The organism is Bradyrhizobium sp. MI1.10 (genome assembly GCF_055811035.1).
The window spans coordinates 54,795-109,083 of the sequence record NZ_JBVVPN010000003.1 but is presented as its reverse complement, the minus strand read 5'-3'; the positions used below and the strand labels follow the sequence as shown (position 1 = coordinate 109,083).

At 64.3% G+C, this 54,289-nt stretch carries 56 protein-coding genes and 1 riboswitch (2 of these 57 only partly in view); of the genes, 32 read left to right on the top strand and 24 right to left on the bottom strand.

The genetic code is table 11. From position 1 onward, the window contains the following. A protein-coding gene (locus AC0L3K_RS04720) for a carboxymuconolactone decarboxylase family protein (RefSeq protein ID WP_007602197.1) crosses the window boundary here: on the top strand, positions 1 to 288 show its 3' portion. Its footprint begins 69 nt before the window's first position; the window shows 288 of its 357 coding nt (coding positions 70-357); the start codon falls outside the window, past its left edge; its stop codon occupies positions 286 to 288. A 75-nt stretch (positions 289 to 363) separates the two neighbouring features. Here AC0L3K_RS04720 and AC0L3K_RS04715 read toward each other — a convergent pair whose 3' ends face one another. Continuing rightward, a complete protein-coding gene (locus tag AC0L3K_RS04715) occupies positions 364 to 696 on the bottom strand; it encodes a hypothetical protein (protein WP_035994586.1) in 333 nt (110 codons plus the stop codon). Between the two features lie 110 nt (positions 697 to 806). After that, positions 807 to 1,211: a hypothetical protein gene (locus AC0L3K_RS04710; RefSeq protein ID WP_007602199.1), complete on the bottom strand. Its 405-nt coding sequence runs from the start codon at positions 1,209 to 1,211 to the stop codon at positions 807 to 809. 229 nt (positions 1,212 to 1,440) lie between these two features. On the opposite strand from AC0L3K_RS04710, the gene AC0L3K_RS04705 reads away from it, so the two are divergent. The 3 genes from AC0L3K_RS04705 to AC0L3K_RS04695 all read left to right on the top strand — a co-directional run bounded on the left by AC0L3K_RS04705 (position 1,441) and on the right by AC0L3K_RS04695 (position 4,241). Continuing rightward, a complete protein-coding gene (locus tag AC0L3K_RS04705) occupies positions 1,441 to 1,674 on the top strand; it encodes a hypothetical protein (protein ID WP_007602200.1) in 234 nt (77 codons plus the stop codon). A 33-nt stretch (positions 1,675 to 1,707) separates the two neighbouring features. Beyond that, positions 1,708 to 3,723 (top strand): pyrroloquinoline quinone-dependent dehydrogenase, encoded by a 2,016-nt coding sequence (locus tag AC0L3K_RS04700; protein WP_473365497.1) that lies wholly within the window; start codon positions 1,708 to 1,710, stop codon positions 3,721 to 3,723. Between the two features lie 224 nt (positions 3,724 to 3,947). Then, positions 3,948 to 4,241: an HdeA/HdeB family chaperone gene (locus AC0L3K_RS04695; RefSeq protein ID WP_007602202.1), complete on the top strand. Its 294-nt coding sequence runs from the start codon at positions 3,948 to 3,950 to the stop codon at positions 4,239 to 4,241. Positions 4,242 to 4,353: 112 nt separating this feature from the next. Here AC0L3K_RS04695 and AC0L3K_RS04690 read toward each other — a convergent pair whose 3' ends face one another. Next, positions 4,354 to 4,818 carry a PaaI family thioesterase gene (locus AC0L3K_RS04690; protein ID WP_007602203.1) on the bottom strand — a complete coding sequence of 155 codons (465 nt, stop codon included), beginning with the start codon at positions 4,816 to 4,818 and terminating at the stop codon, positions 4,354 to 4,356. 361 nt (positions 4,819 to 5,179) lie between these two features. Here AC0L3K_RS04690 and AC0L3K_RS04685 point away from each other — a divergent pair, with 361 nt between their 5' ends. Further along, positions 5,180 to 5,491: a hypothetical protein gene (locus tag AC0L3K_RS04685; RefSeq protein WP_007602205.1), complete on the top strand. Its 312-nt coding sequence runs from the start codon at positions 5,180 to 5,182 to the stop codon at positions 5,489 to 5,491. A gap of 104 nt (positions 5,492 to 5,595) precedes the next feature. Beyond that, positions 5,596 to 5,850, top strand: coding sequence for a hypothetical protein (locus AC0L3K_RS04680; RefSeq protein WP_219685014.1), 255 nt, complete (start codon positions 5,596 to 5,598; stop codon positions 5,848 to 5,850). A 9-nt stretch (positions 5,851 to 5,859) separates the two neighbouring features. On the opposite strand, the gene AC0L3K_RS04675 is transcribed toward AC0L3K_RS04680, so the two are convergent. Together AC0L3K_RS04675 and AC0L3K_RS04670 are read right to left on the bottom strand one after the other, a co-directional pair. Then, on the bottom strand, positions 5,860 to 6,093 hold the full coding sequence (locus AC0L3K_RS04675) for a DUF6894 family protein (protein ID WP_018456379.1): 234 nt from the start codon (positions 6,091 to 6,093) through the stop codon (positions 5,860 to 5,862). Between the two features lie 162 nt (positions 6,094 to 6,255). Further along, entirely contained in the window at positions 6,256 to 6,444 is a 189-nt protein-coding gene (locus AC0L3K_RS04670) for a hypothetical protein (RefSeq protein WP_007602208.1), read from the bottom strand. A gap of 260 nt (positions 6,445 to 6,704) precedes the next feature. Here AC0L3K_RS04670 and AC0L3K_RS04665 point away from each other — a divergent pair, with 260 nt between their 5' ends. After that, positions 6,705 to 6,962 carry a DUF2798 domain-containing protein gene (locus AC0L3K_RS04665; protein ID WP_007602209.1) on the top strand — a complete coding sequence of 86 codons (258 nt, stop codon included), beginning with the start codon at positions 6,705 to 6,707 and terminating at the stop codon, positions 6,960 to 6,962. Positions 6,963 to 7,663: 701 nt separating this feature from the next. Here AC0L3K_RS04665 and AC0L3K_RS04660 read toward each other — a convergent pair. After that, positions 7,664 to 7,831 (bottom strand): hypothetical protein, encoded by a 168-nt coding sequence (locus AC0L3K_RS04660; protein WP_354128059.1) that lies wholly within the window; start codon positions 7,829 to 7,831, stop codon positions 7,664 to 7,666. A 291-nt stretch (positions 7,832 to 8,122) separates the two neighbouring features. Here AC0L3K_RS04660 and recA point away from each other — a divergent pair, with 291 nt between their 5' ends. Both recA and AC0L3K_RS04650 read left to right on the top strand, forming a co-directional pair. Continuing rightward, positions 8,123 to 9,211, top strand: a complete 1,089-nt coding sequence (recA, locus tag AC0L3K_RS04655; protein ID WP_007602214.1) for a recombinase RecA — start codon at positions 8,123 to 8,125, stop codon at positions 9,209 to 9,211. A gap of 105 nt (positions 9,212 to 9,316) precedes the next feature. Further along, positions 9,317 to 10,291, top strand: a complete 975-nt coding sequence (locus tag AC0L3K_RS04650) for a hypothetical protein (RefSeq protein ID WP_354128060.1) — start codon at positions 9,317 to 9,319, stop codon at positions 10,289 to 10,291. Between the two features lie 265 nt (positions 10,292 to 10,556). Here AC0L3K_RS04650 and gcvP read toward each other — a convergent pair whose 3' ends face one another. The 3 genes from gcvP to gcvT form a co-directional block, all read right to left on the bottom strand. Further along, positions 10,557 to 13,421, bottom strand: a complete 2,865-nt coding sequence (gene gcvP / locus AC0L3K_RS04645; protein WP_007602217.1) for an aminomethyl-transferring glycine dehydrogenase — start codon at positions 13,419 to 13,421, stop codon at positions 10,557 to 10,559. A gap of 181 nt (positions 13,422 to 13,602) precedes the next feature. Continuing rightward, complete coding sequence (gene gcvH / locus AC0L3K_RS04640) at positions 13,603 to 13,971, bottom strand: glycine cleavage system protein GcvH (RefSeq protein WP_473365496.1); 369 nt, start codon at positions 13,969 to 13,971, stop codon at positions 13,603 to 13,605. 11 nt (positions 13,972 to 13,982) lie between these two features. Further along, positions 13,983 to 15,131, bottom strand: a complete 1,149-nt coding sequence (gene gcvT, locus AC0L3K_RS04635; RefSeq protein WP_354128061.1) for a glycine cleavage system aminomethyltransferase GcvT — start codon at positions 15,129 to 15,131, stop codon at positions 13,983 to 13,985. Between the two features lie 142 nt (positions 15,132 to 15,273). After that, a riboswitch (glycine riboswitch) is annotated at positions 15,274 to 15,363 on the bottom strand. A 223-nt stretch (positions 15,364 to 15,586) separates the two neighbouring features. On the opposite strand from gcvT, the gene alaS reads away from it, so the two are divergent. Next, positions 15,587 to 18,280: an alanine--tRNA ligase gene (gene alaS, locus AC0L3K_RS04630; RefSeq protein WP_354128062.1), complete on the top strand. Its 2,694-nt coding sequence runs from the start codon at positions 15,587 to 15,589 to the stop codon at positions 18,278 to 18,280. A gap of 4 nt (positions 18,281 to 18,284) precedes the next feature. Further along, positions 18,285 to 19,511, top strand: coding sequence for a cyclic nucleotide-gated ion channel (locus tag AC0L3K_RS04625; protein ID WP_354128063.1), 1,227 nt, complete (start codon positions 18,285 to 18,287; stop codon positions 19,509 to 19,511). A gap of 4 nt (positions 19,512 to 19,515) precedes the next feature. Here AC0L3K_RS04625 and AC0L3K_RS04620 read toward each other — a convergent pair whose 3' ends face one another. Then, positions 19,516 to 20,031: a DUF3455 domain-containing protein gene (locus tag AC0L3K_RS04620; RefSeq protein WP_007602222.1), complete on the bottom strand. Its 516-nt coding sequence runs from the start codon at positions 20,029 to 20,031 to the stop codon at positions 19,516 to 19,518. Between the two features lie 123 nt (positions 20,032 to 20,154). Beyond that, entirely contained in the window at positions 20,155 to 21,369 is a 1,215-nt protein-coding gene (locus AC0L3K_RS04615) for an NADP-dependent isocitrate dehydrogenase (protein ID WP_007602224.1), read from the bottom strand. A gap of 367 nt (positions 21,370 to 21,736) precedes the next feature. On the opposite strand from AC0L3K_RS04615, the gene AC0L3K_RS04610 reads away from it, so the two are divergent. Further along, positions 21,737 to 22,936, top strand: a complete 1,200-nt coding sequence (locus tag AC0L3K_RS04610; protein ID WP_473255832.1) for a TrmJ/YjtD family RNA methyltransferase — start codon at positions 21,737 to 21,739, stop codon at positions 22,934 to 22,936. 122 nt (positions 22,937 to 23,058) lie between these two features. Here the strand turns inward: AC0L3K_RS04610 and AC0L3K_RS04605 are convergent, their stop codons facing one another. From AC0L3K_RS04605 to mddA, 3 genes are read right to left on the bottom strand one after another with little or no spacing between them, the layout of a single operon-like run. After that, a complete protein-coding gene (locus AC0L3K_RS04605) occupies positions 23,059 to 23,805 on the bottom strand; it encodes a hotdog family protein (protein WP_473365495.1) in 747 nt (248 codons plus the stop codon). A 28-nt stretch (positions 23,806 to 23,833) separates the two neighbouring features. Then, positions 23,834 to 24,808: an NADPH:quinone oxidoreductase family protein gene (locus AC0L3K_RS04600; RefSeq protein ID WP_473365494.1), complete on the bottom strand. Its 975-nt coding sequence runs from the start codon at positions 24,806 to 24,808 to the stop codon at positions 23,834 to 23,836. Continuing rightward, positions 24,805 to 25,566: a methanethiol S-methyltransferase gene (gene mddA / locus AC0L3K_RS04595; RefSeq protein WP_354128067.1), complete on the bottom strand. Its 762-nt coding sequence runs from the start codon at positions 25,564 to 25,566 to the stop codon at positions 24,805 to 24,807. The genes AC0L3K_RS04600 and mddA overlap by 4 nt, the downstream gene beginning before the upstream one ends. A 148-nt stretch (positions 25,567 to 25,714) precedes the next feature. On the opposite strand from mddA, the gene AC0L3K_RS04590 reads away from it, so the two are divergent. Next, positions 25,715 to 27,274 (top strand): bifunctional AfsR/SARP family transcriptional regulator/alpha/beta hydrolase, encoded by a 1,560-nt coding sequence (locus AC0L3K_RS04590; RefSeq protein ID WP_354128068.1) that lies wholly within the window; start codon positions 25,715 to 25,717, stop codon positions 27,272 to 27,274. Positions 27,275 to 27,352: 78 nt separating this feature from the next. On the opposite strand, the gene AC0L3K_RS04585 is transcribed toward AC0L3K_RS04590, so the two are convergent. Further along, positions 27,353 to 28,018, bottom strand: coding sequence for a TetR/AcrR family transcriptional regulator (locus AC0L3K_RS04585; protein ID WP_354128069.1), 666 nt, complete (start codon positions 28,016 to 28,018; stop codon positions 27,353 to 27,355). Between the two features lie 244 nt (positions 28,019 to 28,262). Between AC0L3K_RS04585 and AC0L3K_RS04580 the strand changes: the two genes are divergently transcribed. Genes AC0L3K_RS04580 through AC0L3K_RS04570 form a run of 3 tightly spaced genes read left to right on the top strand, consistent with a single transcriptional unit; the run spans position 28,263 to position 30,898 of the window. After that, positions 28,263 to 28,805, top strand: a complete 543-nt coding sequence (locus AC0L3K_RS04580) for an OsmC family protein (RefSeq protein ID WP_007602244.1) — start codon at positions 28,263 to 28,265, stop codon at positions 28,803 to 28,805. 34 nt (positions 28,806 to 28,839) lie between these two features. Next, positions 28,840 to 29,973 carry an acyl-CoA dehydrogenase family protein gene (locus AC0L3K_RS04575; RefSeq protein ID WP_354128070.1) on the top strand — a complete coding sequence of 378 codons (1,134 nt, stop codon included), beginning with the start codon at positions 28,840 to 28,842 and terminating at the stop codon, positions 29,971 to 29,973. A gap of 46 nt (positions 29,974 to 30,019) precedes the next feature. Beyond that, positions 30,020 to 30,898, top strand: a complete 879-nt coding sequence (locus AC0L3K_RS04570) for a sulfurtransferase (RefSeq protein WP_007602248.1) — start codon at positions 30,020 to 30,022, stop codon at positions 30,896 to 30,898. 6 nt (positions 30,899 to 30,904) lie between these two features. On the opposite strand, the gene AC0L3K_RS04565 is transcribed toward AC0L3K_RS04570, so the two are convergent. Further along, positions 30,905 to 32,833 (bottom strand): sigma 54-interacting transcriptional regulator, encoded by a 1,929-nt coding sequence (locus tag AC0L3K_RS04565; protein WP_354128072.1) that lies wholly within the window; start codon positions 32,831 to 32,833, stop codon positions 30,905 to 30,907. Between the two features lie 159 nt (positions 32,834 to 32,992). Here AC0L3K_RS04565 and AC0L3K_RS04560 point away from each other — a divergent pair, with 159 nt between their 5' ends. From AC0L3K_RS04560 to cynS, 4 genes are all read left to right on the top strand, one after another. Further along, positions 32,993 to 34,372, top strand: a complete 1,380-nt coding sequence (locus AC0L3K_RS04560; RefSeq protein ID WP_007602251.1) for a CmpA/NrtA family ABC transporter substrate-binding protein — start codon at positions 32,993 to 32,995, stop codon at positions 34,370 to 34,372. A 166-nt stretch (positions 34,373 to 34,538) separates the two neighbouring features. After that, positions 34,539 to 35,381, top strand: coding sequence for a nitrate ABC transporter permease (gene ntrB, locus AC0L3K_RS04555; RefSeq protein ID WP_354128073.1), 843 nt, complete (start codon positions 34,539 to 34,541; stop codon positions 35,379 to 35,381). 4 nt (positions 35,382 to 35,385) lie between these two features. Beyond that, complete coding sequence (locus AC0L3K_RS04550) at positions 35,386 to 36,309, top strand: ABC transporter ATP-binding protein (protein ID WP_007602255.1); 924 nt, start codon at positions 35,386 to 35,388, stop codon at positions 36,307 to 36,309. A 16-nt stretch (positions 36,310 to 36,325) separates the two neighbouring features. After that, a complete protein-coding gene (gene cynS / locus AC0L3K_RS04545) occupies positions 36,326 to 36,808 on the top strand; it encodes a cyanase (protein WP_007602258.1) in 483 nt (160 codons plus the stop codon). Positions 36,809 to 36,863: 55 nt separating this feature from the next. Here cynS and AC0L3K_RS04540 read toward each other — a convergent pair whose 3' ends face one another. After that, entirely contained in the window at positions 36,864 to 37,187 is a 324-nt protein-coding gene (locus tag AC0L3K_RS04540) for a DUF1476 domain-containing protein (protein ID WP_007602260.1), read from the bottom strand. 309 nt (positions 37,188 to 37,496) lie between these two features. On the opposite strand from AC0L3K_RS04540, the gene purC reads away from it, so the two are divergent. Together purC and purS are read left to right on the top strand one after the other, a co-directional pair. Next, positions 37,497 to 38,264: a phosphoribosylaminoimidazolesuccinocarboxamide synthase gene (purC, locus tag AC0L3K_RS04535; RefSeq protein WP_171944915.1), complete on the top strand. Its 768-nt coding sequence runs from the start codon at positions 37,497 to 37,499 to the stop codon at positions 38,262 to 38,264. Between the two features lie 12 nt (positions 38,265 to 38,276). Continuing rightward, the gene (purS, locus tag AC0L3K_RS04530) at positions 38,277 to 38,519 is read left to right on the top strand and encodes a phosphoribosylformylglycinamidine synthase subunit PurS (protein ID WP_007602264.1); all 243 of its coding nucleotides are present in this window, start codon (positions 38,277 to 38,279) and stop codon (positions 38,517 to 38,519) included. Positions 38,520 to 38,529: 10 nt separating this feature from the next. Here the strand turns inward: purS and AC0L3K_RS04525 are convergent, their stop codons facing one another. Beyond that, positions 38,530 to 39,546 (bottom strand): magnesium and cobalt transport protein CorA, encoded by a 1,017-nt coding sequence (locus AC0L3K_RS04525; protein WP_219684990.1) that lies wholly within the window; start codon positions 39,544 to 39,546, stop codon positions 38,530 to 38,532. Between the two features lie 164 nt (positions 39,547 to 39,710). On the opposite strand from AC0L3K_RS04525, the gene purQ reads away from it, so the two are divergent. Next, complete coding sequence (gene purQ / locus AC0L3K_RS04520; RefSeq protein WP_007602268.1) at positions 39,711 to 40,412, top strand: phosphoribosylformylglycinamidine synthase subunit PurQ; 702 nt, start codon at positions 39,711 to 39,713, stop codon at positions 40,410 to 40,412. Continuing rightward, positions 40,409 to 41,380 (top strand): tripartite tricarboxylate transporter substrate binding protein BugD, encoded by a 972-nt coding sequence (locus tag AC0L3K_RS04515; RefSeq protein ID WP_007602270.1) that lies wholly within the window; start codon positions 40,409 to 40,411, stop codon positions 41,378 to 41,380. The genes purQ and AC0L3K_RS04515 overlap by 4 nt, the downstream gene beginning before the upstream one ends. Before the next feature lie 3 nt (positions 41,381 to 41,383). On the opposite strand, the gene AC0L3K_RS04510 is transcribed toward AC0L3K_RS04515, so the two are convergent. Both AC0L3K_RS04510 and AC0L3K_RS04505 read right to left on the bottom strand, forming a co-directional pair. After that, positions 41,384 to 42,340, bottom strand: coding sequence for a DMT family transporter (locus AC0L3K_RS04510; RefSeq protein ID WP_354128074.1), 957 nt, complete (start codon positions 42,338 to 42,340; stop codon positions 41,384 to 41,386). A gap of 74 nt (positions 42,341 to 42,414) precedes the next feature. Then, positions 42,415 to 42,894 carry a PaaI family thioesterase gene (locus AC0L3K_RS04505; RefSeq protein ID WP_007602274.1) on the bottom strand — a complete coding sequence of 160 codons (480 nt, stop codon included), beginning with the start codon at positions 42,892 to 42,894 and terminating at the stop codon, positions 42,415 to 42,417. A 182-nt stretch (positions 42,895 to 43,076) separates the two neighbouring features. Here AC0L3K_RS04505 and purL point away from each other — a divergent pair, with 182 nt between their 5' ends. Then, positions 43,077 to 45,287 carry a phosphoribosylformylglycinamidine synthase subunit PurL gene (gene purL, locus AC0L3K_RS04500; RefSeq protein ID WP_354128075.1) on the top strand — a complete coding sequence of 737 codons (2,211 nt, stop codon included), beginning with the start codon at positions 43,077 to 43,079 and terminating at the stop codon, positions 45,285 to 45,287. Positions 45,288 to 45,387: 100 nt separating this feature from the next. Here purL and AC0L3K_RS04495 read toward each other — a convergent pair whose 3' ends face one another. Beyond that, positions 45,388 to 46,566: an acyltransferase family protein gene (locus AC0L3K_RS04495; protein ID WP_354128116.1), complete on the bottom strand. Its 1,179-nt coding sequence runs from the start codon at positions 46,564 to 46,566 to the stop codon at positions 45,388 to 45,390. A 189-nt stretch (positions 46,567 to 46,755) separates the two neighbouring features. Here AC0L3K_RS04495 and AC0L3K_RS04490 point away from each other — a divergent pair, with 189 nt between their 5' ends. Further along, complete coding sequence (locus AC0L3K_RS04490; protein WP_007602280.1) at positions 46,756 to 46,929, top strand: DUF1328 domain-containing protein; 174 nt, start codon at positions 46,756 to 46,758, stop codon at positions 46,927 to 46,929. Positions 46,930 to 47,125: 196 nt separating this feature from the next. Here AC0L3K_RS04490 and AC0L3K_RS04485 read toward each other — a convergent pair whose 3' ends face one another. Then, the gene (locus AC0L3K_RS04485) at positions 47,126 to 47,485 is read right to left on the bottom strand and encodes a DUF427 domain-containing protein (protein WP_027567668.1); all 360 of its coding nucleotides are present in this window, start codon (positions 47,483 to 47,485) and stop codon (positions 47,126 to 47,128) included. Between the two features lie 202 nt (positions 47,486 to 47,687). On the opposite strand from AC0L3K_RS04485, the gene AC0L3K_RS04480 reads away from it, so the two are divergent. Both AC0L3K_RS04480 and AC0L3K_RS04475 read left to right on the top strand, forming a co-directional pair. Continuing rightward, entirely contained in the window at positions 47,688 to 47,924 is a 237-nt protein-coding gene (locus AC0L3K_RS04480) for a BolA/IbaG family iron-sulfur metabolism protein (protein WP_007602284.1), read from the top strand. A 24-nt stretch (positions 47,925 to 47,948) separates the two neighbouring features. Then, positions 47,949 to 49,166, top strand: a complete 1,218-nt coding sequence (locus AC0L3K_RS04475; protein ID WP_473365493.1) for a low temperature requirement protein A — start codon at positions 47,949 to 47,951, stop codon at positions 49,164 to 49,166. A 165-nt stretch (positions 49,167 to 49,331) separates the two neighbouring features. Here AC0L3K_RS04475 and egtD read toward each other — a convergent pair whose 3' ends face one another. Both egtD and egtB read right to left on the bottom strand, forming a co-directional pair. After that, positions 49,332 to 50,303: an L-histidine N(alpha)-methyltransferase gene (egtD, locus tag AC0L3K_RS04470; protein ID WP_007602290.1), complete on the bottom strand. Its 972-nt coding sequence runs from the start codon at positions 50,301 to 50,303 to the stop codon at positions 49,332 to 49,334. Between the two features lie 52 nt (positions 50,304 to 50,355). Further along, the gene (egtB, locus tag AC0L3K_RS04465; RefSeq protein ID WP_354128077.1) at positions 50,356 to 51,648 is read right to left on the bottom strand and encodes an ergothioneine biosynthesis protein EgtB; all 1,293 of its coding nucleotides are present in this window, start codon (positions 51,646 to 51,648) and stop codon (positions 50,356 to 50,358) included. Positions 51,649 to 51,888: 240 nt separating this feature from the next. Between egtB and grxD the strand changes: the two genes are divergently transcribed. The 4 genes in view from grxD to AC0L3K_RS04445 are tightly spaced (at most 46 nt apart) and all read left to right on the top strand, a layout consistent with a single transcriptional unit that may run on beyond the window. Next, entirely contained in the window at positions 51,889 to 52,215 is a 327-nt protein-coding gene (grxD, locus tag AC0L3K_RS04460) for a Grx4 family monothiol glutaredoxin (protein ID WP_007602294.1), read from the top strand. A 3-nt stretch (positions 52,216 to 52,218) separates the two neighbouring features. Next, positions 52,219 to 52,770, top strand: a complete 552-nt coding sequence (locus AC0L3K_RS04455) for an O-acetyl-ADP-ribose deacetylase (protein ID WP_473365492.1) — start codon at positions 52,219 to 52,221, stop codon at positions 52,768 to 52,770. Positions 52,771 to 52,816: 46 nt separating this feature from the next. Beyond that, a complete protein-coding gene (locus AC0L3K_RS04450) occupies positions 52,817 to 54,103 on the top strand; it encodes a serine hydrolase domain-containing protein (RefSeq protein WP_354128079.1) in 1,287 nt (428 codons plus the stop codon). A gap of 1 nt (position 54,104) precedes the next feature. Then, a protein-coding gene (locus AC0L3K_RS04445; RefSeq protein WP_354128080.1) for a serine hydrolase domain-containing protein crosses the window boundary here: on the top strand, positions 54,105 to 54,289 show its 5' end (the start). It continues 1,078 nt past the right edge of the window; 185 of the gene's 1,263 nt are visible here — the first part of the coding sequence; its start codon is at positions 54,105 to 54,107; its stop codon lies off the right edge, out of view.

Sequence of the window (54,289 nt, the reverse complement as noted above, 5' to 3'; positions counted from 1 at the left end):
CCCGACACCATGAAGGGATTTTCCGCGCTTGCACAGGCCGCCACGCGCGACGGCGCGCTGGACAAGAAGACCAAGGAAATGATTGCGCTCGCGCTCGGCGTTGCCGCGCATTGCGATGGCTGCATCGGCTTCCATACCGAAGCCCTGGTCAAGCTCGGTGCAACGCGCGAGGAGGTCGAGGAGACGCTCGGCATGGCCGTCTACATGGGCGGCGGGCCGTCGCTGATGTATGCCGCGGATGCGATCGCGGCCTACGAGCAGTTCCAGCAGCAGACAGTTGCTGCCTGACGTCTGCGACACGAATCGCATGGGCGGGACCGGACGAGTTGTCTCGTTCGGTCCCGCCTGTCATGTCATCATTGATTACCAGCGGTCCCCGCCGACACCGACGCCAACACTGACGCCGGGCGCGCGGATACCGACGCCGCCGCGCGGACCATCGTCCCAGTCGCGATAGGTGCGGCGCTCATAGTAGCGGTCGCGCGGCATGGTCGCATAGGAGTCGCGCACGATCACGCGCGAGCCGCCGCGGGTGCGATAGCAATTGCCGGAATCGTCGCAGACCAGCCGCACTTGCTGGACGAGATCGGGGCTGGTGTATTCGCTGGTCGTATAGACGTCGGCGGCCTTCGCGCCGCTCACCGCTGCCAAGGCTCCGACACCAGCCAGCAATGCAATCGTGAATGTCCTCATCATGTCCTCCTCGAAACTGCCCTCGGCGGTAACAAGAAGGGGAGGCCATGATCGTTCCGGCAAAATTACAGGTTTTTCCCGGAACCGGATCGGATGTCGGCTTGATCTGCTTCCTAGATCGGCTCGTAGCTTTCCGACCCGCAGATGTCGTCCGCTTCGGCGCGGCGGCGATCGACCACCTTTCCGCCCGATATGGTCACGATGTAGGTCTGTGGCCCGAGCGGCGATCCGGTCGCCGAGGTGAGCTGGGCGCGGACGCAAGCTGTCCAGCCCGGTCCCCGCACCTCACGATGGGGTGAGGCGACATGCACCTCACGCGGATAGGCCGTGCTGAGGAAGACGAATTCGATCTGCTCGCGCACGACGCGTTTGACGTCGGGGGCCGCTTCGGGCGGCGGCTGCTCGGCCTCCTTCATGCGCATGAACTCGGGCACCGGTGCGCGGCTGTCGGCAAAGCCGCAGGCCCCGAGCGCGAGCGCGCTGGCCAGCAGCGCGGCGTGAGCAATAATCCGTAACATCCGTGAAGGTCCCCTGCGGGCCAAAATATAGGCACGAATGCGATCCGACGAAGACCCGGCCAATCAAGATTTGCTGAAGCCAGGATTTCTTGAAGCCAAGATTTCCTGGAGCAAGATTCCTGGAGCAAGATTTCCTGGAGCCAGAATTTCCTGAAGCCCTGGACCCCGCGGCATTGGCTATTCCATAATTGCCGGCTAGTTTGTACCCCAGACGAGGGGGATTGCGCCCATGAGGATTTTGGTCATAGCGGCCGCCGTGCTGGCGCTGGCGGTTGCCTCCGCGCAGGCGCAGATGGGCGGCGGCAGGCGTCAGCCTAACGAGGGCGGCCAGAAGGCGGACAACAAGCCCAAGGTCGACGAGAAGGCCTACAAGGCCGCGCTCGAGCGCATTCCCGAATCCAAGGAGAAGTACGACCCTTGGAGCGGGGCGCGTCCGCCTGAACCCGCCAAGAAGCCGAAATAGGTGAGGCGGGCGCTGGCGACCCGCCCCCGGTATTTGGCAGCTCTCATCACGCTCCTCTTGTTTTCGGCGCGGCCAGGCCTCGCCTGGGAGAGCTGGGGTGGCGATCCCGGTGGCTCGCGCTTCTCGCCATTGCGAGAGATCACGCCCGACAATGTCGGCAACCTGGTTCGGGCCTTCGAATTCCAGACGGGCGATCTCGCGGCGCGGCCGCCCGGAGTGATGCGGCGAACCAAATTCCAGGCGACGCCGCTGTTCGTCGAGGACAGCCTGGTCTTCTGCTCGCCTTTCAACGAGGTGATTGCGCTCGATCCCGGCACGGGCGCGCAGAAATGGCGCTACGATCCGAAGATCGCAATCAACCAGCGTCCCGCCAACCGCTACGTCTGCCGCGGCGTCACCTACTGGATCGACGATGAGGCGCCTGCGGATGCCGCATGTCGATCGCGTATCTTCATGGGCACGAACGATGTTCGCCTGATCGCGCTCGATGCGAAGACGGGTATCCCCTGTGGCGGATTCGGGGAGGGCGGTGAGGTCAGGCCCGATATCGGCATGAAGCTGGAATGGCCCGGCGAATTCCAGATCACCTCGCCGCCGGCGGTCGGCCGCGGCGTCGTCGTGGTCGGCTCCGCGATCGGCGACAACCGCCGCGTCGACGCGCCGAGCGGTGTGGTGCGCGCGTTCGATGCGCGTAGCGGTCAGCCGCGCTGGACGTTCGAGCCGCTCAAGCGCGACGGCATCGAAGCCGGTCACGCCAATGTCTGGGCGCCGATGTCGGTCGACGCGGCGCGCGGACTGGTATTCCTGCCGACGTCCTCGCCGTCGCCGGATTTTTGGGGCGGCAAGCGGCCGGGCAACAACGAGCATGCCAATTCGGTGGTCGCGCTGCGCATTGAGACCGGCGAACTCGTATGGGCATTCCAGACCGTGCATCACGACGTCTGGGATTACGATCTTCCGGCGCAACCGACGCTCACGCGCATCGACACCGGCGAAGGTCAGCGCGATGTCGTGATCCAGCCGACCAAGCAGGGCTTTGTCTTTGTGCTCGATCGCGATACCGGCAAGCCGGTGTGGCCGGTCGAGGAGCGCAGCGTTCCGCAGGGGGCCGCGGAAGGTGAACGGCTGTCGCCCACGCAGCCATTCCCGACGCATGTGCCACCGCTGATGTCGCAAAAAATCTCGACTGAGGATGCGCTCTCGCTCGTTCCTGGCCTGCGCCGCTCAGCTTGCGAGACGCAGTTTGCGGAGGCACGCAACGAGGGCCTGTACACGCCACCCTCAACGCAAGGCACGCTGGAGTTTCCCTTCACCGGCGGCGGCGTCAACTGGGGCAGCGCAGCCTTCGATCCCGTCAACCAGGTCCTCTATGCCAACACCAGCCGGGCCGTTCATCTCATCAAGCTGATTCCGCGGGCGGAGGCGGCCGGATTCGATCCTCCGCCCGGTCATGATTTCGGCCAGCAGAATGGTGCGCCGTTTGCGATGTCGCGTGCGGTGGCAATGTCGCCGCTCGGGTTTCTTTGCAACAAGCCGCCCTGGGGCGAGATGGTCGCGGTCGATCTGAAGGCGGGCAAGATCCTCTGGCGTTCGACGGTCGGCACCACCGAGGATCTCGCCCCGCTCGGCGTGCCGCTGCCGTGGGGTGCGCCGCTCGTCAACGGGCTCGCTGTCACGGCAGGCGGGCTCGTCTTCACCGGAGCGATGGACGCCTATTTGCGCGCCTTCGACGCGCGCAGCGGCAGTGAGCTGTGGCAGGGTCGGCTGCCCGTGCCAGGCGTCGCCAATCCGATGACCTATTTCTGGAAGGGAGAGCAGTATGTCGCGATCGGCGCCGGCGGCCACTCCGAGGCAGGCACCTCGATCGGCGACAGCATCGTTGCGTTTCGCCTGGCACTGCCCGGCGAGGGGCCGTCGTTATGGTCGCGTACCATCGATCGTCCCGGTGGGCGATTTTTTGCGGCATCATCGGCGATCGCGCTCGCGATTATCGCGCTCGTGGTTGCAGGCCTGCGCTGGCGGCGCCGAGGTCGTATCGCGCGAACATGACGCAGCATCGCGCGCGATGCGAACGATCATTCACATCATATGCACTACTGCACGAAAGCGAGGCCGATGCGCCTCTCGCTGCGCCAATTACGTTGAACTAAATTCAATCCTGGCGCTACTTGCACAGCGCTTCAGATTTCGTTTACGACGTCGAACCGGAAGTCACTCCGCCGATTTTCCCCCAAGCCGTTCCTTTGTGGCGCTACGCGCCGATGGAGATATTGATGAAGACCACGTTTTCGCTTCTGTTCGCCGCAGCGCTCTCGCTGTCGTCCATGCCCGCCCACGCCACCAAGCTCGATCTCGCGACCATGAGCTGCAAGCAGTTCTTGGAGAGCGGCGACGACACCATCAAGATGGTGCTGACCTGGATGGACGGCTGGTACAAGGGCGACGAAGAGAACGCGATCATCGACACCGACGTGTTCGTCGAGAACGCCAAGCAGTTCGGCAGCTATTGCGGAAAAAATCCGAACGTCAGCATCGTCACGGCGGCTGACGAAGTGCTCGGCAAGTAACGTCTCCCGCGTGACGGCGCGAAGCGCGATCGCGCTTCCTGTCTCGACATGACGCCATCGAGAGCCGCGGTGCGCTTTGCGCTCACGCGGCTTTCCTCTTTTCGGCTGATACTCACCCCGGCAGCATCGCGAACGCGCTCGACACCATCGCCACCGGCTTGTTGTCGGTGGCCGAGAGCAGCGTGACCCGGCCAAAGCTCATGCTGCGTCCGAGCCGCACCACGCGGGCGTCGGCCAGCACGTCCGACGAGGAGACCGCGCGCATGAAATGCGTGGTCTGGTCGACCGTCGTCATCGGTCGATAGCCGCGGTTGGCGGCGAGGTTCGCGATCACCATCGCGGTGTCGGCGAGCGCCATCAGCGCTTGGCCGCAGACCACGCCGCCGTTGCGGCACAGGCGCTCCGAGAACGGCATGCGCAGGAGCGCTGCCGGCTGCCAGTCCGGCACGTCCGGCGGCGGCAGGTGCTCGATGCGCTCGACCGACAGGTTGAGATCCTGGACCCAGGGCGCAAAGACCTCGCCGAGGATGCGTCGGGCCTCAGTGATGCCGAACTCGGCTTCTGGCTGCGATGGCATTGCTGTCGTTCCCTCCGTATTGTCGGATGTTCGGCAATCCGAGCAGACCGGCGCGGCAAAGTCACCCGGCCTGCCGCGGGTCCCGGTCGGCTTGAAAATGCCTGACTTCGCCCGGTATGATGCCACGGAGTGGGTATGGGGTGGGTGATGTTGCGTCGGTATGTCCTCGTGTTTTGTCTGGCCGGGCTCGGCCTGTTGCTGAACGGGTGCACCAAGTGCGGCCCGATCTGGGACGACTGGCTCCACGCGCCGAAATCGTGCAAATCGGACCGGCTCTAGCGGGCCGAGCGGCCCCTGCGGTTGTGACAGGGGCGACAAGGCGCGGGCGACCCGCGCCGCATGGATGATCAAGGAGCCAATGATGAAGCTTTTCCGTATGGCCGCGGTGCTGGCTGTTCTGGCGGGACCGACCGTGCTGGCGGGACCGGTCTATGCGCAAATGCCCAATCTCAATTTGCTGCAGGAGGGGCCTGGCAAGACCCCCGAGGAGAAGGCCGCGGAAGCCGAGCGCGACAAGGCCTACAAGGAAACGCTGAAGAAGATTCCGGATTCCAAGGCTTCCAACGATCCCTGGGGCGGCATGCGCTCCGATCCGCCGAAGCAGGCGGCGGCGCCAAAGGCGTCGGCCGCGACCGGTGCGCCGAAGAAGAAGTCCGGCACGTCTGCCAATTGACCATCTGCCCGATCGGAGGCGGTTGATGCCTCCGGCCGGGACTCCTCTTCGGTCGGCCTGCTTCCTACATTGCGCGAGAGCGTATTGCCTAAAGGAGGCGGAACATGGCCGATCGTCCGCGGGATCTCGCCGAGCGGATGGCGCGCCGGCGCACGATGGGCGGCAAGCCCGGCGCGACGGCCGGCGACGGCTATCTGCGCGAGACCTTCACGCTGCCGCGCGCGGCGGCGCGGGAGAGGGCGCAGGCCTTCTTCGCCCGCTATCCCAAGGCCGGCTATATGAGCGCGGTCGAGACTTGGCGCGAGCTGCCCGGCGGCGACATCGAATTCACCATGCGACGGCTGCCCAGCGCGGATTAGGGCCGGCCCCTATTCGAAGGTCTCGGATGTGATGCGGATCCGGAACACGGGCTCCTTGGCCTCGTCCAGCAGCTCCATGTTCCATTCGGAATTTTCCTGGAGCTTGCGGGCGATGCCGGCGGCCATGTCGGCGCAGACGCTGGTCATCTCCTTCCAGGCCAAATCGCGATCGGCAAATTCCGACGCCTGGTCGGCGCAGCCGGAATAGCGGCCGTTCCGGATGCGAAAGAAGTAGAGCGGCATGGTTCGTACCGATCGCGCCTGATGGCTCCGTCCCCACGGCCAAATTCGCGGGCAGTCCAATCCCAAACCATCGGCAGATCAATTCCGGGCGGCTACGGAATAGCCCCATGGACGCGGCTGCGCCCCTGCAAGCCATGCTGCCGACGATCTCGGTCCGGCCGCTCAGGTCGCGTTGCGCCCGATCGCCTTCAGCTCCCGATCGATGCGCAGCTGCACCCGCCGGATCGCCAACAGATCGATCTTGGTCTCGGTCCTGCCGGTCTTGATCTGCTCGCCGATCCGGAACTGCCACTGCCAGATGCCGGGAAGTGCCGTCTTGGCGACGGTGAACTCGATGCCCCTGTGATTCATGGCCTTCTCCCACGATTCACTCCCAACCCTGAGAACATGCCGGGCGGCATAATATTCCAGGGAAAGCCAAATCTGTCGGTAAGCCCCGGATAGCGCATGGCTATCCCGCAAACGCACGCGCTGCCGCCCAGCGGCGGCGCGAGGCCTCTCCGTGGTTCTCCGGCCAAGAACAGAGTTCCTGGGATGGGTCAGGGCGCCTTCCCGAACGCGGCGGCATGTGCCTTGCTTGGCCCGATGACGGTCAGCAACATGGGCGCGTCATGCCGGGCATTCCCCGCCGCTATTCTCATTTCGTGTTCGGAATCATCCAGTCCGGACTGACCTCGCTGATCGCCGCGGGCATCGCCAGCCTTCCCGCAGGGAACGCGCTGGACTTCCTGGCGCACTGGCTGGTGTCGTGGCTGATCGCATGGGCGGCGATGCTGCCGATCGTGCTGCTCGCAGCGCCGGCGATCCGCGCCTTCTCGCTGCGCCTGACGCAGGAGGAGGGCGGCTCGCAAACCGGCCGGCCGGCATGAAAATCAGCATGAAAAAACCCCGCTTGGAAGAGCCAAGCGGGGAGAAGGTTATTGGAGGCTGAGGTGCTGGGCTGCAACACCATAGCCAGGCGACTCTAGCCGGCTCAGCTTACGACAGCCTGACAAGGCCCGGCGATGACAGCGAAAGCCGGAGCTCGGGGGCCGCAGACTGGCCCCGCACCGGTCCCAATTTCGACATCCGTTCGCACAACTCAGGACACAACCGCAGGCGAGATTTCGCAGCGACGGTGCTGCCATGGGGGAAACGTGGCGCACCGGCAACGGGGTGGCATCATGGACAACGTAGAGCGGTCATTCGCCGCCGCGACGGCGGCTGGCTTCGTAGTGCTGGTGATCGGCATCGGATTGCTGGTTCTGCTGTAGGCGGGGTTGGGTGCCGGGAGACGGCTCCGGGGTGGAAAGGCCCATGCGCGCCTTTCAAAAACGCGAAAACAACCCCATGCACAGTAGCCCGCCCACAAATTCCGTCGTGCCATCAATGGCTTACTGGTAGTATTTAGATACCATATGGGCACGGACTCGCCTCCATGGCCGTCCGAATCCCGATTCCCGTGCCGATTCCCTGAGATCAAAGGGCGCTGCTCCGGGATCGTCGCCAGCGCGTTGCCGCTGGCAAACACCGACGCCTGCCGAGTCGGCAAGCGGGTCTCGGTCAGCTCCTAAGCGCTCGTCCTCGCGGCCTAATGAACCTTGATCGCGTCCAGCGGCAAATGGAGCTCGGCGGCACGCTCTTCGCGATCCTTCTTGCGGAACTCATTCTCCTTGCGCTCGAACTTGATCATCTCCTCCCGCGCCGCCTCCAGCAGCGGATTGCGCCGGTTCGTATCGTGATGCGTGTTATTCGTCATGACTGAGGTCCCCAGAGTTGCGGTCCCGTCCAAGAGTCCGATGCAAGACTCCCATGCAAGAGTCCCATCCCAGAGAAGGCCGCAGACCGCGAAAAGGTTCGGTGCCGCAGGATTACGGAATTCTGACGGCGCGCAGGGCATCCGTCTTTGATGCGCGTCAGGCCAGCACCAAAATCCGCAAAAGAACATATTGCGAACCTAGAACAAATAGAGTACATTGATTTTATCGCCGCGCCGCCCCGCCAGCCGTTTGTCCCTCTAGCGAATCCTCGCCATAAGGAGCACGACCCAATGTCCACCACTGCCCTGCGTATCGTCGAAGGATCTTCCATGGACAAGAGTAAAGCTCTGGCCGCCGCGCTCTCCCAGATCGAGCGGCAGTTCGGCAAGGGCTCGGTGATGAAGCTCGGCAAGAACGACCGCTCGATGGATGTCGAGGCGGTCTCTTCGGGCTCGTTGGGGCTCGATATCGCGCTCGGGATCGGGGGCCTGCCGAAGGGGCGCGTCGTGGAGATCTACGGGCCGGAATCCTCGGGCAAGACCACGCTGGCGCTGCACACGGTGGCGGAAGGGCAGAAGAAGGGCGGCATCTGCGCCTTCATCGACGCCGAGCACGCGCTCGACCCGGTCTATGCGCGCAAGCTGGGTGTCAATATCGACGAGCTCCTGATCTCGCAGCCGGACACCGGCGAGCAGGCGCTGGAAATCTGCGACACGCTGGTGCGCTCCGGCGCGGTCGACGTGCTGGTGATCGATTCGGTCGCGGCCCTGGTGCCGAAGGCCGAGCTCGAGGGCGAGATGGGCGATGCTCTGCCGGGTCTGCAGGCTCGTCTGATGAGCCAGGCGCTGCGCAAGCTGACGGCGTCCATCAACAAGTCCAATACCATGGTGATCTTCATCAACCAGATCCGCATGAAGATCGGTGTGATGTACGGCTCGCCGGAAACCACCACCGGCGGCAACGCCCTGAAATTCTATGCCTCGGTTCGCCTCGACATCCGCCGCATCGGCGCGATCAAGGAGCGCGACGAAGTGGTCGGCAACACCACCCGCGTCAAGGTCGTCAAGAACAAGCTGGCGCCGCCGTTCAAGCAGGTCGAGTTCGACATCATGTACGGCGAGGGCGTTTCCAAGATGGGCGAGATCCTCGATCTCGGCGTCAAGGCCGGCATCGTCGAGAAATCCGGCGCATGGTTCTCCTATGACAGCCAGCGTCTTGGCCAGGGTCGCGAGAATTCGAAGGCGTTTCTGAAGGCCAACCCCGACATCACCGCCAAGATCGAGACCTCGATCCGCCAGAACTCCGGCCTGATCGCCGAACAGATTCTCGCCGGCAGCCCCGAGCGTGACGCCGACGGCGAGGAGCCGGGCGACGAGTAAGCTTCAACAGTAAAGTTTTTCGCGAGGAGCGGGCGCTGAGGACGTTGAGTTGCCGACGTCTTCGGCGCCTGTTTCGTTTGGGTTTGGTCGTGCTCGGGGGGCGCGATGAAGCGTCTGATCTTGACCAGTTCGTCCGGAAGCGAGCTCGCACGATCGGGGTTGGCGGAGCTTGTCATCTCATCCTCGTTTCACTTTGAGTGGGGACCTCTGCCCTCGCCCGAGAAGCTCGTAGCCTATTTCGCGGCGCGTTCGGCGAATCTCGGGCCCGGTGATCATTGGTCTGATTGGGCCATCCGGTGGCCCAAGAGCATCAAGGACCGCAAAGACTTGTCCCTTGCGGACTTCTGCGAGCAATATGACGTGGTTGAACTTTGGTTCGATCCAGCTCCCCGGGATCAATTGCAGCTCGTCTGCCTGCTGGACCACCTCAGCTCCTGCTCCTCGCTGGTGCCAAAGCTTAGACTTCGACTCGTCTCATCCGAGCTGACGACAGCACACGGTGAGGATCTCGCTGCATCCGAGCCGCACATTCATGTCGTGCCTATTAGGGCCCAGGAATTCGAGACTGCCCGGTTGGCGTGGTCGGCCTACCGCGCGATGACCCCTGAGGCGTGCGTCGATCTCCTTCACCAAGATCTCAGTGCATTGCTGATGCTGCGCCCGGCCTTGCTCGATCTCTTGGCAGAACTCCCGTCGCCTTCGACCGGACTCGGTGCGACCGAGATGCGGTTCTTGGAGATGCTTGCCAGAGGGTTTGCGAACACGGGTTCGTTGTTTCACCTGCGCTCGCATCGGCGCACGTTCGTGTTTGGAGAGACTGAGTTGGGTCGGTTGCTCGACGGGCTCGCGCTCGGCCCCAGGCCCGCAGTGGCCGGATTGGACGACGAACTGCGGACAATCGATCGCGAGAATCACAGGGATCGCCACGCCGCATATGTACGCAGCCGACTGTCACTGACGGAGTTCGGGGAGGCTGTCCTGGCCCACCAGGAGGATTTCAGTCGCCACAATCCGATCGACCGCTGGTGGGGCGGCACGCATCTGACCAATGATCGGCTGTGGCGTTACGGCCATGTTTGACGAAACCTTGAGGCTGCGAGCATGACACGGCTCGTTATCACGACTGACTCGTCCATCGCCGGCGCCATTCAACGGGCGGGCTTTGCCGACCTCGTGATTGCGATCGAGCGCCGAATGGTCTGGGGACCGTGGGCCTTAGATAAATAAAATCGTCTGCCGTAGGCTGTAGGATGGGTAGAGCGAAGCGAAACCCATCGCACTTTCCATCCTTAGAACGGAATGCAGTGATGGGTTTCGCTGCGCTCTACCCATCCTACGCAGCGTCTTACTCCGCCGCCTCCGCGTAATCGCTCACCGGCGGGCATGAGCACACCAGATTGCGGTCGCCATAGACATTGTCGACGCGCCCGACCGGGGACCAGTATTTGTCGTTGCGCGAGGTGCCCGCGGGGAAGCAGCCTTCGGCGCGGGTGTAGGCGCGCTTCCAATCGTCGTCAGCGATGTCGTGCACGGTGTGCGGGGCGTGACGGAGCGGCGAGGCCTCGATCTTGAAGCGGCCGCCTTCGACCTCGGCGATTTCCTTGCGGATCGCGATCATGGCATCGCAGAAGCGATCGAGCTCCGCCTTGGATTCCGATTCGGTCGGCTCGATCATCAGCGTGCCCGGCACCGGGAAGCTCATGGTCGGCGCGTGGAAGCCGTAGTCGATCAGGCGCTTTGCGATGTCGTCGACGGTGACGCCTGAGGTCGTCTTCAGCGCGCGGGGATCGACGATGCACTCATGCGCGACGCGGCCCTTTTCGTTCCTGTAGAGAACCGGGAAGTGCGCATCGAGCCTTGCTGCGACGTAGTTGGCGTTGAGGATCGCGATCTCGGTGGCGCGCTTGAGGCCTTCGCCGCCCATCATCAGGATGTAGATGTAGGAGATGGTCAGGATCGAGGCTGAGCCGAACGGCGCTGCCGAGACTGGGCCGACCGGCGCATCCCCGTTCGCCGCTGGATGCCCCGGCAGGAACGGGGCGAGGTGCGCCTTGACGCCGATCGGGCCCATGCCCGGGCCGCCGCCGCCATGCGGGATGCAGAAGGTCTTGTGCAGGTTGAGATGGCTGACATCGGCGCCGTAATCGCCGGGCCTGCTCAGGCCGACCTGCGCGTTGAGGTTGGCGCCGTCGAGATAAACCTGCCCGCCATGGCCATGCACGATGTCGCAGATCTCGCGGATATGTTCCTCGAACACGCCATGGGTCGAGGGATAGGTGATCATGACGGCGGCGAGGTCGTTCGAATGCTTCTCGGCCTTGGCGCGGAGATCGTTGACGTCGACGTCGCCGTTCTTCTCGCATGCGACCACCACCACGTCCATGCCGACCATCGCGGCCGAGGCCGGGTTGGTGCCGTGGGCGGAGGAGGGGATCAGGCAGATCTTGCGATGCGTCTCGCCACGCGCCGCGTGATAGCCGCGGATGGCCAAAAGCCCGGCATATTCGCCTTGCGCGCCCGAATTCGGCTGCAGCGAGATCGCGTCATAGCCGGTGATGTCGCACAGCCACTTCTCCAGGCGCGCGAACAGCGCGTGGTAGCCCTTGGCCTGCTCGCGCGGGGCGAAGGGATGCAACGAGCCGAACTCGGGCCAAGTCAGCGGCATCATCTCGGTGGTCGCGTTCAGCTTCATGGTGCACGAGCCGAGCGGGATCATCGCGCGGTCGAGCGCGAGGTCGCGATCGCTGAGCTTGCGCATGTAGCGCAGCATCTCGGTCTCCGAGCGATGCGCATGGAAGACGGGGTGGGTGAGGAAGGAGGTCGCGCGCTTGAGCGCCTCCGGCAGCGCCTCACGCGTGGTCGCGTCGATCTCGGCGTAGGCAAGCTGGCCGCCGAAGGCGCGCCAGACCGCTTCCACCGTCGCGGGCGTGGTGGTCTCGTCCAGCGCGATGCGCAAGCTGTCGTCGCCGACACCGAGATTGATTTTCTCGGCCGCCGCGCGCGCGACGATCTCGGCACGCTTCGCGCCTGTAACCACGCTGAGCGTGTCGAAGAAGCTGTCGGACTGCAGCGCAAAGCCGAGCTTGCGCAGGCCCGCGGCGAGCACCGCCGTGCGGCGATGCACATTGCGCGCGATCTGCGTCAGGCCTTCGGGGCCGTGATAGACCGCATACATCGAGGCGATCACGGCGAGCAGCACCTGCGCGGTGCAGATGTTGGAGGTCGCCTTCTCGCGGCGGATGTGCTGCTCACGGGTCTGCAGTGCGAGGCGATAGGCAGGCATCCCGCGCGAGTCCACGGAGAGGCCGACGATGCGGCCGGGCAGCGAACGCTTCAGCGCATCGCGCACCGCCATATAGGCCGCGTGCGGCCCGCCATACCCCATCGGCACGCCAAAACGTTGCGCCGAGCCGATGGCGATGTCGGCGCCGAGCTCGCCGGGCGAGGCGAGCACTGTCAGCGCCAGCAGATCGGCAGCGATGATCGCAAGCGCGCCCTTGGCCTTCAGGCTGGCGATCGCGGGCCTGAGGTCGCGCACAGCGCCTGACGAGCCCGGGTATTGCAGCAGCGCGCCAAGCACGTCCGTCTTGTCGAGATCGGTGAGGGGATCACCGACGACCAGGGTCCAGCCCAGCGGCTCCGCGCGGGTGCGCATCACGGCGAGTGTCTGCGGATGCACGTCCTTGTCGACGAAAAAGGCCTTTGCTTCGACCCGCGAGTGCCGCTCCGCGAGCGCCATCGCTTCGGCGGCCGCGGTGGCTTCGTCGAGCAGCGAGGCGTTCGCGACGTCGAGCCCGGTGAGGTCGCAGATCATGGTCTGGAAGTTGAGCAGCGCCTCGAGCCGGCCCTGGCTGATCTCGGGCTGGTAGGGCGTGTACGCCGTGTACCAGGCCGGGTTCTCCAAGATGTTGCGCTGGATCACCGCAGGCAAGATCGTGCCGGAATAGCCCTGGCCAATCAACGAAGTGAAGACCTGGTTCTGGGCGGCGAGTTCGGCCATATGCGCGATCGCCTCGGTCTCGCTGAGCGGCTTGCCGAGATCGAGTGGGGCGGCCTGCCGGATCGAAGCGGGAAGCGTCTGCGCCATCAGCGCATCGACGCTGTTCGCGCCGACGGCCTCGAGCATCGCGGTGACGTCGCGCGTGGAGGGGCCGATGTGGCGGCGAACGAAGCTGCTGGTGTCGCCGTTGGATTTGCGGTGTGCGGTCATCATGGGTCCTCGCTTCAGATGTTCTTGTCGCCGTCATACCCCGCCTAGTGCGCACTTGCGCACGGGGGCGGGGCATCCAGTAAACGCAGCCGCTTCGGCTAGGGCCGATGGGCCGCGGCGTACTGGATCGTCCGCCTTCGCGGACGATGACACCGAATATGAGGTCAGAGTTCGCATCATCTCACGCCGTGTGGGCCTTGTACGCCGCTTCGTCCATTAGACCGCCGAGCTCGCTCTTGTCGGCCATCTTGATCTTGAAGAACCACGCCTTGCCCTGCGCGTCCGAGTTTACCAGCGCCGGCTCGCTCGCGAGCTCGGGGTTGGTCTCGAGCACCTCACCGCTAACAGGCGCGTAGACGTCCGATGCGGCCTTGACGGACTCCACGACGGCGGCGGGTTCGGCCTTCTTCAGCGTGCGGCCGAGCTTGGGCAATTCGATGAACACGACGTCGCCGAGCTGCGATTGCGCGTAGTCGGTGATGCCGACGGTGGCGACATCGCCGTCGATCGCGAGCCATTCGTGGTCGGTGGTGTACAGCGTCATGGTCATTTTCTCAGTCCTCAGCGTTTGTAGGTGTTTTTCACGAAGGGCATGGCGGCGATTTGCACGGCCAGGCGTTGGCCGCGCACCTCGGCGAAGAGTTTTGTGTCGAGCGCGCTCAGGCTCGTGGGCACATAGCCCATCGCGACCGGCGCATTCAGGCTCGGGCCGAAGCCGCCCGAGGTGACCTTTCCGATCGGCTCGCTGGAGGTTGCGTCCGCAAACAGCAGCGCGCCCTCGCGCACCGGCGCGCGGCCCTCGGTGCGCAGGCCGACACGGCGGCGGGATGCGCCGTGATCGAAATGAGCGAGAATCTTTTCCGCGCCGGGGAAGCCGCCGGCACGCGCGCCGCCGGTGCGGCGACTCTTCTGCACCGACCATTCCAGTGCGGCCTCGACCGGCGTGGTCGCGGTATCGATGTCGTGGCCGTAAAGACAAAGCCCGCCTTCGAGCCGCAGGCTGTCACGGGCGCCGAGCCCGATCGGCATGACGTCCGGATTGTCCAGCAGGGCCCTGGCGAGCCGCTCGGCGCCGCCGGCAGGAACCGAAATCTCGAATCCGTCTTCGCCGGTATAGCCGGAGCGCGAGACGAAGCAGTCGAGGCCGGCGACCTTGTGCGGGCCCGAATCCATGAACTTCATGGCGGGCGCCTCTGCACATAATTTCGCCAGCACGGATTCCGCCTTCGGCCCTTGCAGCGCGATCAGCGCGCGGTCGGCCAGCGAATCGATGACGCAGGCGTCGGACAGATTCGCGCGCAGATGCGCCTCGTCCTCGGCCTTGCAGGCGGCGTTGACGACCAGGAACAGGTGATCGCCGAAATTGGCGACCATCAGATCGTCCAGAATCCCGCCCTCGGCATTGGTGAACTGGGCGTAGCGCTGCCGGCCCGGCGCGATCGCCAAAATATCCTGCGGCACCAGCCGTTCCAGCGCGCGGGCGGCGTCCTCGACCTTGCCCGATCTCGGCCTGAGTGCGATCTGGCCCATGTGAGAGACGTCGAACAGGCCGGCTGCGTTGCGGGTATGAAGGTGCTCTTTCAGGACTCCGGCCGGATATTGCACCGGCATGTCATAGCCCGCGAACGGCACCATCTTGCCGCCGAGCGAGACATGCAGGTCGTAAAGAGGGGTGCGTTTCAGGGAGTCTTCGTCGTCACGCGCAAGCATCGGGGGGCCCTCGGCGGTTCCCCGGGAACGATTTCCCGTGGACACCAGTCGAAGCCCCATCTGTCGCTGTGCCTGAGAGTATTATCCCGTCGGCGGACGCCATCCGGGTTAAGCCGGTCGGCGCCTCTTTCCAGATGCTGTCAAAGCCACGCGGTCCTTTTGCCTGAGAGTTTCCGGGGCGGTTGCTCCTTCGGCGCCGGCACCAGGTGCCGGTCTCTCCCGACGTGGCCGTACGATACAGATAGGTAAAGACCACAGGCCGGCCAAGCCTGTCAACGCGGCATCGGCGGCTTTCCAACGGGATTGCGCATCTGCGGCAACGCCTTGATCTGTCTGCACAGTTTCTGGACAGCGAAGCTGGCCTTGTCTAAAAGCGCTTTGACCCGCAGATATCAGCCTAAACTCGCGGTTTGGATGGCTGGAAGGCGGGTACAAGCACACCCGATTGGATGAACATGAGCGGCGTCAACGAGATCAGGTCGACCTTTCTGAACTTCTTTGCCGAGAACGGCCACGAGATCGTGTCGTCCTCGCCATTGGTGCCGCGCAACGATCCGACGTTGATGTTCACCAATGCCGGCATGGTGCAGTTCAAGAACGTCTTCACCGGCGTCGAGAAGCGGCCCTATCAGCGCGCCACCACCTCGCAGAAATGCGTGCGCGCCGGCGGCAAGCACAACGACCTCGACAATGTCGGCTACACCGCGCGCCATCTCACCTTCTTCGAGATGCTCGGCAACTTCTCGTTCGGCGACTATTTCAAGGAGCGCGCGATCGAGCTGGCCTGGAAGCTGATCACCAAGGAATACGGGCTCAAGAAGGACAAGCTGCTCGTCACGGTCTATCACACCGACGACGAGGCGGCCGGACTGTGGAAGAAGATCGCCGGCTTCTCCGAGGATCGCATTATCCGCATCCCGACCTCGGACAATTTCTGGGCGATGGGCGACACCGGCCCGTGCGGCCCGTGCTCGGAGATCTTCATCGATCGCGGCGAGCACATCTGGGGCGGGCCTCCGGGCTCGCCGGAGGAGGACGGCGATCGCTTCCTCGAATTCTGGAATCTGGTGTTCATGCAGTACGAGCAGGTGACGAAGGAGGAGCGCGTGCCGCTGCCGCGTCCCTCGATCGACACCGGCATGGGGCTGGAGCGCATGGCCTGCATCATGCAGGGCGTCGACAGCGTGTTCGAGACCGACCTGTTCCGTCATTTGATCGACGCGACCGCGTCGGCTCTCGGAAGCGGACCGGACAAGAAGACCGTGGCCTCGTTCCGCGTCATCGCCGACCATCTGCGTTCGTCGGCCTTCCTGGTCGCCGACGGCGTGCTGCCCTCGAACGAGGGCCGCGGCTATGTGCTGCGCCGGATCATGCGCCGCGCGATGCGCCATGCGCAGCTGCTCGGTGCGCAAGAACCGCTGATGCATCGCCTGGTCTGGGCGCTGGTGCGCGAGATGGGCCAGGCCTATCCCGATCTGATGCGCGCGGAAAATTTGATCGAGGAAACGCTGCGGCTGGAAGAGACCCGCTTCCGCAAGACGCTGACGCGCGGCCTCGCCATTCTCGACGAGAAGAGCGCTTCCTTAAAGAAGGGCGACATGTTCGACGGCGACGTCGCCTTCACGCTGTACGACACCTATGGCTTCCCGCTCGATTTGACGCAGGACGCGCTGAAGTCGCGCGGCATCAGCGTCGACCAGGCCTCCTTCACCGACGCGATGGAGCGTCAGAAGGCCAAGGCGCGCGAATCCTGGAAGGGGTCTGGCGAAGCGGCTTCCGAGGCGATCTGGTTCCCGCTGCGTGAGAAGCTCGGCGCAACCGAATTCCTGGGTTACGAGACCGAGAGCGCCGAAGGCGTGGTGACCGCGCTGGTCAAGGACGGCAAGGAAGCCACGAGTCTCAAGGCCGGCGACACCGGCGCGATCGTGCTGAACCAGACGCCGTTCTACGCGGAGTCGGGCGGCCAGGTCGGCGACACCGGCGTATTGACGGGCGAGGGCGGCATCAAATTCCGCGTCACCGATACGCAGAAGAAGCTCGGCGATTTCTTCGTTCACGTCGGCACGGTCGAGAGCGGCGAGCTGAAGCTCGGCACCCCCCTGCAGCTCGAAGTGGATCACGGCAGGCGCTTTTCGATCCGCGCGCATCACTCGGCCACGCATCTCATCCACGAGGCGCTGCGCCAGGTGCTCGGCGATCACATCGCCCAGCGCGGCTCGATGGTCGCGCCGGATCGGCTGCGTTTCGACTTCGTGCATCCGAAGCCGATCACGGCGGAAGAGCTCGCGCGCGTCGAGGACATCGCCAACGAGGTGGTGCTGGAGAATGACGAAGTCTCGACCCGCGTCATGGGCGTGGACGAGGCCCGCGAGGCCGGCGCACGCGCGCTGTTCGGCGAGAAATATGGCGACGAGGTTCGCGTCGTCTCGATGGGCCGGACCGCGCGCGAGCGCGGCACCAACGCGCTCGGCTGGTCGGTCGAACTGTGCGGCGGCACGCATGTCAAGCGCACCGGCGATATCGGCCTGATCACGCTGACCGGCGAGAGCGCGGTTGCCTCCGGCGTGCGCCGCATCGAGGCGCTGACCGGCAACTACGCGCGCAAGCACGCCAACGAGACCATGGCGCTGGCGAAGACGGCGGCCAACGAACTGCGCACCTCGATCGACGACGTCCCGGCGCGCATCAGTGCCCTGATGGAGGAGCGCAAGAAGCTCGAGCGCGAACTCTCCGACGCCCGCAAGAAACTCGCGATGGGCGGCGGTGCGGCTGCGAACAACGGCGCGGTCTCCGGTGTGCGCGAGGTCGGCGACGTCAAGCTGATGGCGCGCGCGGTCGAGGGCATCGAGATGAAGGATCTCAAGAGCCTTGCCGACGACGGCAAGAAGCAGATCGGCTCCGGCGTCGTCGCCATCGTCGGCGTCACCGAGGACGGCAAGGCCGGCGTCGTGGTCGGCGTCACCGCTGACCTCACCTCGCGCTTCAATGCGGTCAATCTGGTGAAGGTCGCCTCCGAGGCGCTCGGCGGCAAGGGCGGCGGCGGGCGGCCCGACATGGCGCAGGCCGGCGGCCCCGATGGTGCGAATGCGGCCGCGGCGCTCACGGCGATCGAAAAAGCCATGACTGAACAAAAATCGGCCGGCGCGTAAGCAGGTGCGCCCCGTTCCGCGAGGACGTGGCTCCACCGATCCCAATCTGAGGGATCGCCTCTACGAATTGCTGGAGCACGATCCGCTGGCCTACTCGGTCGGATCGCGCTTCATCCAGCTGGTCATCGGCGTCATCGTGCTCGACGTCGCTGCGATGATTCTTGCCTCGGTGCCGGAGCTGGACGCGCAGTTCGGCGCGCTGTTCGCGGTCATCTCCATCCTCTCCGTGATCGTGTTCGCGCTGGAATATGCCGCGCGCCTGTGGACGGTGGCGGGCCATACTCAGCGCACGGCGTCCGCGCTGTCCGACCGGCTCAGCTATGTCTTCTCCGCACTCGGCATCATCGACCTGCTCGCGTTCCTGCCGGCTGCGATCGTGCTCGCCACCGGCCGGCATGCGACGCTGGCAGCCCTCGGCGTGCTGCCGTTCTTCAAGCTGGTGCGGTACTCGCCGGCGATGCGTTCGCTGCTCGCGGCCGTGCACGCCGAGCGGCGGGCGCTGATCGGCTGCATCGTCATCCTGATCGGCGCGGTTCTGACGTTTGCCTCGCTGCTCTACGCCATCGAGCGCGACGTGCAGCCCGACAAGCTCGGCACCATTCCGCAGGCAATGTGGTGGGCGATCGTGACGCTCGGCACCGTCGGCTATGGCGACGTCGTGCCGGTAACGGCGCTCGGCAAGTTCATCTCCGTCTTCACCATCATCAGCGGATTTGCCATGATCGCGCTGCCGGTCGCGATCATCTCGACGGCCTTTGCGGAAGAGGTGAAGCGGCGCGACTTCGTGGTCACCTGGGGCATGCTGGCGCGGGTGCCGCTGTTCTCGCATCTCAGCGCATCCGAAATTGCCGACATCATGCGGCTGCTGCGGGCGCGCACCATCGAGCAGGGCGAGATATTGGTGCGGCGGGGCGATGCGGCTTCGTCGATGTACTTCATCACCGCCGGCGAGGTCGAGATCGCGCTGCCGAACCAGCAGGTGCGGCTCGCGGATGGCACCTTCTTCGGCGAGATCGCGCTGCTGCACAAGACAAAACGCAGCGGCACGGTGACGGCGACACGCAAGACCCGGCTGCTGGTGCTCGACGCCCAGGACTTTCACGCCCTGATCGAACGCATGCCGACGCTCGCCGCGCACGTCCACAACACGGCGAAGGCGCGGCTGGAGGGCAGCGGCGACCTTGCCGTGGCGGAGCTGGCGCAGGCGGAGCGCGAAGGCACCGACCGCTGAGGGCTCAACCCTTCTTCAGGAAGACGTAGTCGGCCGAGTAGGGCACACTTTGAAAGTTGCCGGCTTTTTCGCAAGGGCCGTCGTCCAACCAGCCGCCGTGCGTATGAATACGCTGGACCGTCGTGACATCGCCGAGGACGCCGCTGCCGCGGCGGGAGGTCACCTCCAATTTGAGCCACGGGATGTCCGTGGTCTTGCCCGACGCGTTGCCGATCGCCAGTCTGCCGGTCATCTTGCCCACCACGGCGCTGCCGTCGGCGTGCTCCCAGTTCGGCCCGGCATAGTGCCGGCCAACCGTCTTGCCCTCGGACAGCAGCGTCGCGATCGGCTCGCGGAAGGCCCAGGCGAGCTTGCCGTCGGTGCCGGCCTTGCACTCGTAGACCTGCGCGCCCTCGGCGTGGACGCTGAGCACGACTGTCTCGCCGGGCGCGGCGATAGCGTCGGGGAGCGGGTCGGCGGCGAATGCGGGCGTGCTGGTCAGCACGAGAACTGCAAACGCAAGACTCTTGAGTGTCGTCATGGTGCTTCCTCAGGCAAAAGTCTCGTCATTGCGAGGAGCTCTTGCGACGAAGCAATCCAGTATCTCTCCGCAGAGACAGTCTGGATTGCTTCGCTTCGCTCGCAATGACGGGGTGGAGGCAGCTTACGCCGCCAGCGCCTTCCCGAGGTTCTCGGCGACCTTGTCGAGGAAGCCGGTGGTCGAGAGCCAGCGCTGGTCGGCGCCGACCAGGAGCGCGAGGTCCTTGGTCATGTAGCCTTCCTCGACTGTGTCGACGCAGACCTTCTCCAGGGTGTTCGCGAACTTGGCGAGCTCGGCATTGTTGTCGAGCTTGGCGCGGTGCGACAGGCCGCGGGTCCAGGCGAAGATCGACGCGATCGAGTTGGTCGAGGTCTCCTTGCCCTTCTGGTGCTCGCGGTAGTGGCGGGTCACCGTGCCGTGGGCGGCCTCGGCTTCCACCGTCTTGCCGTCGGGGGTGAGGAGGACCGAGGTCATCAGCCCGAGCGAGCCGTAGCCCTGTGCCACGGTGTCGGACTGCACGTCGCCGTCGTAGTTCTTGCAGGCCCAGACATAGCCGCCGGACCATTTCAGCGCCGAGGCCACCATGTCGTCGATCAGGCGGTGCTCGTAGGTCAGGCCCTTGGCCTCGAATTCCTTCTTGAACTCGCGGTCGTAGATGTCCTGGAAGATGTCCTTGAAGCGGCCGTCATAGACCTTGAGGATGGTGTTCTTGGTCGAGAGATAGACCGGGTAGTTGCGCAGCAGGCCGTAATTGAGCGAGGCGCGGGCGAAGTCGATGATGGAATCGTCGAGATTGTACATCTGCATGGCGACGCCGGCGCCGGGCGCCTTGAACACTTCCCGCTCGATCACGGTGCCGTCCTCGCCGACGAACTTCATCGACAGCGTGCCCTTGCCCGGGAACTTGATGTCGGTGGCGCGGTACTGGTCGCCATAGGCGTGGCGACCGATGATGATCGGCTTGCTCCAGCCCGGAACGAGGCGCGGCACGTTCTTGCAGATGATCGGCTCGCGGAAGATCACGCCGCCGAGGATGTTGCGGATGGTGCCGTTCGGCGACTTCCACATCTGCTTGAGGTTGAATTCCTTCACCCGGGCCTCGTCCGGGGTGATCGTGGCGCACTTGACGCCGACGCCGACCTTCTTGATGGCCTCGGCGGCGTCGATCGTCACCTGATCGTTGGTCTCGTCACGGTACTCCATCCCCAGGTCGAAATAGAGCAGCTCGACATCCAGGAATGGGTTAATCAGCTTGTCCTTGATGTACTGCCAGATGATCCGGGTCATCTCGTCGCCATCGAGTTCGACGACGGGGTTGGACACCTTGATTTTTGCCATGATCGGGGAAGCCTCTTGGGAACGGCGCTTTGGCGCGCCACGGGAATATCCGCCGCCTCTTAGCACCTGATAGCAGCGGGCGAAAGCCAAGGGATTATGCACTTTTAGCTCATCCAGCCCCCGCAGATGGGGGTTCGAGGAGCCCCGTCGCGAGGGCAGGGCTGAAGTTTCAGGCGAGATTCAAAAGTCGAATCCAACCCGTTATTTCCCTTGAGAATTTTGTCAGGACAGGCAAACGACAGGCGAACGGGCAGCCGGCCCGAGAGCAGGTCAAGACCGGGTCGAGACCAGGTCAGGACCGGCCTTGAATCATTTCATCAAGAGGGCCTGTCCAAGGCCTTGAGAACCAGTGTGAAAGCGAAGCGAGATGTCGGGGACTGACAAGAGCAAGGCGGGCCTTTCCCTCGACGGTCCCATCGTCATCCTGGTCGAGCCGCAGCTGGGCGAAAACATCGGCATGGCCGCGCGCGCCATGGGTAACTTCGCACTGAGCCGATTGCGCATCGTCAATCCGCGCGACGGCTGGCCGAACATCGCCGCCCAGCGCGCCGCGGCCGGGGCCGACTATATTCTGGACAAGGTCGAATTGTTCGACACGGTCGGTGAGGCCGTCGCCGACCTCGACTTGCTGTTCGCCACCACCGCGCGCCCCCACGACCAGGCCAAGCCGGTGGTGGGGCCGGAAGCCGCAGCTAGTGAGATTTCCGGGCACGTCGCCGCCGGCGGAAAGGCCGGTATCCTGTTCGGCCGGGAGCGCTGGGGCCTGACCAATGAGGAGGTCGGGCTCGCCAACCGCATCATTACCTTCCCGGTCAATCCGGGCTTTGCCTCGCTCAACCTCGCCCAGGCTGTGCTCCTGGTCGGCTACGAATGGTTCAAGCGGGCGACCTCCGGCCAGCTGCCGCACGCGATGCCGGAGCGCTCCGAGCGCGCCTCGCAGCACCAGATGCAGGCCTTCTTCGACAATTTGATCCGCGAGCTCGACCGGGTCGAATTTTTGCGCCCGGCCGAGAAGCGCGACACCATGCTGGTGAACCTGCGCAACATCTTCACTCGGATGGAGCCGACCAAGCAGGACATGCACACCCTGCACGGGGTGGTGATGGCCATTGCCGAGGGACGCAAGGGCCCGGCCAAGGGCGGCGTGCTCGACGGCGAGCAGGCCACGCGGCTGCGCGCGCTTTTGGCCGAGCACGGGCAGGGCGGCGGGGTGCCCGACAGCGGCTCCACCGTGCGCGGCCTCGCCCGCCTGCTCCGCCGCAACCCGACCGACGCCGAGCGCCTGCTGTGGCAGGCGCTCACACGCGACCGCCGTTTCGCAGGCGGGTTCAAGCGCCAGACCCCTGTGGGGCGGCATATCCCCGACTTCGTCTCGTTCCCGCACCGGATCGCGATCGAGCTGGTGAATGCGGGTGAGGGCGAGACGATCGCGGCTGATCGCGCGGCAAGGCGGGCATGGCTCGAGGCGAGGGATTATCGGGTGATCGAGATGCGGGCCGCAGATGTCGAGCGGGATATCGAGGCGGAGCTGGTGCGATTGCAGGGGATGCTCGAGCAGGGCGTGTAGGTCTCCTAGCGCGTAGGTCTCGTAGGGTGGGCAAAGCGAAGCGTGCCCACCATGTCCATCAATAGCGCTGAGACAGAAAGGTGGGCACGGCGCTGTGCGCCTTTGCCCACCCTACGAGACCGTCATCCACGCCCGAGCTGCACGTCGCGGTCGACCGCAATCCATGTCGCCTTCGCGACCGCCAGCCGCCTCCCGTCCTCATCATGCACCGCAGCCTCGGCGGTGCGTTTCCGGCCGTCGCGGGCGATCGGCCACGCCGTGATGATGCAGCGGTCGCCGGGGCCGGGGCGGGCTTCGATTCGGGCTGACATGCGGCCCAGCAGTAGCGGCGTCCGGTCGAAGCCGCCGGTCTGCTGATCGCAATTGCAGGCAAAACCGGTGGGGCAGTCGAGCGCCGACCAGAGAAATTCGGGGGCGATCAGGCCGTTCTCGGCGGCGAGATTCTTGTCCGGGGTCCAGCTCGCCGCGAGAACGGCATTGTGACCACGGAGCGAGCCGGCGAAAATGCGCAGGCCGTCGCCTTTTGCCCTTGCGGGACCGCACACGAAACATGTCGGCAGGGGATGCTCGTGCGGCTTCACGGGCGTCAATAGCTCGGCGGCGCAGGCGTCCTCGAAGCTGGCTGTCTCCAGCCGCTTGACCTCGACATTTGCCGGCCGCCCGGTGGCCACGACCTTGTCGCCGTCGCGAAGCTCCCATGTGCCGTCGTTCGTCGCGACCGCATCAAGCGGCGTGTCCAGCGGCGGCGGTGCGCGCAGCGTCACCTCCGCAGCCCCCGGGATGTGGCGGGCCAGCCGCCCACAGACATAGCCGCCGTTGCCGGAGTTGGGAGGACCGCAAAAGCGTTTGTCGATGATGATCTGTGTCATCGGTTTTGTTCTCTCTTCCCCGTGCACTTTACCTGATCTTGAGGACAATTCGCCCCTGAACCGTTCGGTTGGCCACGGCACGCATGGCTTCGCCGGCCTCCTCCAAAAGGAGGACGCGATCGATATGCGGGCGGATTTTTCCGCCGGCCAGCAATTGCATCAGCGTGGCATTCATACGCGCGGCGTCCGCGGGAAATTTCTCCGCCCAGGCGCCGACGAAGACTCCGAGGATGGAATAGTTCTTCAGCAGCGGAAGGTTCATCGGGAACTGGGGAATCTCGCCGCTGGTGAAGCCGATGGGCATCAGCCGTCCGCCCCACTTCATCGAGCGGGCCATCTGCTCGAATATCGCGCCACCGACAGTGTCGAAGCCGATATCGATGCCGTCTGCCGTGATCGCCTTGATCCGGCCGCGCAGATCTTCGCTGCGATAGTTGACGACTTCGCTGGCGCCGTAACTCTGGACCAGGGCTGCCTTGTCGTCGGAGCCGACACCGGCGACGACACGCAGTCCCAGATGGCGGCCGAGGTCGACGGCGGCAAGGCCAACTCCGCCAGCAGCACCGGTGACGAACAGCGTTTCGCCGCGCTGCGCCCGGGCCCGTTCGACCAGCGCATAATAGGCCGTGCCGTAATTATGCAGGACCGTCGCCGCGGCTTCGAACGCGACGCCTTCAGGCAGACGCACGCACTTTGAGTCCTTCGCTATCATCCGCTCGGCGTAGCCGCCGGTCCAGGCGCTGCACGCCACGCGGTCGCCAGGCGCGAATCCCGTGACCTCGTCGCCGACCGCGACGACGACACCGGATGCTTCCGTGCCAGGCACGAAGGGCGTCGGCGGCCGCATCTGATAGAGCCCCGAGACCACCAACTGGTCCATGAAACTGACTGAAGCCGCGTGGACGTCGATCAGGATCTCGTCGCCGGCCGGCTTCGGCTCGTCGATCTCGCCGAGGCGCAAATCGCCGGGTCCGGTGAACGATGTGCACAGAATCGCTTTCATCGGGGCGCTCCGAAAGGACGCGGCAGCAGCATGGGAACGCGTCGGCGATAGTCCTGATAGGTCGCGCCGAATTCGGCGATCAGGTCGCGCTCCTCGAACTGAAGCGCGGCCAGGATGTAGGCGGTGTTTGCGAGCGCAAACAGAAGGTGGCCAATGGTCATCTCGGGCGTGGCCCAGAACGCGAGCAGGAAGCCGAGCATGATGGGATGCCGCACGATCTTGTAGAGCAGCGGCGTCCTGAACGATTGACCTGGTATCGCGCTCCCGCGGAACGCAACGAAGGCCTGGCGCAGGCCGAACAGATCGAAATGATCGATCATGTGGGTCGAGGCGAACGCGATCAGCCAGCCGAGCCAATGTACGCCGATCAGCAACCAGGCCGCTGTTCCGCTGGTTTGCCAGACCGGCGTCGGGATCGGACGCCACTGCCAAAACAGCAGCAGCAAGATCAGGCTGGAGAGCAGCACATAGGTGCTGCGCTGGCAGGCTGCGGGGAGGAATTTGACCAGCCATCGCTTGAAACCCGGGCGCGCCATGACGCTGTGCTGGATTGCAAACAGGCTCATCAGCAGCAGGTTGACGACGATGGCCACGCTCAGGTCCGTCGGGCTGCCGACGCCGATCGGCATGTTGATCGACTTATCAATCGACTTGGGCACGACATAATTGCCGACGAAACCGAGCGCATAGAGAAATGAGACCGTGAAGATGACGTAGCTCACGATGGCGTAGAGCAGGATCAGGAGGCGCGAGATCATGTTTTTTCCTATTGTGCCTGATGCAGCCGTGCCGCATGCAGGAGCCTGAGTTGCTCGCCGGCGAGCAGGCTCGATCTGCCCCGACTGCTATCGCTGGACCGTCCCCTGTGCGTCCCCCGGGGGCGCCGCGAGGGGAGGGAGGACTTTCATGACGGTTTTCTCGCTGGGGACGTTCGGGTTCCCGGAGGTCCACGCCGACGGCCGCCCGATCAAGTTGGCCCTGCGCAAGGGCCTCGCGCTGCTGGTCTATCTCGCGGAAGCCAAGGGCGCTGCGGCCCGCGACGTGGTGGCCACGCAGCTGTGGCCCGAGGCCGACCGCGAGACCGGCCTTGCGCGATTGCGGCGGCTGCTTCACCGCATCGAGCTGACGCTGGGTCAGCAGGTGTTCGAGACCGATCGGACTAGTCTGCGATGGTCTCCGGCAGTCGCGCTGCAGGTCGATGCACATCTGTTCGAGAGCGCCTGCGATCGCGGTGACTTTGACGAGGCCTGCCAGATTTATCGGGGAGATTTCCTCGCAGGCTTCTCGCCGGAGGACTGTCCGGAATTCGACGACTGGGCGTTCTTTCGCCGCGAGGCGCTGCGCGGACGTCTCGTTCACGCGCTGGAGCGTCTGGTGCAGGACAAGACTGCTGCCGGAGACTACTTTGCCGCGACCGCACATGCGACCCGTCTGGCCGAGCTCGATCCTTTGAGCGAGGTCTACGGCCGGCATCTGATCCGCAGCCTGCTGCTGGCGGGCGACCGCAGCGCGGCAGAGCGGCACCACGCGGCACTGACGCAGCGGCTGCGTGACGAGCTTGGTGTTGCGCCCGAAGCCGAGACCGAGGCGCTAATGAGTCCTGCGGCGGCACATGCGATTCCAGCGACGCGCTATGTCAAGGGCGCCGGCGTGCATCTGGCGTATCAGACCTATGGCAGCGGTCCGGTCGACATCCTGGTCATGCCGGGCTTCGTGTCGCATGTGGAACGCGCCTGGGAGCATCCCGCGAGCCGGAGGTTTCTGGCCTCACTGATGAAGCTTGGGCGCCTGATCGTGTTCGATCGTCGCGGCATCGGGCTGTCGGACCGGGTTGGATCGGCCCCCGGTATCGATGTCACCGCGGAGGATATCGGTACCGTGTTGCGGGCGACGGATTCGCGCCGTGTCGTGCTGTTCGGCGCATCCGAGTGCGGGCCAGCCTGCATCAAATTTGCGGTCGATGAGCCGCGTCTCGTGGCCGGACTCATTCTGTTCGGTGCATTGGCCAAGGGCTGCTGGTCGCAGGACTATCCGCACGCGTTGCGCGCCAGCCAGTACGACGCCTGGAGCAAGCACCTCATTGCGCAATGGGGAGGACCGGTAGAGATTGAAACCTTCGCGCCCAGCCTTGCCGGCGATCCCCAGGCCCGCGCCTGGTGGGCGGGGCTATTGCGCGCGGCCTCCAGTCCCGGCGGCATCTCGGCCGTGCTCGAGGCGTTTCGCGACGCCGACGTGCGGCAGCTTTTGCCGCAGATTGCCATGCCGACATTGGTGCTGCATCGTCGGGACGACAAGGCCGTACGGATTGCGGCCGGCCGCGATCTCGCGAGCCGGATCAAAGGTGCGCAATTCGTCGAGCTCGACGGCCATGATCACTGGTTCTTTGCAGGCGATCAGGGACCGGTGCTGGGGGCGATCAGGCGGTTCATTGCTGCGTTACCGCGCGAGCGGCTGCGAGTGCTGTAGCCCGGATGAGCGACGCGACATCCGGGGACGGTCGTCCCGCATGTCGCTGCGCTCATGCGGGCTACGGGATGGGAGCGATCACACCGCCTCGAGCTGATCCGCCGCGCGCTTCTTCTTTGCCTTGGACTGGCTGAGCAGGGGACCTGCCGTCAGCGCCGCCGTATCCGCCACACCCGGATCGCGCGACACCATCGCCGCGACGATCGCGCCGTCGATCAACAGGCCGAGCTGGTGCGCGAGCACGACGGGCTCGTTCGATCCGAGCTCGCCGGCGAGCTTCTCGATATGGCCGAGCACGATCTTCTTGTGCTTCAGCGCGATGTTGCGGAACTGCTTGGCGTCCTTGTCGTGCTCGCCGACCGCGTTGATGAAGGGGCAGCCGTAGAAGCGTTCTTCCGCGAACCAGCTCTTCAGGGCCGGGAAGATGCGCGTGAGTTTGGCTTGCGCGTCGCCGCCGCCTTCTTCCATGGCGCCGATGAACCATTCGCGCCACTGCTTGCCTTCGCTCTCCAGCACCGCGTTGACGAGATTGGTCTTGGAGCCGAACAATTTATAGAGCGTGGTCTTCGCGGTGCCGGCTTCCGCGATGATCGCGTCGATCCCGGTGGCATTGATGCCGTTCTTGCAGAACAGATGCGTCGCCGCGTTGAGCAGGCGCCCGCGCGCGGACTCGTCTTCGCTGGTGCCGCCGTGCGGCAAATGAGACATCTTCTTCGACGTCTTCTTGGGTAAGGGCTTGACCATGGATGCAACTTAATCGCAGCCGCGCTGCATCAGCAAGCCGCATCTGTCCGCGCTGAAAAGATTCGCACGGGAAAGCCGGTCTGCATCGCCTTTGAGCAAACGGCAGCTGATCAATCCGCAGGCAGCGTTCGCTAAGCGGCTCCAATGCTTCGCCTTTTGATTTTGGCCTGGTCTGGCACGCTCCATGCAAGGAAACAGACCGTTCGGTATCCTACCGATTTCCACTTCTGCCAGGGAGAAGATGATGACTGCCGTCGTTCAGAAGACAGTGCTGACGGGTTGCCTTGCGCCCATCGACAAGAATGGCCTCGAGCAACTGATCGCCAACGGCAAGGCCAATCCGAAGGTCATCAAGACCTTGAAGTGCAAGACGGTCGCGGAAGGAAAATTCCGCCACGCCAACTACATTCGCAATTTGCCACCCTACATCGTCGATGAGCCGCCTGGTCTGCTCGGCGACGACACTGCGCCCAATCCATCCGAAGCCTCGCTCGCCGCGCTCGGGTCCTGCCTCGCCGTCGGCCTGCACGCCAACGCCGTGCATCGCGGCTGGATCGTCAACAAGCTCGAGCTCGAGCTCGAGGGCGATCTCAACATTACCGCGGTGTGGGGCACCGGCGACATGTCGGACAAGCCGGTCGGCTTCACCGACGTCCGCGTCAAGGTCGACATGGAATGTGAGGGGATCTCGCCGGACGAGATCAATGCGCTGGTGGCCCATGTGAAGCAATGGTCGCCGGTCGCCAACACCTTCACCCGCCCGGTCAATCTCGAGGTCGGCATCTGAGCTGACGGCAACAGGACAAGGTGCGGAGACGATCATGGGTTCACTGGCTTTATCACGGACCGAAGTTTTGGATCAGCCCGCACCGTCCATTGCAGGCGAGGTGGCCCGGATTGCGCGGGAGCAGCTCGCGCCGCTCGCTGCCGGCATCGATGCCGGCACCATTTATCCGGCCGATGTGCTGCGCCAATTCGGCGAGGTCGGCGCCTGGGGCAGTCACGTGCCGCACGAAGGGCCTGCCGATCTGCGCTGTGCCATCCAGGCCATGTCGGCGATCGGCGAGGTCTGCGGCAGCACCGCCTTCATGGCGTGGTGCCAGAACACGCTGGTCTGGTACGCCGCCAACTCGACCAACATGAAGCTGGCAAAGCGTTTCGGCGATGGGTTCTCGACCGGCCGCGTGCTCGGCGGCACCGGGCTCTCCAATCCGATGAAAAGCTTTTTCGGCATCGAAAAGCTCAAGCTGAAGGGGCGCAAGGTCGAAGGCGGCTACATCGTGCGCGGCGCGCTGCCCTGGGTCTCCAATCTCGGCCCCGACCATTATTTCGGTACCATCTTCGAGCGCGAGGACGAGCCGGGCATCGCAAGTGGCGAGCCCGGCCAAGTGATGTTTTTGGCGGACTGCTCGGATCCCGCGATCTCGCTGACGCCATGCAAGCCGTTCCTCGCCATGGACGGCACCGGCACTTACGGCGTGCAGTTCCGTGACGCCTTCGTGCCTGACGAGCTGATCCTGGCCGATCCCGCCGCGCCTTTCGTCAAGAAGATCCGCGCCGGTTTCATCCTGCTGCAGGCCGGCATGGCGCTCGGGCTCATCAAGGACTGCATCAACATCATGGACGAGGTCGATAATCCCCTCGGTCACATCAACCGCTATTTGCCGCAACAGCCGGTGCATTTCCGCGATCTCGCCGCCGAGCTCGAGGCCGAGACCATGGCGCTGGCGCGCGATCCCTACAATGAAGAGGAGACCTACTGGCGCAAGGTGATCGCGCTCAGGCTTCGCGCCGGCGAGGCCAGCGTCGCGGCGGCGCATGCGGCGATGCTGCATTGTGGCGCGCGCGGCTACCTCAAGTCCCACCGCGCGCAGCGCCGGCTGCGCGAGGCCTATTTCGTCGCGATCGTCACGCCTGCCACCAAGCAGTTGCGCAAGATGCTTGCCGATTCCTGAGTTTTACGAGCCCACCCACCATCTAACCTCAACGGAGAGGCTGCCAATGACGGACGTTCTGATCTCTGCCAGCGAACTTGCCGATCTCTTGAAGACCGAGCCCTGTGTCGTGATCGACACCCGCAACCCCGACGCCTATGGCGCCGGGCACCTTCCCAATGCCGTGAACGTGCATGAGATATTCACGTTTCTTGCGACCTCGACGCCGGAGGGCATGGCCGAGCTGAAGACCAAGTTCGCCGACGCCTTTGGCGGCGCGGGCCTGTCCGGCAAGGAGACCGCCGTGATCTACGAGCAGTCGATGAACTCCGGCTTCGGCCAGTCCTGCCGCGGCTACTACCTGCTCACCATGCTCGGCTATCCCAAGATCAAGGTGCTGCATGGCGGCTTCGATGCCTGGGCGGCCGCAGGTCTTCCGGTGACGAAGGATGTGCCGGCGCCGGCGAAGGCGTCGTTCGGAATCGTGCCTGAAGCGGGCGATATCCTGATCGACGCCAAGACCATGCTGGCGGCGGTCGGCAAGCCGGGCGTCGCCATTCTCGACGTGCGCGACGTCGACGAATGGATCGGCGACAGCTCGTCTCCGTATGGGAAGGATTACTGCCCGCGCAAGGGTCGCATCCCCGGCGCGGTGTGGCTGGAATGGTATCGCATGATGAAGCCAACCGCCGAGGGCCCGCGCTTCAAGTCCAAGGACGAGATTTTGGCGGAATGCGCCACGGTCGGCATCTCGCCCTCCACGCCGGTCTATCTCTACTGCTTCAAGGGCGCGCGCGCCTCGAACACGTTCCTGGCGCTGAAAAACGCCGGCGTGAAGGACGTGCGGATGTATTTCGGCTCCTGGAACGAATGGTCGCGCGATCCGTCGCTGCCGATCGAGCAGGGATTGCCGATCGCATCGGAGGTGACGACCAAGGCGGCGTGATCGCCGCTAACCGAGGGCACGCGGACGGGGCGCGATTCCCAGCGCCTTGATCCGCGAGGCCAGCGTGGTCGGCTTGATATCCAGCATCTCGGCCGCGCCACCGGGGCCGAACACTTTTCCGGCGCAGCCCTCGAGCGCGGCCAGGATGTTGGCGCGCTCGTGATCGCGCATTTCGGATGACGTCATCACAGCGGGCCGTGCGTCAGCCTTCTGCCGCGTGGCGCCAACCGGGGCCTGCGTGCCTGAGGAGTCGGGCAGATCGATCCGCAAACGGCCGTTCTGCGACAGGATCGCAGCGCGCTCGATCACGTTCTGCAGTTCGCGGACATTGCCCGGCCAGTCATAGCGCGTCAGCCGCCGCGCATCGCCTTCCGACAAGCGCAGATTCGATTTCAGCGCCTTGCTCTCGCGGGTGAGGAAATGCTGAGCGAGCAGCGCAATGTCCTCGCGCCGTTCGCGTAAGGGCACCGTCTCGATCGGAAACACGTTGAGCCGGAAATAGAGATCCTCGCGAAAACGGCCGCGCTGCACCTCCTGCTTGAGGTCGCGGTTGGTCGCGGCGATGACGCGGACGTCGACCGCGCGGGTGCGCTCCTGGCCGACCCGCTCGAAATTGCCCTCCTGCAACACGCGCAGCAGCTTGCCTTGCAATTCGAGTGGAATCTCGCCGACCTCGTCGAGGAACAGCGTGCCGCCATCGGCGAGCTCGAAGCGGCCGATGCGGTCGCGCGTCGCGCCGGTGAAGGCGCCGCGGACATGGCCGAAGAACTCGCTCTCGAACAATTCGCGCGGGATCGCGGCGCAATTGACGCGGATCAGCGGCCGGTCGCTGCGGGTGGAATCCTCGTGAATGGCGCGCGCGATCAGCTCCTTGCCGGTGCCGGATTCCCCGGTGATCATTACCGCCGCGCTGGTCGGCGCCACCAGCTTGACCTGGCGCAGCGTCGTCTGGATCGCCTCGCTGCCACCGATGATGCCGCGCGGATTGGTCTCGATGCGGATTTCTTCCTGGAGATAGGCGTTTTCGAGCTCGAGACGTTCGCGCAGGCGATCGACTTCGGCGAGCGCGGCGTGCAGCTTCTCGTCGGCCTCGCGGCGCTGGCTGACGTCGCGAAACACCACGACGGCACCGACCACCACGCCGCGATCGCGGATCGGCGTGGAGGTGTATTCGACCCAGGCCGGCGAGCCGTCCTTGCGCCAGAATACCTCGCCATCGACCTGGTGCACGGCGCCGTCGCGGAACGCCGCGTAGATCGGGCAATCATGGTTGTGATAGTGCCGCCCGTCATGGTGGGTGTGGTGCATGATGGGATGGATTTCCTTGCCGACCAGCTCCTCGGCAGTCCAGCCCAGCATCCGCTCGGCGGCGGGGTTCACGAAGGTGGTCTTTCCTTCCGCGTTGACGCCGTAAATGCCTTCGCCGGCGGCGCGCAGGATCAGTTGGTTCTCGCGCTCGATGTCCTGGAACACGCGCTCGACCCGCTGCCAGGTCGAGATGCCGCTGCGCATGTGGTCTTCAGCGGCGGCATCGACATTGCGGCGGCGGCGTGCTTCGAGATCGGTCAGGGTGAGCTGGACCAGCGTGCGCCCGTCATGGGGCAGGACGCAGCCGGCATATTCGAGCCGGAGATTCTGCCCGGTGGCATGGCGCGGGTTCAGCGCCGTGGTCCAGTAGGCGCCCTTGTGCAGCACGGCCTGGGTGAACACGGTCAGCGCCGGAAGTTCGCCGGCATGCAGCGTGCTCGGCCTGGTCTGGCGCAGCAGCGCGCGGTCGTAGCCGAGCAGGGCGCAGGCGGCGGGATTGGCATCGACGATCAGGTCGCCGAAGGGGTCGATCAGCAGCGTCGCTTCGACCGAGGATTCGAAAGCCGCGACGCGCGGATCGATGGTCGGGGCCACGTCGTCGTGGGCGAGCATTGGCGTCGTTGCCATTACGAAATCTCGTTATTCAACTACGAAATCTCGTTTATCACGAATTTTCGTAATGACCAAGTGCAGGCGAAAGTGCTGCGTCATCAAGGCACTGGTGGGCGCGAAGGTGGTGGCATGCTCCTTGCGTAATTCTCCTCGCAACGACGCGCAGGAGGTCCGATGTCCACTTTCGACAATCCGTTTGATCCCAATCGCAACCTGCGAGCCGGCTGTGCCTGTGGTCAGCATCAATCCGCGGCGGAGCATGAGCAGGCCACCGCGTTGCGCTGTGATCCCGTCGAGAGCGAGGAGAAGCGCTACGAGGGCGTGGTCGCCTCTGCCGTGATGCGCGCGATGTTTCCGCAGGACGTGGCGCGGCGAGCATTCCTGAAGTCGGTCGGGGCCTCCACCGCGCTGGCCGCGCTGTCGCAGTTCTTCCCGCTTCAGACCGCGACCGAGGTTTTTGCGCAGGCCGGCACGCCGGAAAAGAAGGATCTCAAGGTCGGCTTCATCCCGATCACCTGCGCCACGCCAATCATCATGGCGGCGCCGCTGGGCTTCTATGCCAAGCACGGCCTCAACGTCGACGTGGTCAAAACCGCCGGCTGGGCCGTGATCCGCGACAAGACCATCAACAAGGAATACGACGCCGCGCACATGCTGGCGCCGATGCCGCTCGCGATCTCGCTTGGCCTAGGTGCCAACGCGATTCCGTTTGCCGTGCCCGCGATCGAGAACATCAACGGGCAGGGCATCGTGCTGGCGAGCAAGCACAAGGACAAGCGCGACCCGAAGGATTGGAAGGGCATGAAATTCGCCATCCCCTTCGACTATTCCATGCACAATTATCTGCTGCGCTACTATCTCGCCGAACACGGGATCGACCCCGACACCGATGTGCAGCTGCGTTCGGTACCGCCGCCGGAAATGGTGGCAAACCTGCGCGCCGACAACATCGACGGCTTCCTCGCGCCCGACAATATCTGCCAGCGCGCGATCTATGACGGCGTCGGCTTCATGCATCTCTTGTCCAAGGAAATCTGGGACGGCCATCCCTGCTGCAGCTTCGCGGCCAGCCGCGAGTTCATCACGACGGCGCCGAACAGCTTTGCCGCGCTGACGCGCGCGATCGTCGATGCCACGGCCTATGCGTCGAAGGCGGAGAACCGCAAGCAGATCGCGGAAGCCATCGCGCCGGCGAACTACATCAACGCGCCGGTCACGGTGCTGGAACAGGTCTTGACCGGCACCTATGCCGACGGCCTCGGCGGCGTGAAGACGGATGAAAAGCGCGTCGATTTCGACCCGTTCCCCTGGCAGTCCTTCGCGGTGTGGATGCTGACGCAGATGAAGCGCTGGGGCCAGATCAAGGGCGACGTCGACTACAAGGCGATCGCCGAGCAGGTCTATCTCGCAACCGACACCAGGAAGCTGATGACCGAGATGGGCCTGGCGCCGCCAGCCGGCAGCTACAAATCGTTTGCGGTGATGGGCAAGAGTTTCGATCCGGCCAAGCCCGAGGATTATTTGGCGGGCTTCAAGATCAGGAAGGCGTCGTGAGCGGCCGCGCTCTCTTTTCACCTCGCCCCGCTTGCGGGGAGAGGTCGGATTGCATCGTTAGATGCAATCCGGGTGAGGGGGACTCTCCGCGAGTTCGTCGCTCACCGAATATGCGGAAGCATGCCCCTCACCCCGACCCTCTCCCCGTAAGAACGGGGAGAGGGAGATGACCACCGCCTCCCTCCGTCTCCGCGCCGGCCTGGTCTCGATCGTGCTGCTCGTCGCGTTCCTGGGCGTCTGGCATCTCGCCGTGCGCTCGACGGCGCCGGTGGCCACGATGAGCGCGGAATACGCCAAGCTGATGGGCCTGACCGCGACCCAGGGCAAATCTGCCATGCCCGGGCCGCTCGATGTCGGCGCAAAACTCTGGGAGCATGTGAGGAGGCCGTTCTACGACAACGGGCCGAACGACAAGGGGCTCGGCATCCAGCTCGGCTACTCGATCGCGCGCGTCGGCACCGGCTATCTGCTTGCCGTGCTCGTCGCCATCCCGCTCGGCTTCCTGATCGGCATGTCGCCGCTGCTCAGTCAGGCGCTCGATCCCTTCATCCAGGTGCTGAAGCCGATCTCCCCGCTCGCGTGGATGCCGCTCGCGCTCTACACCATCAAGGATTCCTCGATCTCCGCGATCTTCGTCATCTTCATCTGCTCGATCTGGCCGATGCTGCTCAACACCGTGTTCGGGGTCGCGAGCGTACGCAAGGAATGGATCAACGTCGCGCGAACGCTCGAGGTCGGAACGATCAGGCGCGCCTTCACGGTCATCCTGCCGGCAGCGGCACCGACGATCCTGACCGGCATGCGCATCTCGATCGGCATTGCGTGGCTGGTGATCGTTGCGGCCGAAATGCTGGTCGGCGGCACCGGCATTGGCTATTTCGTCTGGAACGAGTGGAACAACCTCTCGATCACCAACGTCATCATCGCGATCCTGCTGATCGGGGTCGTCGGCATGCTGCTCGACCAGATCCTCGCGCGTTTCACGCGCATGGTCACGTTTCCGGAGTAGGGCAGTGACCGAGAAATTCGTCTCCATCGAAGGCATCGCCAAGCGCTATCCGGGCGCGAGTGGTGCGACGACGACCGTGTTCGAGAATCTGTGGCTGTCGATGGCGCGGGGCGAGTTCTGCTGCGTGATCGGCCATTCCGGCTGCGGCAAGACCACGGTGCTCAACATCCTCGCCGGCCTCGATGCGCCGAGCGAAGGCGCGGTCATCGTCGACGGACAGGCCATTTCAGGCACCAGCCTCGATCGCGCCGTGATCTTCCAGAGCCATGCGCTGCTGCCCTGGCGCACCGTGCTCGGCAACGTTGCCTACGCCGTGAGCTCGAAATGGCGGAGCTGGGATCGCGCCAAGGTGAAGGCGCATGCGCAGACTTTTATCGATCTCGTCGGCCTGACGGGTTCGGAACACAAGCGACCTTCCGAGCTTTCCGGCGGCATGAAGCAGCGCGTCGGCATCGCGCGTGCGCTCTCCATTACGCCAAAGATGATGCTGATGGACGAGCCGTTCTCGGCACTCGACGCGCTGACGCGCGGCACGCTGCAGGACGAGGTGCGGCGCATCTGTCTGGAGACCGGGCAGACCGCGTTCATGATTACCCATGACGTCGACGAGGCGATCTATCTCGCCGACAAGATATTCCTGATGACCAACGGACCCGGCGCGGTGCTGGCCGAAGTGGTCGAGAACCCGTTGCCGAGGGACCGCGGCCGCACCGATCTGCACCGCCATCCGCTGTACTACGCGCTGCGCAACCACATCGTCGATTTCCTGGTGACGCGCAGCAAGACCTTTGCCGTCGAGACGCCCGCTCACGATCCGCGCAATGTGCCGGTGGTGCATATCGGCAAGCCCGGACTGACCGTCGCGTCCGGTGGCGACGAGCAACGACAGACCTGGATACCCGGGACGAGTCCCGGGCTGACTGCTTGAAAAAGGAGACCCTCACATGAAACGCGAAGACCTCACCGAGAAGCTGCTCGACATCAAGCGCGAGAAGGGCTGGACCTGGAAATACATCTGCGAGCAGATCGGCGGTTATTCCGAGGTGCTGATTACGGGCGCGATCCTCGGCCAGATGAAATTGACCAAGCCGCAGGCCGCGAACGCCGCTGAACTGTTCGGCCTGACGAAGACCGAGACCACGATGTTGAACGAGACGCCGATGCGCGGCATGCCGATGCCGCCGACCGATCCCTTGATCTATCGCTTCTACGAACTGGTCATGGTCAACGGTCCGGCCTGGAAGGCGCTGATCGAGGAGGAGTACGGCGACGGCATCATGTCGGCGATCGATTTCGACATGGTGATGGAGCGCCTGCCCAATCCGAAGGGCGACCGCGTCAAGATCACCATGAGCGGCAAATTCCTGCCGTACAAATATTACGGCGCCAGCGGCAATGTGCCGGAATATGGCTTCAAGGAGGGATAGCTGGTTGGCATTCCGGGGGTGCGTCGCAGACGTCCCCCGGAATGCCGCTTTCGCCTTATTTCCCGGCCTTCACCTCGGCCGCCGCCACCGCGATCAACTCGTTCATCTTGGCCCGAATCGCCTGTTCGGTGATGGCGACGTTCTTCGCGGCGAAATCGGCCATGACCTTGCGCAGGACGTCGGCGTCACCGGCTTCCTCGAAATCGGCCGCGACCACCTCCTTGGCATAGGCCGTGGCGGCATCGCCGGTAATGCCGAGCTTTTCGGCCGCCCACAGCCCGAGCAGGCGGTTGCGGCGGGCTTCCGCCTTGAATTTCTGCTCCTCGTCGAGGGCGAACTTCTTCTCGAAGCCTTCCTCGCGCTTGTCCAACGTGCTCATGCCTTTTCCAATTCCCTGCTGACTGGACCCGGCCGGCCCTCGTTGCGAGAGCCCCGGTGCATGCCTAGATAGGGGGCACGAATCGGCAAAACAACGAGCCGTTAAGCCGCAGGCAAGACGGTATAAGTTTGATGCCGGACGGCCGGATCGATTGTGCTGGGACAGCCAATCGGATAGGTTGCCTAAGGCTGGGTTCCCGTTCTGTTTCTAGGGGTTCCGGGCCGTTCACGGCAGCTCCGCTGTGGGTCGTAGTCTCGTCAACCGGAGCACACCAGATACATGGATTTCAACAAAACACGGTACATCCCCATGAGCCGTCGGCGTCGCATTTATGAAGGCAAGGCAAAGGTTCTTTACGAAGGCCCGGAGCCCGGTACCCTGATCCAGCACTTCAAGGACGACGCCACCGCGTTCAATGCGAAAAAGCATCAGGTGATCGAGGGCAAGGGTGTCCTCAACAACCGGATCTCGGAGTACCTGTTTCAGCACCTCAACGACATCGGGGTGCCGACCCATTTCATCCGCCGCCTCAACATGCGCGAGCAGTTGATTCGCGAAGTCGAGATCGTGCCGCTCGAAGTGGTGGTGCGGAACGTTGCCGCCGGTTCGCTGTCGCAGCGCCTCGGCATCGAGGAGGGCACGCAGCTGCCCCGTTCGATCATCGAGTTCTACTACAAGAACGACCAGCTCAACGACCCCATGGTGTCGGAAGAGCACATCACCGCTTTCGGCTGGGCGACACCGCAGGAGATCGACGACATCATGGCGCTTGCCATCCGTGTCAACGACTTCCTCACCGGTCTCTTCCTCGGCATCGGCATCCGCCTCGTCGACTTCAAGATGGAGTGCGGCCGACTGTTCGAGAACGACATGATGCGGATCATCGTCGCCGACGAGATCTCGCCGGATAGCTGCCGTCTGTGGGACATCAAGTCGAACGAGAAGCTCGACAAGGACCGTTTCCGCAGGGATCTCGGTGGGCTGCTCGAGGCCTATACCGAAGTCGCCAAGCGTCTCGGCATCCTCATGGAGAACGAGCGTCCGGCGGGCTCCGGCCCGGTGCTGGTGAAGAGCTAAGAGGAATCTGACGTGAAGGCACGTGTTACCGTGACGTTGAAAACGGGCATCCTCGATCCGCAGGGCAAGGCGATCGAGGGTGCGTTGAAGTCGCTCGGCGTCGACGGCGTCGCCAGCGTCCGCCAGGGCAAGGTGTTCGACATCGAGCTCGCCGGCGCGGACAAGGCGAAAGCGGAGGCGGCGTTGAAGGACGCCGCCGACAAGCTGCTGGCGAACACCGTGATCGAGAATTATCGGGTCGAGCTGATCGGGTGAACGGGATGGCTCACAGCCACCCGACCCGACGAAAACGCCAGTACAGCGCCCCGCACGAGACTAGCATCACGCCGAGCAGCGTGTAATAGCCGTACTCCCAGTCCAGCTCCGGCATGTGCTTGAAGTTCATGCCGTAGATGCCGGCGAGCGCGGTCGGGATCGCGATGATCGCGAGCCAGGAGGCGAGCTTCTTGGAGACCGCCGTCTCCTGGGCCTGGCCGACCAGCAGGCTCGCTTCGAAGGCGAACGCCAGCACCTCGCGCATCGAATCGATCCGCTCCTGGATGTTGCGGACGTGGTCGGTGACGTCGCGGAACAGCGGCTGCATCGTCGCGCGCACCATCGCCAGCTCGTCGTGCTCGAGCCGGCGGCAGACCTCGACCAGAGGGCCGATCGCGGTCCGGAGCCGCAAGAGGTCGCGGCGCAGCATGTAGAGCCGTTCGATCTGCGCCTTGCTGATCGACTTGGAGAGCACGTCATCCTCGATGCTCTCGACCTCTTCGTGAATGCTCTCGAGCACGGGCGAGTAGTTGTCGACGATGAAATCGAGAATGGCGTAGAGGATGTAGTCCTCGCCGCGCGCGAGCGCTCGCGGGCAGCTTTCGCAGCGTTCGCGCACCGGCGTGTAGGACGTCGACGCACCGTGGCGCACCGAGACCAGATAGCCTTCGCCGACGAAGATGTGCGTCTCGCCGAAGGCGATCCGGCCCTCGATCAGTTGCGCCGTGCGCGCCACGATGAACAGGGCCTCACCATATTGCTCGATCTTCGGTCGCTGATGGGCATGGTTGGCGTCCTCGATGGCGAGCTCGTGCAGGTCGAACTGCTTCTGCACCGCGCTGAGCAGCGCCATGTCGGGCTCGTGCAGCCCGATCCAGACCACGTGGCCGGGCTTCGCCCGCCAGCTCGAGGCTTCGCTGATGGCGATATTGGCGACGCGCCGGCCGTCGACATAGGCACCGGCGGCGATGACGCCCTCGGTGGACACCGGCTCGGAGAGGGATGCGGGCAGCGAGGGGACATTCATGGCTTTGATCCCGGGCGAATCGATCGGCCGAATGGCGGGCTATGGCCTGTGCACAACGCTCGCGGGCAAGGCTAGCACTGGTAAAATCCCCGTCAAATGGTTATGTCTGCTGCCGATTTGGCAGCCGTGCCAGCCCCATTCAATCCTCGTTCGGAACCTCTGCCATGAAAGCCGCCATCCTCGTCTTTCCCGGAATCAACCGCGAGCGCGACATGGCGCGTGCCTTGAGGCTGATCTCGGGCAGCGAGCCCACAATGGTCTGGCATGCCGAGACGTCGCTGCCTGATGGTACCGACCTCGTGGTCGTTCCCGGCGGGTTCTCCTATGGTGATTACCTGCGCTGCGGCGCGATTGCGGCGCGGGCGCCGGTGATGGACGCGGTGCGCGACTATGCGGCCAAGGGCGGTCTCGTGCTCGGCGTCTGCAATGGCTTTCAGATCCTCTGCGAGTCCGGCCTCTTGCCTGGCGTCCTGATGCGCAATGCGCGGCTGAAATTCATCTGCCACGACGTGCATCTGCGCGTCGAGCGCTCCGACACGCCGTTCACGCGCGGCTACAATGCCGGGCAGGTGATCCGCGTGCCCATCGCGCATGGCGAGGGCAATTATGCAGCGGATGCCGAGACCATCAAGCGGCTCGAAGGCGAGGGTCGCGTGCTCTACCGCTATTGCTCGGCCGACGGCGCGATCGACGATATCAGCAACATCAATGGCGCCGCGCAATCCATCGCCGGCATCGTCAACGACAAGGGCAACGTGCTCGGCATGATGCCGCATCCGGAAAACCACGTCGAAGACATCATGGGCTGCACCGACGGCCGCGGCCTGTTCGCTGGCATCACCGCGCATCTGGAAAAAGCCGCGTGATTGCGTTCGTGCTGAAGCGGCTGCCGGCCGCTGTCGCCGTGGTTGCGTTCGCGACAGCCGCGCTCGCGCAGGATTTCCCCAAGCGTCCCGTCACCATGATCGTGCCGTTCGCGGCTGGCGGCACCTCCGACGTGATCGCGCGCACCGTTGCCGAGCAGATGGGCATCGCGCTCGGCCAGACCATCGTGATCGAGAACGTCGCCGGCGCCGGCGGATCGACCGCACTGGCGCGTGCCTCCCGCGCCGAGCCTGACGGCTACACCATTGCGATCGGCAATGCCGGCACCAACGCCGCGACCTATACGATTTATCCCAAACTGCCGTTCACGCCGGACTCCTTCGTGCCGATCGCCATGGTGGCGAAAACGTTCGGCATCATCGCCGTGCGCAAAGATTTTCCGGCAAAGGACCTGAAGGAGTTCATCGCCTACGCCAAGGCCAATCCGGGCAAGATCAATCTCGGCCATGCCGGCGTCGGCTCTTCGAATTACCTGATCTGCAAGAGCTTCGTCACAGCCGCCGGGATCGACGCGACGCTGGTCGGCTATCGCGGCGCCGCGCCCGCGCTCACCGACGCGATCGGCGGCCAGATCGACGGCGTCTGCGATGCGGCAGCCTCGGTCTCGCAGTCGATCAACGAGAAGCTGGCGCGCGGGCTCGTGGTCGGCTCGACCGTCCGGCTCGCCACAGTGCCCGACCTGCCGACGTCAGCCGAAGCCGGCCTGCCCGAATTCGAGGCGCAGGGCTGGAACGGCCTGTTCGCGCCCAAGGGCACCCCGCCGGCGATCATCGCCAGGCTGAATGCCGCCGCGCGTACGGCCGTGGAAACCGACGCGGTGAAGAAACGGTTCGCCGATCTTTCGACCGTGGCACCCGATCCCGACGAGCACACGCCCGAGGTGCTGCAAAAGCTCGTGACGCGCGACGTCGAGAAGTATCGGAAGATGCTGGCTGACGACGCCAAGTAATAGCTAGCGTCGTTTCAGCCGTTCCGTCGGCACCGTCATCGCGGCGACGCCCGCCATGACCAGCACCAGGCCCAGCGCCAGGTTCGAGGGCACGATCTCGCCGAGCAGCAGCACGGAGAGGCCGACGCCGATCGGGATGCGCAAATAGCCTTGCGCGTTGGTCGTCAGCGTGCCGAGCCGTCCCAGGCACATGTAGAACAGCATCAGCCCCACGGCGCTGGAGACGATGCCCATGACGATGGTGGCTATGATCGCCGTCGGCGTCGGGTGCAGCGTCCAGGGCTGGTCGATGATCAGCGAAGGCGGCAGCAGCACGAGGCCGCCGAACAGCAGCGAGCCGGCTGCCACCACCATCGGATCGTATTCGGACAGCCGCAGCCCGAAGATGGTTGCGCAGGCGAACGAGATGGTGGCGAGCAGGATGGCGATCTCCGCCACGATCTCGCTGCCGACGCCGCGCAGCGCATCCAGGCCGACGATGACGATTGTGCCGGCAAGGCCGAGGAGCGCGCCCAACAGCTTCAACAGCGTTGCTGGCTCGTGACGCGTGATCAGGGAGGTGATCAGGAAGGCGAAGATCGGCGTGGTCGAGGCCAGCACCACCGTGTTCGACGCCGGCACATATTGCTGAGACCAGGTGATGATCAGGAACGGAAAGGTCGAGTTGATCAATTGCTGGGTCGCGAACAGCTTCCAGGCCTTCGCATCGGTCGGAATCCTGACGCCGCGCATCCACAGGATCGCGAACAGGAAGGCGGCCGCGATCAGCGAGCGCGCCGAGATGAAGGTCACAGGCGGGATCGTATCCAGCGCGAGCTTGGCCAGCGGATAGGTTGAGCTCCAGCAGCAGGCCAGCGCGACCAGCAGCGCATAGTCACGCCAGTTGCGCGCGCTGGTGGCGGGCATGGACGGCAGCGGCGAGGCCGAGGCGCGACCCGTCGGCGGTGTGCTCTGCGGCACCTTGGTGTTGCTCCCGGCGCGACAGCGCTGGACCCAAGTCTGGGCGACGGGGCGCCAAAAGGGAAGGCGGCGAGCTATGCGTTTGGCTGTGGTGCCGGCTTCCGCTTCACCCGCTTGATCGTGCCGGAGAAGGTGAACAGGGGCCGCCCGCCTGACGTCAGCTTGCCGCGCAGGAAGATCAACGAGCCGCCGGCGCGGGAGACCTCGCCGACGCATTCGATCAGCTCGCCTTCGCGTGCCGCGTCGAGGAAGTCGCAGGCGAAATTGGTGGTCACGGCCGGCCCATCCAGCTCGTGGGTGGCGATCGCGAACAGGCAATAGTCGGAGAATGCCATGAAGCAGCCGCCATGGACGTTTCCGGAGCCGTTGAGGTGCTTCTTCTCGACCCGGAACGCCGAGCGGACGCTGCCGTCGTCCTCGATCCTGTGCCAGAACGGGCCGATATGGCTCTCAAAACTGTCGCGAATCCAGGTTCGCCAGCCCTGGAATTCCCCATCGGTGGCGACGTGGAGGTCGGGGCGGCGGGGCGGGGGCGCTTTGGTCAATTCGTGCAAGGAAATGGGCCTTCAATTGCGAGTCGTTTGCCCTTAAATCCGATCTGTCCACGCTGTGCAATTCCTGTTCCCGCAGCCCCCGGCCGCAAAACGTGGACAGCGGGAAAATGCGCCATAAAGGGCTTTTCCAAGCCGTCCGATGTTCCTAAGAACGGCCCACCGCCGTCGAAAGCCTCGAATCCATGAAGAACGAACCCAAGATCACTCCCGAGCTTATTGCCGCCCACGGGCTCAAGCCGGACGAGTATGAGCGCATTCTGAAGCTGATCGGGCGGGAGCCAACTTTCACCGAGCTCGGCATCTTCTCGGCGATGTGGAACGAGCACTGCTCGTACAAATCCTCGCGCCTCCATCTGAAGGGCCTGCCGACCAAGGCGCCCTGGGTGATCCAGGGCCCGGGCGAGAATGCCGGCGTGATCGACATCGGCGACGGCCAGGCCGTGGTCTTCAAGATGGAGAGCCACAACCACCCGAGCTACATCGAGCCGTACCAGGGCGCGACCACCGGCGTCGGCGGCATCTTGCGCGACGTCTTTACGATGGGCGCGCGCCCGATCGCCTGCCTCAATGCGCTGAGCTTTGGCGCACCGGAGCATGCCAGGACGCGGCATCTCGTCTCCGGCGTCGTCGCCGGGGTCGGCGGCTATGGCAATTCCTTCGGCGTGCCGACGGTCGGTGGTCAGGTCCGCTTCCACACCCGCTATGACGGCAACATTCTCGTCAACGCGATGGCGGTCGGCCTCGCCGATACCGACAAGATCTTCTATGCCGCCGCCTCCGGCGTGAACATGCCGATCGTCTATCTCGGCTCCAAGACTGGCCGCGACGGCATCCACGGCGCCTCGATGGCCTCGGCCGAGTTCGACGACAAGTCCGAAGAGAAGCGCCCGACCGTCCAGGTCGGCGATCCCTTTGCCGAAAAGCTGCTGTTAGAGGCCTGCCTCGAGATCATGGAGAAGGGCTGCGTCATCGCGATCCAGGACATGGGCGCGGCGGGTCTGACCTGTTCGGCGGTCGAGATGGGCGCCAAGGGCGATCTCGGCGTCGATCTCGATCTCGATGCGGTGCCGACGCGCGAGATCGGCATGAGCGCCTACGAGATGATGCTCTCGGAGAGTCAGGAGCGCATGCTCATGGTGCTCAAGCCCGAGAAGGAGAAAGAGGCCGAGGCGATCTTCAAGAAGTGGGGCCTCGATTTCGCCGTGGTCGGCTACACCACGCCGAGCAAGCGCTTTGTGGTCAAGCATGGCGGCGACGTCATGGCCGATTTGCCGATCAAGGAACTCGGCGACGAGGCGCCGCTCTATGACCGCCCGCATGTCCCCTCCGCCGCTTTGCCTGTCGTGCATGCGCGCGAAGTGGCGGCGCCGATGAGTCTCGGTGCCGCGCTCGAAAAGCTGATCGGCACGCCCGACATGTGCAGCAAGCGCTGGGTCTGGGAGCAGTACGACCACGTCATTCTCGGCAACACCATGCAGCGTCCCGGCGGCGATGCCGCCGTGGTGCGCGTGCAGGACGGCCCGAAGGGCCTGGCGCTGACCGTCGACGTGACGCCGCGCTATTGCGAGGCCGATCCTTATCAAGGCGGCATGCAGGCCGTGGCGGAAGCCTGGCGCAACATCACCGCCGTCGGCGGCAAGCCGCTTGCGATCACCGACAATCTCAATTTCGGCAATCCCGAGCGGCCCGAGATCATGGGCCAGTTCGTCGGCTGCCTGAAGGGCATCTCGGAAGCCTGCCGCACGCTCGACTTCCCGGTCGTCTCCGGCAATGTCTCGCTCTACAACGAGACCAACGGCCGCGCGATCCTGCCGACGCCCTCCATCGGCGGCGTCGGCCTGCTCGACGACTTCACCAAGTCGGCCTCGCTCGCCTTCAAGGCCGAAGGCGAGGCGATCCTCCTGATCGGCGAAACTCACGGCTGGCTCGGTCAGTCCGTTTACCTGCGCGACATCTGCGGTCGCGAGGAGGGGGCGCCGCCGCCGGTCGATCTCGCGGCCGAGAAGCGCAACGGCGACTGCGTGCGCGGCATGATCCATGCGGGCACCGCGACCGCCGTGCACGATCTCTCCGACGGCGGTCTTCTGATCGCGCTGGCCGAGATGGCGATGGCGAGCGGCATCGGCGCCAAACTGCTGGCGGCGCCGACCGCGCTGGTGCCTCAGGCCTATTGGTTCGGTGAGGACCAGGCGCGCTATCTCGTCACCGTGCCTGAAACCGAGGCCGGCCGCGTGCTCGCCAAGATGCGCGGCTGCGAGGTGCCCTGCGTGCGGATCGGCACCACCGGCGGCGACGCCGTCGCGATCGCCGGCGAGGCGCCTGTTGCGATTGACACGCTCAGGGCATCGTTCGAGCGCTGGCTGCCGGAGTATATGGGCGGGAAAGCGGCCTGAGGCGCTGAACCGGTAGCCCGGATGAGCGAAGCGACATCCGGGTCTTTGTCGTGAGGTTTCCCGGATATCGCTTCGCTCATCCGGGCTACGGTATCGTGCCTCACAACACGTGCGAGGCCCCCGGAATCTTCCGTAAGGCCGCAGTCAGTCCCCAGCTCAAGGTCACCGTGAGCACGAAGCCGATCGTGGCTTTCACGATCGCAGGCCAGCTGTAGTCGTACAGCGCGTACTGGATCCACAACGCGATCGGGTAGTGCACCAGGAAGATGCCGTAGGCATCCGCCTGCATGCGGTCGAGCAGGTTCGGGCCCGGCGACTTCTGGTGCAGGAAGAAGGCGAGGATCGCGAGCAGGATCGAGCCTGAGAACAGCACGAAGAACGTGCCGTAGATCGCCTGATACCAGTGCGGCTGCGGGTCTGGATTGCCCAGAACTTCGCGCTTGATGTAGATCATGCCCCACATCAGGCAGTAGGGGATCAGCGTGGCGATCACCCAGAGCCAGCGTTGTTTCGGCAACTGGCCGCCGGCGCTGAGGATGCCGCGATCGAAGTTCGCCGCTCCAACGCTGACGCCGATGAAGAAATAGGCGAAGTAGAGCAGGATGCGGCTCGCCTGCACCGAGAACGGCCCGAGCTCGAACCATTTGCTTCCGCCGAAATAGAGCAGCGCCGGCACGTAGGCGATTGTCGTCACGACGACGAGCAGCAGCCAGAATACGGCCGGCTGGTCGAATCCGCGTAGCGACACGCGGTTGCCCGGGTCGACCAGATGCGCGGAGACCCGGTAGAGCAAGCTCGCGGTCAGGTCGAACGCCAGCAGCACCCACACGAACCAGATCGGGCCGCTCGGCCACGGGCCAACCGTGATCGTCTTCCACCAGAACGCCGTGAAGCTCAGCCCGGGATCGTGCCGCAGCGCGATCGCGTAATAGGCGAGGGGAATCACGGTGAACGCCGCGATCGCGAACGGCAGCCCGAGCCGCAACAGGCGGTCGCGGAGAAAAACTGACGGCGCCTTGCGCGCGATGCCCGGCCAGGTGAACAGTCCTGACAGGAAGAAGAACATGGCCATGAAGAAGCTGTCGGTGGCCAGCACGACGATGTCGAAGCCGATCCAGGACGCCGGATCGGTGTGCCCGAAATAGGTGTAGGGAATGACGGCGTGGTGCAGCAGCACCACCAGCGTGAGGAAGGTGCGGGCGCGATCGAGCGACAGATTGCGCGCCTTGGCCTTCGGCACCGCGTGCGCCTCTGCGCCGATCGTCGCTGAATGTGACATCGTCATCGTGGCCGCCCCGGTCGCGCTTTCCGTCCCGGCCGGACTTTGCCGCCGGGAACCGGATTCAGCAAGGGTCGTTTGGGACGCCCGCAGGTCTCGAGACCGCTAGGAACCAGTTCCCTGCGACGAAGTTAGCGTTCGCCAAAAGGGCTTGGGACCGCGGCAAGCGGTACAATTTCGGAGCTGGCGATGACGATCCTGAAATGGGCGCTGATCTTCCTACTTGTCTCGATCGTGGCCGGCGTGCTCGGCTTCACCGGCATCTCGGCCGCCTCCGCCGACATCGCCCGCTTCCTGTTCTACGTGTTCGTCGCGATTTTCCTGGTGCTACTGATCCTGGGGCTCACGATATTCAGGGCGTAGCGGGGCTCGCGTCAGCATTCCCAGTCGTCGTGCCCGCGCTTGCCGTCTTCGCTGAAGCTTCGCCGGCCCAACACCCGTAGCCCGGCGAAGCCTTGGCGGAGCCGGGTCCCGGGCATCCACGTCCTTTGTATCCGCGGCAGCCAAGAACGTGGATGGCCGGGACGAGCCCGGCCATGACAGCAGGCCCTATGTGGGCTTACCCCACTTCCTCGATCTTCACCTTGTCCGGATAGAAGGCGAGATGGCCCGAAATCTCGGTCATCGCGGGAAAGGGCGCCTCATAGGTCCAGATCGCGTTATCCAGCGTCTTGCCGTCGGCCTTGACGCTGTAATAGCTCGCATCCCCTTTGTAGGGGCAATGGGTGACACGGTCGGTGCGCTCCAGCAGCGCCATATTGGCGTCCTGTCGCGGCACATATTGCACCGCCGGATATTTCGCCTCTTTCAGCGTCAGCGCCTTGGTGGTCTCGGCGATCACGATATCGCCGGCCGTGACGCGGACGCGCCGGGGATTTGGGGTGATGGTGATGGGGTGGTCGGGCCCTGGAAGCTTCATGATTTCACGCCTTTTTCGATCGCTCTGCCGCGCGCGGCACTTTGTCGTGGCTTTATCCAGATCGGATCACCGATATAGTGCCGGAAGGCGTGACGTAGAAGGCCGTTCACGCTAAGTTTGGGCCCGCCGGCTTTGCATATCCGGACCCCGGCAGCGATTCTACGACAAGGCTGATTGCAGCCGAGACAGGAGCACGACCCGAATGCCAATGGACGCCCACGATATCGAGGCGATGATCAAGGCGGCGATCCCCGATGCCGAGGTGACCATCCGTGACCTCGCCGGGGACGGCGATCACTATGCCGCGACCGTGATCTCGGAAACCTTCCGCGGCAAGTCCCGCGTCCAGCAGCACCAGATCGTCTATCAGTCCCTGCGCGGCCAGATGGGCGGCGTGCTGCATGCGCTGGCGCTGCAAACCGGTGTGCCGGGCGCCTGATCTGCTCGTGACGGGGGGATGACGATGGCTGCGGACAATCCGCGCGGCGCGATGTTTCGCGTCATCCTGCCAAACCAGCACAGCCGCGTCACCAATGCCGAGCTGTTCTTCGACCTGGTCTTCGTCTTCGCGATCACGCAGGTCTCGCACACATTGCTGCACCATTTCACGCCGCTCGGTGCGGTGCATGTCGCGGTGCTGTTTCTCGCGGTATGGTGGGTGTGGGTCTACACCGCCTGGGTCACCAACTGGCTCGATCCCGAACTGACGCCGGTCCGGATCCTGATCTTCCTGATGATGCTGGGCGGTCTCGTGCTGTCCACGACGATCCCGACCGCGTTCGAGGAGCGGGGCCTGTGGTTCGCGATCGCCTACGCAACGATGCAGGTCGGGCGCACAGCCTTCTGGATGTTTGCAACGCCGCGGCATCGAACTGCGGTCCGGCACAATGCGATCCGCATCCTGACGTGGCTCTCGGTCTCCGCGATCTTCTGGATTCTCGGCGGCCTCGCCCATGACGAGGCGCGACTATGGTTCTGGATCGTGGCGCTGACGATCGAATACATCTCGCCGGCGGTCCGCTTCTGGGTGCCGAAGCTTGGCTTCTCGTCGGTCGAGGCCTGGGCCGTCGAAGGCGGCCACATGGCCGAGCGCTGCTCGCTGTTCGTCATCATCGCGCTTGGCGAGGCCGTCGTCGTCAACGGCGCGACCTTTGCCGAGCTGGACTGGACCGCGGACAACATTTTGGCCTTCGTCTCCGCGCTGGTCGGCAGCATTGCGATGTGGTGGGTCTATTTCCACAAGGGCGCCGAGGCCGGCGCCGAGCGCATCTCGAAATCCGCCGAATCCGGCCGGTTGGCGCGGCTCGCCTACACCTATCTGCACATGCCGATCGTCGCTGGCATCATCCTGACCGCGGTCTCCGACGAGCTCGTGCTGAAGCATCCGTTCGGGCAGTCCGATATCAGGATCATCGTCAGCACGATCGGCGGTCCCTTGCTGTTCCTGGTCGGCACGATCCTGTTCAAGCACGCGATCCGCGGCTTCCTCCAGCTCTCGCATGGGATTGGCATCATCGCGCTCGCGGCGCTGTCGTGGTTTGCCGCCGAGCTGTCCCCGCTATGGCTGTCGGTCGCCGCAACGGTGATCATGATCGTTGTTGCGGTATGGGAGTCGGTCTCGCTGGGATCGACGCCGGAAGAAGCCGAGGAGCATCAGAGCACGGACCGCGGTAGCGCCTGACTTGAACGCCTCGTCCTTCGAGACGACCGCTCCGCGGTCTCCTCAGGATGAGGCTAATCAGCGCCGGTGCCCGTCGAAACTGCTGCCACGGATACCGTCCTCATCCTGAGGAGCCCGCCTAAGGCGGGCGTCTCGAAGGATGCGCCGCAGGAAACGGAGGAATTTCTACTCCGCCGCCTCCAGCGCGTGCACCGAGAACATCTTCGCGGCATCGGTCCAGCTCTCACGCACACGCCAGCCCGCGCCCTGCGCCAGCGCGGCAAAACGCTCGAGGCTGTATTTGTAGCTGTTCTCGGTGTGGATGCTCTCGCCCGCGCGGAACGAAAAGCTGGTGCCGAGCAGGCGCACGGTCTGGCTCTTCTTGCTGATCAGGTGCATCTCGATGCGGTGCCGCTCGCGATTGTAGATCGCGCGATGGGTGAAGGCGGAGAGGTCGAAATTGCCGCCGAGCTCGCGGTTGATCCGCACCAGCACATTGAGGTTGAAGCGCGCGGTGACGCCGGCGGCATCGTTATAGGCGTCGTGGAGCAGACGCTCCTCCTTCTCGAGGTCGGCGCCGATGATCATCTGCGCACCCCGGCCCAGGATGGCGCGCGCGCTCTTCAGGAAGGCCTGCGCTTCATGCGGCTCGAAATTGCCGATGGTCGAGCCCGGGAAGAACCCGACCTTGGGCATCGTCGCCACCGCCTTGGGCAGCTCAAACGGCGTGGTGAAGTCGGCCGCCACCGGGTAGATGCCGAGTGACGGAAAATCCCGCTTCAGGCCGTTAGCCTGCGCCGTGAGGAAGTCGCCAGAGATGTCGACGGGCACATAGGCCGCGAACTTGCACTGGTTGAGCAGCAGGCGGACCTTTGTGGTCGCGCCTGCGCCGAATTCGACGAGGGCGGCGTGCTCCGGAATGATCTTTGCGATCTCGCTGCCCCGCTCCTTCAGGATCGCCAGCTCCGTGCGCGTCGGGTAATATTCCGGCAGCCGTGTGATCGCTTCGAACAATTCCGATCCGGCCGCATCATAGAAATACTTCGGCGACAGCTTTTTGGGCTGCTGCGAGAGGTCCTCGATGGCCTCGCGCGCAAAGGCGGTGGTTTGTTCGTCGGGAAGATGGGCTTCGGCCAAAGCGCTGGCGTGCACATTCATGATACTCTCCTGAACGCGCTGTCCGGCGCGCATTTGTCGTCGGATGAGAATTTTACTCGTAGTCGGCGAGCCGCAGTCCCGTGAATTGCCAGCGGTGGTGCGGATAAAAGAAGTTGCGATAGGTAATACGGCTGTGCCCCTCCGGGGTTGCAAGCGAAGAGCCGCGCAGCACCAGCTGGTTGACCATGAACTTGCCGTTGTATTCGCCGAGCGCGCCTTCGATGGCGCGATAGCCGGGGTAAGGCGAGTAGGACGATCGCGTCCACTGCCAGACGATGCCGAAGGCATCGTTGAGCTGGCCCGCGCGGGCCGCGACCTCCCACTCCATCTCGGTCGGCAGATGTTTTCCGGCCCAGCGCGCAAAGGCGTCAGCCTCGTAATAGCTGACGTGGCAGACGGGCGCGTCAGGATCGACCGGCTTGAGGCCGGCCAGCGTCATCACATGCCATTGGCCGTCGATCTCGCGCCAATGGCCGGGGGCGTCCCAGCCCTCGTTGTTGACGGCTGCAAAACCGTCCATCAGCCACAGCGTTGCGGTCCGGTAGCCGCCGTCGCGCATGAAGGCGAGCCATTCGCCATTGGTGACGAGATTGCGTGCGAGCTTGACCGGGCCGACGAGGGCGCGATGCGCCGGCTTCTCGTTGTCGAAATGAAAACTGTCATCCACGTGACCGACGGTGTGGATGCCTTCGTTCAGCGTCAGCCAATCCTCACTGGCCGGCGTCGCGGCCGGGAAGCGCCAGTCCGGATCATAGGCCGGCGGGATCGGGTTCTGCGCGAAAGCGTGCAGGATGTCAGTGACCATCAATTCCTGATGCTGCTGCTCGTGATTGAGGCCGACCTCGACCAGCGGCGCGATCTCGCGAAGCTTGTCCTCGCCGGCGTCGCGGAAGAATTTCACGACGGCAGCGTCGACATATTTTCGATAGGCGCCGACCTGATCGGCGCTCGGGCGGGTGATGTCGCCGCGGTGATTGCGGGAATGGCGCGGACCGGCGCTGACGTAATAGGAATTGAACAGGAAAGCGAAGTCAGGGTGAAAGGGCTGGTAGCCCGCACAGTGCTCGCCGAGCACGAACTGCTCCCAGAACCAGGTGGTGTGCGCCCGGTGCCATTTCGTCGGGCTCGCGTCCGGCATGGACTGGATCTGCTGGTCCTCCGGCGACAGCGGCGCGGCCCTGCGCTCGGTCTCGTCGCGGACGGTGAGAAACGCGTCCTCCAGCCTCTGGGCAAGGCCGCCCAAATCGGCCGACGGTGACGGGGCGGGGGCCGTAGCGGAGGCTTGTTTCGTCACGTTTTTCTCCAGACAGGACAAGAGAACGTTGTTGGCGTTGCCGGGTTCCAAAACGCCGGGTTCGTCCTAGATAGGGGCTCCGTGACGGTATGAAAGTCCTCCCTGGCGATGATATTCGTGGCATCATGCAATGGGCCGCTGTTGCCGAGAGCGGTCCGCCCAGGGGCCGCTCGCCGCCATTTTACTTTGGATGCACAACGGTTTGGGCTACATATATAGGCAGGGATCGGGTTAAATCGGCTGAGCCAGCCCGAAGCGATTGGAGTGGGCTCCGCCCAGAAGGACACGGATATGAGCATCGAGGAATTTATCGCCAACGAAGTGAAGTCGAACGACGTGGTTCTGTTCATGAAGGGCACACCGCAATTTCCGCAATGCGGGTTCTCCGGCCAGGTCGTCCAGATTCTCGACCACATCGGCGTCGGCTATAAGGGCCTCAACGTTCTCGAATCCGCCGAACTGCGCAACGGCATCAAGGACTATTCGAACTGGCCGACCATTCCGCAGCTCTATGTGAAGGGCGAGTTCGTCGGCGGCTGCGACATTGTCCGCGAGATGTTCCAGGCTGGTGAATTGCAGCAGCTCTTCTCCGAAAAGGGCGTCGCTGTCGCGGCCTGATACATGACCCAACTGACGCGCCGGATCGGCGGCGCGGAGCTCAAGGTCATCGTTGCTGACATCACCACGCTGAGCGTTGACGCCATCGTCAACGCGGCCAACACGTCGCTCCTGGGTGGGGGCGGCGTCGATGGCGCGATCCATCGGGCGGCCGGGCCCGAGCTTCTAGCCGAGTGCCGGAAGCTCGGAGGATGCCCGACCGGCGATGCCAAGATCACGAAGGGTTACCTTCTTCCTGCGCGCCATGTGATCCATGCGGTCGGCCCGGTCTGGCACGGCGGCACTCGCGGCGAGGCAGAGGCGCTGGGCTCCTGTTATCGCCGTGCGCTCGAGCTCTGTGAGGCCAATCAGCTGACCTCCGTGGCGTTCTCCGCGATTTCGACCGGGGTTTACGGCTTTCCGGCCGACCAGGCCGCGAAGATTGCGGTCCATGCGACCATTGAAGCCCTGCCGGCCGCGCCGCTGGTCGTCGACGTCGTATTTTGTTGTTTCTCGGAAAAGAGCGCGGCTCTGCACGCGGACGTTCTGGCGCGGTATGGCGGCCCTTGTGCCTGATGACGTGGTCGGTACACTCCGCCGGGCCATGTTCCGGGGAGGGGATATGATTTCACAGTCTGGACTGCGCGCGCTGGTCTGCGCCGCGCTTGTGCCGTTAGGTGCGATGTCGTTCGCGCGGGCGGAGGGCACCTACGAGATTCCGGCCGGCGCGCATTTCAACCAGGACAAGCTCGCCAAAGTCACCGACTTCTTCAAGAACGAGGTCGCGACCGGCAAGATCGCCGGCGCAAATGTGCTCATCAAGCAACATGGCAAGCCGGTCTACCACGAAGTCTTCGGCGTGCAAGACGCGGTCAGCAAGGCGCCGATCACCGACAAGACGATCTTCCGCCTGTTCTCGATGAGCAAGGCGATCACTTCCGTCGTCGCAGTGAAGTTGATCGAGGAAGGTACGATCAAGCTCGACGATCCCGTCTCGAAATACATTCCGTCCTTTGCCAATGTGAAAGTCGGCGTCGAGAAGAAAGCCGAGGACGGCACCAAGTCGCTCGAGCTCGTGCCGCCGAACCGGCCGATGACGGTGCACGATTTGATGACGCACACCTCGGGCGTCACCTACGGCTTCTACGGCGACAGCCTGGTCCGCAAGGCCTATCGCGAAGCCAACATCTATGCCGGCGATTTCGACCTCGCCGAGTTCGCCGAGCGCATCGCAAAACTTCCGCTGCACAACCAGCCGGGCGCGCTGTGGCAATACGGCCATTCCACCGACATCCTGGCGCGAGTCATGGAAGTCGCGGCCGGCAAGCCGCTCATCGAGATCGAGCGGGAGAAGCTGCTCGACCCCCTCGGCATGGTCGACACCGGCTTCTTCGTCACCGATCCCGAGAAGCAGAAGCTGCTGGCGCAGCCGGTGCCGAACGACAGCGATTTCCGGGTCGGGCGGATCAATGATCCGACGGTCGTCAAGAAGATCCAGTTCGCCAGCGGCGGTATGGTTACGACCATGGCTGATTATGAGCGCTTTACGCAGATGTTGCTCAACGGCGGCAGCCTCGACGGCAAGACCATTCTCAAACCCGAGACGTTCAAGCTGATGGCCACCGACCAGATAGGCCCCAAGTCGGGCGTCGATCGCGATTATTTCTACTTCCCCGGCGATGGCTTCGGCTTCGGTCTCGGACTTGCGGTCCGCACCGATCCCGGCAACGCAAAACCGCCGCCGCCCGGCGATCTCGGCGAATTGAAATGGGACGGCGCCTCCGGCTGCTATTTCGTGATCGATCCCAAGCAGGACATGTTCTTCGTGCTGCTGGAGCAGACCCCGACCGAGCGCCAGCGCGTGCAGCGGACATTGAAGCAGCTGGTCTATGAAGCGATGGAGAATTGACATGTTCGGGCGCCGCGCATTGATCGCGGCGCTCGTTCTTCTCGCCGGCGGCATCGTTGCGAAGGCGGGTTCCGAGAGACCTGCGGTCCGCACGCTCTCGCCCGCGGGGCTGGCGAAGGTTTCCGACTACATCCGCAACGAGGTCGCCACCGGCAAGATCCCCGGCGCCATCCTGCTGCTTCAGCA

What these genes read in the sequence shown, in the direction of transcription:
- AC0L3K_RS04715 (WP_035994586.1), bottom strand. Translation starts at nt 696, where the DNA reads ATGATGAGGACATTCACGATTGCATTGCTGGCTGGTGTCGGAGCCTTG.
- AC0L3K_RS04710 (WP_007602199.1), bottom strand. Translation starts at nt 1,211, where the DNA reads ATGTTACGGATTATTGCTCACGCCGCGCTGCTGGCCAGCGCGCTCGCG.
- AC0L3K_RS04705 (WP_007602200.1), top strand. Translation starts at nt 1,441, where the DNA reads ATGAGGATTTTGGTCATAGCGGCCGCCGTGCTGGCGCTGGCGGTTGCC.
- AC0L3K_RS04695 (WP_007602202.1), top strand. Translation starts at nt 3,948, where the DNA reads ATGAAGACCACGTTTTCGCTTCTGTTCGCCGCAGCGCTCTCGCTGTCG.
- AC0L3K_RS04690 (WP_007602203.1), bottom strand. Translation starts at nt 4,818, where the DNA reads ATGCCATCGCAGCCAGAAGCCGAGTTCGGCATCACTGAGGCCCGACGC.
- AC0L3K_RS04685 (WP_007602205.1), top strand. Translation starts at nt 5,180, where the DNA reads ATGAAGCTTTTCCGTATGGCCGCGGTGCTGGCTGTTCTGGCGGGACCG.
- AC0L3K_RS04680 (WP_219685014.1), top strand. Translation starts at nt 5,596, where the DNA reads ATGGCCGATCGTCCGCGGGATCTCGCCGAGCGGATGGCGCGCCGGCGC.
- AC0L3K_RS04675 (WP_018456379.1), bottom strand. Translation starts at nt 6,093, where the DNA reads ATGCCGCTCTACTTCTTTCGCATCCGGAACGGCCGCTATTCCGGCTGC.
- AC0L3K_RS04670 (WP_007602208.1), bottom strand. Translation starts at nt 6,444, where the DNA reads ATGAATCACAGGGGCATCGAGTTCACCGTCGCCAAGACGGCACTTCCC.
- AC0L3K_RS04665 (WP_007602209.1), top strand. Translation starts at nt 6,705, where the DNA reads ATGCCGGGCATTCCCCGCCGCTATTCTCATTTCGTGTTCGGAATCATC.
- AC0L3K_RS04660 (WP_354128059.1), bottom strand. Translation starts at nt 7,831, where the DNA reads ATGACGAATAACACGCATCACGATACGAACCGGCGCAATCCGCTGCTG.
- recA (WP_007602214.1), top strand. Translation starts at nt 8,123, where the DNA reads ATGTCCACCACTGCCCTGCGTATCGTCGAAGGATCTTCCATGGACAAG.
- AC0L3K_RS04650 (WP_354128060.1), top strand. Translation starts at nt 9,317, where the DNA reads ATGAAGCGTCTGATCTTGACCAGTTCGTCCGGAAGCGAGCTCGCACGA.
- gcvP (WP_007602217.1), bottom strand. Translation starts at nt 13,421, where the DNA reads ATGACCGCACACCGCAAATCCAACGGCGACACCAGCAGCTTCGTTCGC.
- gcvH (WP_473365496.1), bottom strand. Translation starts at nt 13,971, where the DNA reads ATGACCATGACGCTGTACACCACCGACCACGAATGGCTCGCGATCGAC.
- gcvT (WP_354128061.1), bottom strand. Translation starts at nt 15,131, where the DNA reads ATGCTTGCGCGTGACGACGAAGACTCCCTGAAACGCACCCCTCTTTAC.
- alaS (WP_354128062.1), top strand. Translation starts at nt 15,587, where the DNA reads ATGAGCGGCGTCAACGAGATCAGGTCGACCTTTCTGAACTTCTTTGCC.
- AC0L3K_RS04620 (WP_007602222.1), bottom strand. Translation starts at nt 20,031, where the DNA reads ATGACGACACTCAAGAGTCTTGCGTTTGCAGTTCTCGTGCTGACCAGC.
- AC0L3K_RS04615 (WP_007602224.1), bottom strand. Translation starts at nt 21,369, where the DNA reads ATGGCAAAAATCAAGGTGTCCAACCCCGTCGTCGAACTCGATGGCGAC.
- AC0L3K_RS04610 (WP_473255832.1), top strand. Translation starts at nt 21,737, where the DNA reads ATGTCGGGGACTGACAAGAGCAAGGCGGGCCTTTCCCTCGACGGTCCC.
- AC0L3K_RS04605 (WP_473365495.1), bottom strand. Translation starts at nt 23,805, where the DNA reads ATGACACAGATCATCATCGACAAACGCTTTTGCGGTCCTCCCAACTCC.
- AC0L3K_RS04600 (WP_473365494.1), bottom strand. Translation starts at nt 24,808, where the DNA reads ATGAAAGCGATTCTGTGCACATCGTTCACCGGACCCGGCGATTTGCGC.
- mddA (WP_354128067.1), bottom strand. Translation starts at nt 25,566, where the DNA reads ATGATCTCGCGCCTCCTGATCCTGCTCTACGCCATCGTGAGCTACGTC.
- AC0L3K_RS04590 (WP_354128068.1), top strand. Translation starts at nt 25,715, where the DNA reads ATGACGGTTTTCTCGCTGGGGACGTTCGGGTTCCCGGAGGTCCACGCC.
- AC0L3K_RS04585 (WP_354128069.1), bottom strand. Translation starts at nt 28,018, where the DNA reads ATGGTCAAGCCCTTACCCAAGAAGACGTCGAAGAAGATGTCTCATTTG.
- AC0L3K_RS04580 (WP_007602244.1), top strand. Translation starts at nt 28,263, where the DNA reads ATGACTGCCGTCGTTCAGAAGACAGTGCTGACGGGTTGCCTTGCGCCC.
- AC0L3K_RS04575 (WP_354128070.1), top strand. Translation starts at nt 28,840, where the DNA reads ATGGGTTCACTGGCTTTATCACGGACCGAAGTTTTGGATCAGCCCGCA.
- AC0L3K_RS04570 (WP_007602248.1), top strand. Translation starts at nt 30,020, where the DNA reads ATGACGGACGTTCTGATCTCTGCCAGCGAACTTGCCGATCTCTTGAAG.
- AC0L3K_RS04565 (WP_354128072.1), bottom strand. Translation starts at nt 32,833, where the DNA reads ATGGCAACGACGCCAATGCTCGCCCACGACGACGTGGCCCCGACCATC.
- AC0L3K_RS04560 (WP_007602251.1), top strand. Translation starts at nt 32,993, where the DNA reads ATGTCCACTTTCGACAATCCGTTTGATCCCAATCGCAACCTGCGAGCC.
- ntrB (WP_354128073.1), top strand. Translation starts at nt 34,539, where the DNA reads ATGACCACCGCCTCCCTCCGTCTCCGCGCCGGCCTGGTCTCGATCGTG.
- cynS (WP_007602258.1), top strand. Translation starts at nt 36,326, where the DNA reads ATGAAACGCGAAGACCTCACCGAGAAGCTGCTCGACATCAAGCGCGAG.
- AC0L3K_RS04540 (WP_007602260.1), bottom strand. Translation starts at nt 37,187, where the DNA reads ATGAGCACGTTGGACAAGCGCGAGGAAGGCTTCGAGAAGAAGTTCGCC.
- purC (WP_171944915.1), top strand. Translation starts at nt 37,497, where the DNA reads ATGAGCCGTCGGCGTCGCATTTATGAAGGCAAGGCAAAGGTTCTTTAC.
- AC0L3K_RS04525 (WP_219684990.1), bottom strand. Translation starts at nt 39,546, where the DNA reads ATGAATGTCCCCTCGCTGCCCGCATCCCTCTCCGAGCCGGTGTCCACC.
- purQ (WP_007602268.1), top strand. Translation starts at nt 39,711, where the DNA reads ATGAAAGCCGCCATCCTCGTCTTTCCCGGAATCAACCGCGAGCGCGAC.
- purL (WP_354128075.1), top strand. Translation starts at nt 43,077, where the DNA reads ATGAAGAACGAACCCAAGATCACTCCCGAGCTTATTGCCGCCCACGGG.
- AC0L3K_RS04495 (WP_354128116.1), bottom strand. Translation starts at nt 46,566, where the DNA reads ATGTCACATTCAGCGACGATCGGCGCAGAGGCGCACGCGGTGCCGAAG.
- AC0L3K_RS04490 (WP_007602280.1), top strand. Translation starts at nt 46,756, where the DNA reads ATGACGATCCTGAAATGGGCGCTGATCTTCCTACTTGTCTCGATCGTG.
- AC0L3K_RS04485 (WP_027567668.1), bottom strand. Translation starts at nt 47,485, where the DNA reads ATGAAGCTTCCAGGGCCCGACCACCCCATCACCATCACCCCAAATCCC.
- AC0L3K_RS04480 (WP_007602284.1), top strand. Translation starts at nt 47,688, where the DNA reads ATGCCAATGGACGCCCACGATATCGAGGCGATGATCAAGGCGGCGATC.
- AC0L3K_RS04475 (WP_473365493.1), top strand. Translation starts at nt 47,949, where the DNA reads ATGGCTGCGGACAATCCGCGCGGCGCGATGTTTCGCGTCATCCTGCCA.
- egtD (WP_007602290.1), bottom strand. Translation starts at nt 50,303, where the DNA reads ATGAATGTGCACGCCAGCGCTTTGGCCGAAGCCCATCTTCCCGACGAA.
- grxD (WP_007602294.1), top strand. Translation starts at nt 51,889, where the DNA reads ATGAGCATCGAGGAATTTATCGCCAACGAAGTGAAGTCGAACGACGTG.
- AC0L3K_RS04455 (WP_473365492.1), top strand. Translation starts at nt 52,219, where the DNA reads ATGACCCAACTGACGCGCCGGATCGGCGGCGCGGAGCTCAAGGTCATC.
- AC0L3K_RS04450 (WP_354128079.1), top strand. Translation starts at nt 52,817, where the DNA reads ATGATTTCACAGTCTGGACTGCGCGCGCTGGTCTGCGCCGCGCTTGTG.